This window comes from Paenibacillus sp. p3-SID1389, from assembly GCF_025151705.1.
GTDB classification, from domain to species: Bacteria; Bacillota; Bacilli; order Paenibacillales; family Paenibacillaceae; genus Fontibacillus; species Fontibacillus phoenicis.
The window spans coordinates 1-57,671 of record NZ_JALXVO010000025.1 but is presented as its reverse complement, the minus strand read 5'-3'; the positions used below and the strand labels follow the sequence as shown (position 1 = coordinate 57,671).

52 protein-coding genes, 1 pseudogene and 1 riboswitch (1 of these 54 running past the window's edge) are annotated in these 57,671 nt (G+C 53.8%); of the genes and pseudogenes, 8 read left to right on the top strand and 45 right to left on the bottom strand.

Annotation, left to right across the window (positions count from 1 at the left end; translation table 11 throughout):
• On the bottom strand, positions 1 to 1,577 hold the 5' portion of the coding sequence (locus M3G15_RS12255) for a PrkA family serine protein kinase (RefSeq protein WP_009227008.1). It extends 319 nt beyond the left edge of the window; 1,577 of the gene's 1,896 nt are visible here — the first part of the coding sequence; it begins with the start codon at positions 1,575 to 1,577; its stop codon lies beyond the left edge, outside the window.
• 236 nt (positions 1,578 to 1,813) lie between these two features.
• Between M3G15_RS12255 and M3G15_RS12250 the strand changes: the two genes are divergently transcribed.
• A complete protein-coding gene (locus M3G15_RS12250) occupies positions 1,814 to 2,566 on the top strand; it encodes a DUF2161 family putative PD-(D/E)XK-type phosphodiesterase (RefSeq protein ID WP_260071064.1) in 753 nt (250 codons plus the stop codon).
• Between the two features lie 116 nt (positions 2,567 to 2,682).
• On the opposite strand, the gene M3G15_RS12245 is transcribed toward M3G15_RS12250, so the two are convergent.
• A complete protein-coding gene (locus M3G15_RS12245; RefSeq protein ID WP_009227173.1) occupies positions 2,683 to 2,817 on the bottom strand; it encodes a hypothetical protein in 135 nt (44 codons plus the stop codon).
• Between the two features lie 43 nt (positions 2,818 to 2,860).
• Positions 2,861 to 4,603, bottom strand: coding sequence for an aminotransferase class I/II-fold pyridoxal phosphate-dependent enzyme (locus M3G15_RS12240; protein WP_260071063.1), 1,743 nt, complete (start codon positions 4,601 to 4,603; stop codon positions 2,861 to 2,863).
• Positions 4,604 to 4,804: 201 nt separating this feature from the next.
• Between M3G15_RS12240 and M3G15_RS12235 the strand changes: the two genes are divergently transcribed.
• Both M3G15_RS12235 and M3G15_RS12230 read left to right on the top strand, forming a co-directional pair.
• Entirely contained in the window at positions 4,805 to 5,215 is a 411-nt protein-coding gene (locus M3G15_RS12235; RefSeq protein ID WP_009227011.1) for a hypothetical protein, read from the top strand.
• The gene (locus M3G15_RS12230) at positions 5,212 to 6,279 is read left to right on the top strand and encodes a phosphodiester glycosidase family protein (protein ID WP_009227012.1); all 1,068 of its coding nucleotides are present in this window, start codon (positions 5,212 to 5,214) and stop codon (positions 6,277 to 6,279) included. Before M3G15_RS12235 ends, M3G15_RS12230 begins: the two co-directional genes overlap by 4 nt.
• A gap of 746 nt (positions 6,280 to 7,025) precedes the next feature.
• Here the strand turns inward: M3G15_RS12230 and M3G15_RS12225 are convergent.
• The 23 genes from M3G15_RS12225 to metA form a co-directional block, all read right to left on the bottom strand.
• Entirely contained in the window at positions 7,026 to 7,271 is a 246-nt protein-coding gene (locus tag M3G15_RS12225; RefSeq protein WP_009227013.1) for an AbrB/MazE/SpoVT family DNA-binding domain-containing protein, read from the bottom strand.
• 404 nt (positions 7,272 to 7,675) lie between these two features.
• A complete protein-coding gene (trmL, locus tag M3G15_RS12220; protein ID WP_009227014.1) occupies positions 7,676 to 8,140 on the bottom strand; it encodes a tRNA (uridine(34)/cytosine(34)/5-carboxymethylaminomethyluridine(34)-2'-O)-methyltransferase TrmL in 465 nt (154 codons plus the stop codon).
• A gap of 167 nt (positions 8,141 to 8,307) precedes the next feature.
• The gene (gene serC / locus M3G15_RS12215) at positions 8,308 to 9,396 is read right to left on the bottom strand and encodes a 3-phosphoserine/phosphohydroxythreonine transaminase (protein WP_009227015.1); all 1,089 of its coding nucleotides are present in this window, start codon (positions 9,394 to 9,396) and stop codon (positions 8,308 to 8,310) included.
• A 215-nt stretch (positions 9,397 to 9,611) separates the two neighbouring features.
• On the bottom strand, positions 9,612 to 10,499 hold the full coding sequence (locus M3G15_RS12210; RefSeq protein WP_260071062.1) for a hypothetical protein: 888 nt from the start codon (positions 10,497 to 10,499) through the stop codon (positions 9,612 to 9,614).
• A gap of 18 nt (positions 10,500 to 10,517) precedes the next feature.
• The gene (locus M3G15_RS12205; protein ID WP_260071061.1) at positions 10,518 to 13,247 is read right to left on the bottom strand and encodes a GH36-type glycosyl hydrolase domain-containing protein; all 2,730 of its coding nucleotides are present in this window, start codon (positions 13,245 to 13,247) and stop codon (positions 10,518 to 10,520) included.
• Between the two features lie 217 nt (positions 13,248 to 13,464).
• Complete coding sequence (gene glnA / locus M3G15_RS12200; RefSeq protein WP_036646655.1) at positions 13,465 to 14,889, bottom strand: type I glutamate--ammonia ligase; 1,425 nt, start codon at positions 14,887 to 14,889, stop codon at positions 13,465 to 13,467.
• Positions 14,890 to 15,149: 260 nt separating this feature from the next.
• Positions 15,150 to 16,193, bottom strand: a complete 1,044-nt coding sequence (gene aroF, locus M3G15_RS12195) for a 3-deoxy-7-phosphoheptulonate synthase (RefSeq protein WP_009227019.1) — start codon at positions 16,191 to 16,193, stop codon at positions 15,150 to 15,152.
• Positions 16,194 to 16,629: 436 nt separating this feature from the next.
• Positions 16,630 to 17,346, bottom strand: coding sequence for a CAP domain-containing protein (locus M3G15_RS12190; protein ID WP_260071060.1), 717 nt, complete (start codon positions 17,344 to 17,346; stop codon positions 16,630 to 16,632).
• 160 nt (positions 17,347 to 17,506) lie between these two features.
• Complete coding sequence (locus M3G15_RS12185; RefSeq protein ID WP_036646656.1) at positions 17,507 to 18,466, bottom strand: 4-hydroxy-3-methylbut-2-enyl diphosphate reductase; 960 nt, start codon at positions 18,464 to 18,466, stop codon at positions 17,507 to 17,509.
• A 61-nt stretch (positions 18,467 to 18,527) separates the two neighbouring features.
• Complete coding sequence (locus tag M3G15_RS12180; protein ID WP_009227022.1) at positions 18,528 to 19,985, bottom strand: sensor histidine kinase; 1,458 nt, start codon at positions 19,983 to 19,985, stop codon at positions 18,528 to 18,530.
• Between the two features lie 2 nt (positions 19,986 to 19,987).
• Positions 19,988 to 20,677 carry a response regulator transcription factor gene (locus M3G15_RS12175; RefSeq protein ID WP_009227023.1) on the bottom strand — a complete coding sequence of 230 codons (690 nt, stop codon included), beginning with the start codon at positions 20,675 to 20,677 and terminating at the stop codon, positions 19,988 to 19,990.
• 152 nt (positions 20,678 to 20,829) lie between these two features.
• The gene (locus tag M3G15_RS12170) at positions 20,830 to 22,467 is read right to left on the bottom strand and encodes a S1C family serine protease (protein WP_260071059.1); all 1,638 of its coding nucleotides are present in this window, start codon (positions 22,465 to 22,467) and stop codon (positions 20,830 to 20,832) included.
• 264 nt (positions 22,468 to 22,731) lie between these two features.
• On the bottom strand, positions 22,732 to 23,388 hold the full coding sequence (locus M3G15_RS12165) for a response regulator (RefSeq protein WP_036646657.1): 657 nt from the start codon (positions 23,386 to 23,388) through the stop codon (positions 22,732 to 22,734).
• Positions 23,357 to 24,427, bottom strand: coding sequence for a sensor histidine kinase (locus tag M3G15_RS12160; RefSeq protein ID WP_009227026.1), 1,071 nt, complete (start codon positions 24,425 to 24,427; stop codon positions 23,357 to 23,359). Before M3G15_RS12160 ends, M3G15_RS12165 begins: the two co-directional genes overlap by 32 nt.
• 3 nt (positions 24,428 to 24,430) lie before the next feature.
• The gene (gene liaF / locus M3G15_RS12155; RefSeq protein ID WP_009227027.1) at positions 24,431 to 25,378 is read right to left on the bottom strand and encodes a cell wall-active antibiotics response protein LiaF; all 948 of its coding nucleotides are present in this window, start codon (positions 25,376 to 25,378) and stop codon (positions 24,431 to 24,433) included.
• A gap of 167 nt (positions 25,379 to 25,545) precedes the next feature.
• On the bottom strand, positions 25,546 to 25,695 hold the full coding sequence (locus M3G15_RS12150; protein ID WP_198136242.1) for a hypothetical protein: 150 nt from the start codon (positions 25,693 to 25,695) through the stop codon (positions 25,546 to 25,548).
• Between the two features lie 139 nt (positions 25,696 to 25,834).
• Positions 25,835 to 26,536 carry a 3D domain-containing protein gene (locus M3G15_RS12145; protein ID WP_009227028.1) on the bottom strand — a complete coding sequence of 234 codons (702 nt, stop codon included), beginning with the start codon at positions 26,534 to 26,536 and terminating at the stop codon, positions 25,835 to 25,837.
• Positions 26,537 to 26,890: 354 nt separating this feature from the next.
• Positions 26,891 to 28,828: a threonine--tRNA ligase gene (gene thrS, locus M3G15_RS12140; RefSeq protein WP_260071058.1), complete on the bottom strand. Its 1,938-nt coding sequence runs from the start codon at positions 28,826 to 28,828 to the stop codon at positions 26,891 to 26,893.
• A 394-nt stretch (positions 28,829 to 29,222) separates the two neighbouring features.
• Positions 29,223 to 30,134 carry a putative sporulation protein YtxC gene (locus tag M3G15_RS12135; protein ID WP_009227030.1) on the bottom strand — a complete coding sequence of 304 codons (912 nt, stop codon included), beginning with the start codon at positions 30,132 to 30,134 and terminating at the stop codon, positions 29,223 to 29,225.
• 118 nt (positions 30,135 to 30,252) lie between these two features.
• Positions 30,253 to 31,389 carry a cyclic dehypoxanthinyl futalosine synthase gene (mqnC, locus tag M3G15_RS12130; RefSeq protein WP_009227031.1) on the bottom strand — a complete coding sequence of 379 codons (1,137 nt, stop codon included), beginning with the start codon at positions 31,387 to 31,389 and terminating at the stop codon, positions 30,253 to 30,255.
• A 198-nt stretch (positions 31,390 to 31,587) separates the two neighbouring features.
• Positions 31,588 to 32,751, bottom strand: coding sequence for a trans-sulfuration enzyme family protein (locus M3G15_RS12125; RefSeq protein ID WP_009226678.1), 1,164 nt, complete (start codon positions 32,749 to 32,751; stop codon positions 31,588 to 31,590).
• Complete coding sequence (locus M3G15_RS12120) at positions 32,748 to 33,938, bottom strand: aminotransferase class I/II-fold pyridoxal phosphate-dependent enzyme (RefSeq protein WP_260071057.1); 1,191 nt, start codon at positions 33,936 to 33,938, stop codon at positions 32,748 to 32,750. Before M3G15_RS12120 ends, M3G15_RS12125 begins: the two co-directional genes overlap by 4 nt.
• 17 nt (positions 33,939 to 33,955) lie before the next feature.
• Positions 33,956 to 34,891 (bottom strand): homoserine O-acetyltransferase MetA, encoded by a 936-nt coding sequence (gene metA / locus M3G15_RS12115; RefSeq protein WP_009226680.1) that lies wholly within the window; start codon positions 34,889 to 34,891, stop codon positions 33,956 to 33,958.
• Positions 34,892 to 35,011: 120 nt separating this feature from the next.
• Positions 35,012 to 35,141: riboswitch (SAM riboswitch) on the bottom strand.
• A gap of 489 nt (positions 35,142 to 35,630) precedes the next feature.
• On the opposite strand from metA, the gene corA reads away from it, so the two are divergent.
• Positions 35,631 to 36,566, top strand: coding sequence for a magnesium/cobalt transporter CorA (gene corA, locus M3G15_RS12110; protein ID WP_009226681.1), 936 nt, complete (start codon positions 35,631 to 35,633; stop codon positions 36,564 to 36,566).
• Between the two features lie 628 nt (positions 36,567 to 37,194).
• On the opposite strand, the gene M3G15_RS12105 is transcribed toward corA, so the two are convergent.
• Positions 37,195 to 38,205, bottom strand: a complete 1,011-nt coding sequence (locus M3G15_RS12105; RefSeq protein WP_260071056.1) for an HRDC domain-containing protein — start codon at positions 38,203 to 38,205, stop codon at positions 37,195 to 37,197.
• Positions 38,206 to 38,445: 240 nt separating this feature from the next.
• Here M3G15_RS12105 and M3G15_RS12100 point away from each other — a divergent pair, with 240 nt between their 5' ends.
• Entirely contained in the window at positions 38,446 to 38,748 is a 303-nt protein-coding gene (locus M3G15_RS12100; protein WP_016312948.1) for a DUF3055 domain-containing protein, read from the top strand.
• 116 nt (positions 38,749 to 38,864) lie between these two features.
• Here M3G15_RS12100 and M3G15_RS12095 read toward each other — a convergent pair whose 3' ends face one another.
• From M3G15_RS12095 to M3G15_RS12035, 13 genes are all read right to left on the bottom strand, one after another.
• Positions 38,865 to 39,746 (bottom strand): 5'-3' exonuclease, encoded by an 882-nt coding sequence (locus M3G15_RS12095; RefSeq protein WP_260071066.1) that lies wholly within the window; start codon positions 39,744 to 39,746, stop codon positions 38,865 to 38,867.
• Positions 39,747 to 39,783: 37 nt separating this feature from the next.
• Positions 39,784 to 40,146, bottom strand: coding sequence for an arsenate reductase family protein (locus M3G15_RS12090; RefSeq protein WP_009226685.1), 363 nt, complete (start codon positions 40,144 to 40,146; stop codon positions 39,784 to 39,786).
• Positions 40,147 to 40,172: 26 nt separating this feature from the next.
• On the bottom strand, positions 40,173 to 41,138 hold the full coding sequence (locus M3G15_RS12085; protein WP_260071055.1) for an RluA family pseudouridine synthase: 966 nt from the start codon (positions 41,136 to 41,138) through the stop codon (positions 40,173 to 40,175).
• Entirely contained in the window at positions 41,135 to 41,701 is a 567-nt protein-coding gene (locus tag M3G15_RS12080) for a cob(I)yrinic acid a,c-diamide adenosyltransferase (protein ID WP_260071054.1), read from the bottom strand. The genes M3G15_RS12085 and M3G15_RS12080 overlap by 4 nt, the downstream gene beginning before the upstream one ends.
• A 134-nt stretch (positions 41,702 to 41,835) precedes the next feature.
• Complete coding sequence (locus M3G15_RS12075; RefSeq protein WP_260071065.1) at positions 41,836 to 42,054, bottom strand: aspartyl-phosphate phosphatase Spo0E family protein; 219 nt, start codon at positions 42,052 to 42,054, stop codon at positions 41,836 to 41,838.
• A 205-nt stretch (positions 42,055 to 42,259) separates the two neighbouring features.
• The gene (locus tag M3G15_RS12070) at positions 42,260 to 43,468 is read right to left on the bottom strand and encodes an aminotransferase class I/II-fold pyridoxal phosphate-dependent enzyme (protein ID WP_009226689.1); all 1,209 of its coding nucleotides are present in this window, start codon (positions 43,466 to 43,468) and stop codon (positions 42,260 to 42,262) included.
• Positions 43,469 to 43,481: 13 nt separating this feature from the next.
• The gene (locus M3G15_RS12065) at positions 43,482 to 43,982 is read right to left on the bottom strand and encodes an Lrp/AsnC family transcriptional regulator (RefSeq protein ID WP_009226690.1); all 501 of its coding nucleotides are present in this window, start codon (positions 43,980 to 43,982) and stop codon (positions 43,482 to 43,484) included.
• 143 nt (positions 43,983 to 44,125) lie between these two features.
• Positions 44,126 to 44,512 carry a spore coat protein gene (locus M3G15_RS12060; protein ID WP_009226691.1) on the bottom strand — a complete coding sequence of 129 codons (387 nt, stop codon included), beginning with the start codon at positions 44,510 to 44,512 and terminating at the stop codon, positions 44,126 to 44,128.
• Between the two features lie 26 nt (positions 44,513 to 44,538).
• Complete coding sequence (locus tag M3G15_RS12055) at positions 44,539 to 44,775, bottom strand: hypothetical protein (RefSeq protein WP_260071053.1); 237 nt, start codon at positions 44,773 to 44,775, stop codon at positions 44,539 to 44,541.
• Positions 44,776 to 45,031: 256 nt separating this feature from the next.
• The gene (locus M3G15_RS12050; protein ID WP_036646433.1) at positions 45,032 to 46,237 is read right to left on the bottom strand and encodes an MFS transporter; all 1,206 of its coding nucleotides are present in this window, start codon (positions 46,235 to 46,237) and stop codon (positions 45,032 to 45,034) included.
• Positions 46,238 to 46,387: 150 nt separating this feature from the next.
• Entirely contained in the window at positions 46,388 to 46,969 is a 582-nt protein-coding gene (locus M3G15_RS12045; RefSeq protein ID WP_260071052.1) for a hypothetical protein, read from the bottom strand.
• A gap of 136 nt (positions 46,970 to 47,105) precedes the next feature.
• Positions 47,106 to 47,522 (bottom strand): DUF350 domain-containing protein, encoded by a 417-nt coding sequence (locus tag M3G15_RS12040; RefSeq protein WP_009226695.1) that lies wholly within the window; start codon positions 47,520 to 47,522, stop codon positions 47,106 to 47,108.
• Between the two features lie 37 nt (positions 47,523 to 47,559).
• Positions 47,560 to 49,926, bottom strand: coding sequence for an endonuclease MutS2 (locus tag M3G15_RS12035; protein WP_260071051.1), 2,367 nt, complete (start codon positions 49,924 to 49,926; stop codon positions 47,560 to 47,562).
• A gap of 154 nt (positions 49,927 to 50,080) precedes the next feature.
• Between M3G15_RS12035 and M3G15_RS12030 the strand changes: the two genes are divergently transcribed.
• Complete coding sequence (locus tag M3G15_RS12030) at positions 50,081 to 50,443, top strand: phage holin family protein (RefSeq protein ID WP_009226697.1); 363 nt, start codon at positions 50,081 to 50,083, stop codon at positions 50,441 to 50,443.
• Between the two features lie 186 nt (positions 50,444 to 50,629).
• The gene (locus tag M3G15_RS12025; RefSeq protein ID WP_009226698.1) at positions 50,630 to 51,007 is read left to right on the top strand and encodes a cupredoxin domain-containing protein; all 378 of its coding nucleotides are present in this window, start codon (positions 50,630 to 50,632) and stop codon (positions 51,005 to 51,007) included.
• 79 nt (positions 51,008 to 51,086) lie between these two features.
• Here M3G15_RS12025 and zapA read toward each other — a convergent pair whose 3' ends face one another.
• From zapA to M3G15_RS12005, 4 genes are all read right to left on the bottom strand, one after another.
• Positions 51,087 to 52,622: a cell division protein ZapA gene (zapA, locus tag M3G15_RS12020; protein ID WP_260071050.1), complete on the bottom strand. Its 1,536-nt coding sequence runs from the start codon at positions 52,620 to 52,622 to the stop codon at positions 51,087 to 51,089.
• Between the two features lie 115 nt (positions 52,623 to 52,737).
• Positions 52,738 to 55,179 (bottom strand): phenylalanine--tRNA ligase subunit beta, encoded by a 2,442-nt coding sequence (gene pheT, locus M3G15_RS12015; protein WP_260071049.1) that lies wholly within the window; start codon positions 55,177 to 55,179, stop codon positions 52,738 to 52,740.
• A 29-nt stretch (positions 55,180 to 55,208) separates the two neighbouring features.
• Positions 55,209 to 56,243 carry a phenylalanine--tRNA ligase subunit alpha gene (gene pheS / locus M3G15_RS12010; protein ID WP_009226701.1) on the bottom strand — a complete coding sequence of 345 codons (1,035 nt, stop codon included), beginning with the start codon at positions 56,241 to 56,243 and terminating at the stop codon, positions 55,209 to 55,211.
• 374 nt (positions 56,244 to 56,617) lie between these two features.
• Positions 56,618 to 56,854, bottom strand: coding sequence for a hypothetical protein (locus tag M3G15_RS12005; protein ID WP_009226702.1), 237 nt, complete (start codon positions 56,852 to 56,854; stop codon positions 56,618 to 56,620).
• Between the two features lie 134 nt (positions 56,855 to 56,988).
• Here M3G15_RS12005 and M3G15_RS12000 point away from each other — a divergent pair, with 134 nt between their 5' ends.
• On the top strand, positions 56,989 to 57,195 hold the full coding sequence (locus M3G15_RS12000) for a YwbE family protein (RefSeq protein ID WP_260071048.1): 207 nt from the start codon (positions 56,989 to 56,991) through the stop codon (positions 57,193 to 57,195).
• Between the two features lie 9 nt (positions 57,196 to 57,204).
• On the opposite strand, the pseudogene M3G15_RS11995 reads toward M3G15_RS12000, so the two are convergent.
• Positions 57,205 to 57,369, bottom strand: a pseudogene (locus tag M3G15_RS11995) (GyrI-like domain-containing protein); the annotation flags it as partial.
• Positions 57,370 to 57,671 lie beyond the last annotated feature (302 nt).

Below are 57,671 nucleotides of genomic sequence, written 5' to 3'. Positions count from 1 at the left end.
GAACGCATCAACCGCTCATCGGGATCCAGCTCCTCGTCGGTAAGCGGGTCGCGGATTTTCGTCCAGTTGCAGAACGCCTCGATGTTGTCTAGATAGTTCTCGAACAAGGTGCGCGCCGATTCCTCAAACGAGTAAACGAACGCTTTTTGCACTTCTTTCTTGGCAATCTCGTCGTATTCCTTACGGGCAATGCTGATGAAGTTCAGGTAACGCTCGCGTTCCTCCTTCGTGATGGAAGCATGCTGGTCAAGACCATCTTTGATCGCCCGCAAAATATCAAGTGCACCCATGCAATGCAAGTCCTGCTTAATCAGCGCGCTGGAAATCCGGTTGATGACATAACGCGGATCCACGCCGGACATGCCTTCTTCCAGGTACTCGTTTTGCAGCTCCTTCAAATCGGCGTCCTTGTAGCCCTCGACTTCTTCGCCGTCGTAGAGGCGCATTTTTTTCACCAGATCGACGCCTTGCTTCTTCGTCTCCTTTAACCGGGTCAAGATGGAGAAAATCGCTGCGGACCGCAGGGCATGCGGAGCAATATGAACGTGATTCATATCGCTTTGGCCGATCAGCTTGGCGTAAATTTTCTCCTCCTGTGACACCTTGAGATTATAGGGGATCGGCATGACGATCATCCGCGACTGCAGTGCTTCATTTTTCTTGTTGGCGATAAACGCTTTGTACTCCGCTTCGTTGGTGTGCGCGATAATCAGCTCATCCGCCGAGATCAGCGCAAACCGCCCCGCCTTGAAATTCCCTTCCTGGGTCAACGACAAAAGATTCCATAGAAACTTCTCATCGCATTTCAGCATTTCCTGGAACTCCATCAGGCCGCGGTTGGCCTTGTTCAACTCGCCGTCAAAGCGGTAGGCCCGCGGATCGGATTCTGAACCATATTCGGTGATTGTGGAAAAATCGATGCTGCCGGTCAAATCGGCGATATCCTGGGATTTCGGATCCGACGGGCTAAACGTGCCGATGCCAACCCGTTCCTCTTCGGACAAGAGTACCCGCTCGACCCTGACATTCTCGATGTCGCCGCCGTATTCCGTCCTCAGCCTCATCTGGCAAACGGGGCATAAATTGCCCTCAATCCGAACGTTCAGCGTTTTCTCCACCTCCGGCCGGAGCTCATGCGGAACGAGGTGAAGCGGGTCCTCATGCATCGGGCACCCGGCGATGGCGTACACCGCCCCTTTATCGGTCCGGGAAAACTTCTCTAGCCCACGCTTCAACAGCGTCACAATGGTGGACTTGCCCCCGCTGACCGGCCCCATCAGCAGCAAAATCCGCTTGCGTACGTCGAGCCGGCGGGCGGCGGAGTGAAAATACTCCTCGACCAGCTTTTCGATGGCCCGATCGAGCCCGAAGATTTCCTGCTCAAAAAATTTATACCTTTTCCGGCCGTCTTCCTCTTCGATGCCATAGGATTTAATCATTTCATAGACCCGGGCATGGGCGGTCATCGCCGGCGAAGGGTCTTTGGCCAACAGTTCAACATAATCTTTAAATGTGCCGCTCCACGACAAGGAGTCGCTTTCCGCCCGATAAGCCGCTATTCGCTCAAAAATGTCCATGTTAGGTACCTCCTGTACTCCCGCTTTAGGGGTTCTCCCGCGTCCCCATCTTTAGAACTGACGTGACCAGATTATGGAGCATCCACGATAAAAAAGTGTATTACATACCTATGCGCCGGTGAGGGAGAAGTTGACCGTTTTTCCGATGAAAATATTCAGATGGAAAAAGTAGGAATTCGGCTTTGTGATATAATCTTGAACAGGATCATGGGAACGATGAGGAAAAGGGGATCGTCATGGCGGTACAGCATGAGACGGAATTGTACGCTCCGTTGAAGGCTTTTTTTGAGGAGCGAGGGTATGTCATTAAAGGGGAAGTGCGGCATTGCGACTTGGTTGGCGTTCGGCCTGACCGCAACGAGCCGCTGATTGTGGAAATCAAAAAGACGTTTAATCTTCCTCTGCTGCTGCAGGGGTTGGAGCGCCAGCGCCTGAGCCCCGAGGTGTATCTGGCCGTGGAGCGGAACCGCGCCAAAAAGGGGGCGCACAACCAGCGGTGGAGCGAAATTACGATGCTTTGCCGCCGGCTGGGACTGGGGTTGATCACGGTAACCCGGTATAAAACGAAACCCGCCTTCGTGGAAGTCCTATGCGAGCCGGGAGACGGAGCCTTATACATGCCGGGGCCGAAGGTGGTTAAACGCCGAGTGGATAAGCTGCTGCACGAGTTCCACGAACGCAGCGGCGATTACAACGTAGGCGGCAGCACCGGCACCAAGCTGGTGACGGCCTACCGCGAACGGGCGCTGCGCGTGGCGCTCGCCATCGAGGAGGGCGGCGGCGAGATGTCGCCCAAGGACGCGCGCGACCGCAGCGGCGTTGGCAGCGCCGCCGCGATCCTACAGCGCGACTACTACGGCTGGTTCCGCCGCGTCGTCCGCGGGCGCTACGCGCTGACGCCGGCCGGCGCGGAAGGGCTGCGCCAGTACGCCCACGTCGTGGACGGGTGGCGGCGGACGGCGGCGACCGCAGAAAAGGAACAGGAGTAGGCACCTTCCCTAGTGGAGGGACCTTAAATAAGCTCAGGACATGTTCCTGAGCTTATTTATTTTGCGCTGGCTCTGGGATGGCAGTCATTTTCAGTCTCGAATCAGCCCGTTTCACTCTAATCCTTATCGCTTGGCTCTTTCGGGTCCGGGATTTGGCTAAGCCCTCTCACGAACAACAGATACACATAGATGGCGAGCCCGATACCGGCAATAAAAAGAACGAATTTACCGATTGCCCACAACGTCTCCATGGTTACTTCTCCTTTGGTAGGATTGGGGTGGTCTGATTCTGGTTTAGTCCGCAGAGCGCGCCGTGAATTCGGCGAGGGCGGCGGTGAGACGCGCCAGCCCTTCGCGCAGCCGCGCAGGTTCATGCGCGGCGACAGTGAGCCGGATGAAGCGATCATCCGGCTCTTTGGCATAGCACAGCGTCCCCGGCAGGAACGCTGTGCCCTCCAGCAGCGAAGCGCGCAGCAGCGCTTCGCTGGAGACCCCGGCGGGCAGGCGCAACCAGAGGAACAGCCCGCCGCCGGGGTCTTCCACGCAGGCGCCGCGCCAAGCGGGCGCCTGCAGCAGCTCCAGCGCGAGCGCGCGCCGCGCGGCATACGCCGCCGCAGCTTCGGCGGCGGCGGCGCGCCCGCGCCCCGGCGGCTGGGCGAGCCAGGCGTGAAGCCGCCGGGCTCGCTCGGCCACGGCCGCACCCGCGGCGCTGGAGCTGCCAGGCGATGGAACATGGCGCAGCCGTTCCATCGTTTTCGCTTCGCCGCGCAGCCAGGCCAGCGGCAGCTGCGGCGTCAGCGTCCGCTCCAGGGAGCCGAGGCTGAGAATCTCGGCTCCCCACAGTCCCGCTTGCTGGCGCAGCACATATAGCGATGTGGTGGTGTCCGCGCCGGCCCCAGCACCGTCGGCCAAGTACTCAGCCCGGTTCTTTTCCTGGGCTTCTTCACCCTCGAACAGGCTGACTGCCTCGCTCTTGCCATCATCTCCTTCTGCTTTCACTCCACTCGGTTCAGTCCTCGGGTCCACGTCCGGTTCCCCACGTTTGCCTCTGCTCTTGTTGTCCTTCTCACTCCTATTCACCATCTCATCCTTGTTCCCGGCTTCATTCCAATTGCCCGCATCGTCCGCCTGGCTGCTGCGCTCCTGCTTGGCCTCTCTGTCCTCTGTGCTTCTTCTCTCACTCGCCGCACCGATCACTGCTTCCTTCTTTTGCTGACGCTTTGATGCATTATCCTCTAGGATGGATTCCACCTTAGACCCAGCCTTATCCTCGCGTTTGGTCGTCTCCACTACTTGGATATACTCCTGCTTCTGGCTTCCCCGCTCGCCGCCTTCGGGTTTCGGACTTGCCTCTGCAGCAGAACCCCCCATCCGCTTCATCCCGTCTGCCCTTCCTGAGGCAAAAGCCCCCTCCGCGAGCGGCACCAAACACGCCGTATCATCCTCGACGATCGGCAACCCCAACCGCTCGCTGATCTCCAGCAGCGCCAGCTTGCGCTGCCGGCTCCACACCCGGCCGGACGGGTTGGCATAATGCGGCGTCACGTACACGAAAGCTGGCCTCCCCCCGGTCGGCTCGCATTTCTGCCGCAGATCGTCCGGCAGCATGCCGTCCCGGTCACAGGCCACCGGGACCGCCCGGATTCCGCGGCGGCGCATCAGCTCCAGCGCCTCCGGCGCGGCCGGCGTCTCGACGAGCACCGTGCCGCCGCCCGGCACCAGCACCCGCAGCAACAGATCAAGCGCCCCGTCGGCGCTTTCGGCCAGCAACCATTGCTGCGGGTCCGTGCGGATGCCTTCGGCCTCTTCATAGGCCTCAGCCAGCCATTCCAGCAAGGCGCCAGCACCGCGGCGCCCTGCCTTCGATCCGCCTTGTCCTTGGCCGTCCGCAGCGGATTCCCATTCCAGCCGCACGCCGCCCCCGTTCCCTTGCAGCCCAGCCAGTGAAATGAGGCGGCCTCCCCGCACCCCGTCTTCGATTTCCCGGGCGAAGACCGGCGGCAGCCGGCGTTTTAGCATTTCCAAGCCCGTGTCCACAAGAACACCCCGCTTCCCATTCGCTTGTATCTGCAATTGTACTGCAGGACAAATTTTCCAGACAACAGGAGCCAACCCCTGCATCGTGCTTGATTTTGACGAAGGATTGCCAAATCTATCATTTTTGCGAACCTCGTGTCGACATGATAGAATGAAAGCTGCACGAAAAGCGCATGAAAATATGTTTAGAGGTGATTTCCCATGCCTTACTCTACGGAACCTGCAACCGTCACCGAACCAAGTCGCAGCAGGAGAACACGGCGGCCTTCCGTAGCCCTGATTATACTGATTTGGATTCTGCTGATCGGTGCCGGCGTCACTGCGGCCTATATGTATAGCAACCATTTGAAGCAGTCGATGATTGACCAGCTGGACGCCAAATGGCAAAGCGAAGCCGAGCAGATGAAAGCCGATTATACAGCCCAGCTCACCGCTTTGTCCGACGAAGTCCAGGAATTGCAAAACAAAGTGCAAACGTTCAACGAATTGCTCGAATTCACCAAGGACAACACCAGCGAAAAAACGGATAACAGTAACAAATTGTTTTCGCAATTAAGCGAGGTCAAGGAGCAGTTGGCCGCGCTTCAGAAAAAGATGGATCTGCTGAAATGATCACGCCAGTTAAACAAATCAACCGTTTTTTCCTGCTGGCTACTGGACCCTTGATTGGATTGCTGATCGCTCTCTTCATCAGCGGGGCCGCGATTGATTGGAACCGGTCACCGCACCCCATCACGCCCGAAGCGGACGTCTTCCAAACCACCGCCTCCATCTCGGAAGGATTAACCAAAGCGGAGAAAGACGCCAAGACGACCATTTCCTCCATCCGAAAGACGGCCGAGCTCTACCAGAAGACCACCCAAACCATGAGCGACATCGTCAAAAATGCCAGAACCGCTTCCGCCAAACCCGAATCCATCTACGATCGGCGGATCACATCCAAGTTAGGCGTACCTTTTGAGACGATTCAAAGCGACCGGATTCGCATCGAGCTCTACAAAGTGAACCCCGGCACGTACCGCGGGTATGCGATGAAGATTCGACTCAAGTCGCCGGATGCCATGAAAATGACGCTGGGCAAAGATCGGCTGGGCGGAGCGGAAACGACTATGCAAGCGGTGCAACGCTACGGCGCGGTTGCCGGCATTAACGCCGGCGGATTTGCCGATTCTCGCGGGCAACGTTACCCCTTGAGCACCACGATCCTCAATGGGCAATATGTGAACGGCTTTGAGCCTTCCTATAAGGATTTATTTTTCGTTGGACTTAATCAATCGGGGCAACTGATCGGCGGCAAATTTCAAAACAAAGAGAGCCTGGACAAGCTGAAACCGAAGTTCGGCGCATCTTTTGTCCCGATTCTGCTGCAAAATGGAGTCAAGCTCCCGATCCCGGACAAATGGAAGACATCCCCGCTGCGAGCGCCGCGTACGGTGATCGGAAATTACAAGGATGATCAGCTGTTGGTGCTGGTCGTCGACGGCGATAACGAAAAGGGCCGTTCCGGCGCAACGCTGGAAGAACTGCAAAACAAGCTGGCAAACCTGGGCGTACAGGACGCCTACAACCTGGACGGCGGAGGCTCCTCCTCCCTGGTTGTCAATGGCCGGGTGATCAACCACCCGTCCGACGGTACACTTCGTCCTGTGCCAACGCATTTCTTGTTTTTTAAATGAGTCGCTACCAACCGTCTTCCTCCGATAACAACTCGTCTATGAAATCCATCACATTTTGATTTATTTTTGGACGATAGCCGGGTATAATAGGGGAAGGAGTACAACGTGGAGGTGTTCGGCTTGTCATTCTCTTTAACATTCTGGATTATTGCACTCGTTATGGCGATGTTTTTGTGCGGGATTTTGACTGCATCCTATAACGACGATAAAACCAAAGGCCTTTAAGAGGTGAACTGTGACCCGAAAGATGGACACTTTAAGAAAAGTGCCCCTCTTTCGGGTCATTTGTGTTTTAATGAGAATATCTGGTGTCGGGAGAGAAGAACATGGGGAAAGTAAGAGGCGAAAATAAGCTGTTTACGGAACAGCAAAGAAAGCAACTAGAGAGCAATCCTAACGTGCAGCACGTCACAGATCGTACCATCACGTATATGCCCTCTTTTAAACTAGCAGCAGTTAAGGCTTTTTCGGACTGAGAAGGCCTTATTTTGAAGAAAATACGCATCATCTCTGCTCTAAAAGGCCAATAAGGTCATTGGAGTCCGTTATATTGGGAAATAACCGGGAAATCGTCAAATAAGGTCGCTACGGTCCGTTAGGATCAAAATTCCACCATCCTCCGCCCCCTCTGTGGAGACCGACCCCGTATGAGCAAATTCGACAAAATAAATAAGCTTCCCGCACGGGAAGCTTATTTAGGCTTATGCTCTGAGGCCGTTAAACGCATCAAATGTCCTGGATGGAGACTAGGACAGTTGGCTCATTTCGACCAGGCATTGATTGCAAATGGACCGCTCTTTGAAGTCGCTTACGCTTTCCATCGATCCGCAGAATACACATTTCGGCCGGTAACGCTCCAAAATGATGTGATCCCCTTGAACCAAAATCTCGACGGGATCTCCCTCGTTCATTTGATATCTCTTGCGAAGTGACTTAGGCAACACGATTCTCCCGAGTTGATCCACTTTACGGACCACACCAGCAGGTTTCATAAAATTGTACACCTCTCCTGAAAAATAGTTATGTAAGAATAGAACCAAATACCTAATCTATTATAATTCGCTATTTTTTTTGGGATTCCTGCTACAGTTCCATGTTTTTAAATTTTTTCCGGGAATGCCTGCAATGACAACTCCTTTGGCACTCCGCCAATGGCTATTGCGTCGGCCCATTCCCCGCTTGATCGCCAGCAGTTATGCCGTGGGAAAGAGATCAACATTTCAGCTGCCAATCCCTGCAACTTTGCTCTAGGTTCATCATCTGTCCTCTATCCTACACCAAGTTGCATGTCAGCGAAGGTTGATTCTTCCCGCATCAGCCTGCGGGCCCGGGAGCCAAGCAGCCGCTGGCTCCGCGTCCCCCATGCGCAGCCCCTTCCCCGCGCTGCTAATCGAATTTACTGCATCCCTGGAAAATCAAGCTGCCGCAGCGCCTCATACACAATAATCGCCGCCGAGTTGGACAAGTTTAGCGAACGAACCTTGTCGGTCATTGGCATGCGCATCGTCGTGTCGGGATGGGCTTCCAAAATCTCCGGCGGCAAGCCCTTCGTCTCTTTACCAAAGACAAAGAAATCTCCGTCCTGGAACTTGAAATCCGTATACCGCTTCTTGGCTTTGGTCGTGGCAAAGAAAAACCGGCTTCCCGCGTACTTCTCCTCCACTTCCTGAAACGAATCGTGGTATTCAATATGCACCGCATACCAATAATCCAAGCCGGCCCGCTTCAGCGTAGCATCGTCTGTCCGGAACCCAAGCGGACGCACCAGGTGCAAATGTATGCCCGTCGCGGCGCACGTTCTCGCGATATTTCCCGTATTGGCCGGAATTTCCGGCTCCACCAGCACAATATGTAAGGCCATGATGATCGAACTCCTCGTCCTAGAAAAATAAACCCGGCCCGTCATAGACCGGACTTGATCATTATATCAAATTTTGACTGTAAAAAACCCCGCACCGCCTGCGAGCAGGCGAGTTGGGGGTTCTCAGGAATAGCAGGGGTCTTCCAGCGGAAGCCCCGCTGCGATCTTTATCCGTGCGTTTTTTGGAAGTGTTCCATGAATTCGACAAGAGCCTGAATGCTGGCTTTCGGAACCGCGTTATAAATCGAAGCGCGCAGGCCGCCGACGCTGCGATGGCCTTTGAGTCCCACGAAGCCTTCCTTCTCCGATTCCTTCACGAACAGCTTCTCCAGCTCATCGTTCGCCAGACGGAAGGTCACGTTCATGATCGAACGGCTCTCCGGCCGGACACAACCACGGTAGAAGCCGCCGCTAGCATCAATCGCTTGATACAGCAGATCGGCCTTGTCCCGGTTCTTCTTCTCGATCCCCTCAAGCGAACCTTGCTCTTCAATCCATTTCAGCACTTCGTTCACCATATAAATCGAGAAGGATGGCGGAGTATTGTACAGCGAGTTGTTCTCAGCATGCGTATCGTAACGGAACATCGTTGGCAGATGCTTTGGCGACTCCCGCAGCAACTCCTCGCGAGCGATCACCACAGTTACGCCAGACGGTCCCAGGTTCTTCTGGGCTCCGGCATACACCATGCCGAACTGGGTCAAATCAAACGGACGGCACAAAATATCGCTGGACATATCGGCGATCAACGGAACGCTGCCGGTGTCCGGGAACTCGCGGAATTGCGTGCCTTCGATCGTTTCGTTGGAAGTGACATGCAAATACGCGGTATTCTCCGGCAGATTCAAGTTGCTCAAGTCCGGGAGGGACATGTACTTATCTTCCTCCGAGGATGCGGCAACAAACGTCTCGCCGATGAGCTTGGCTTCCTTTATCGCTTTGTTCGCCCAGCTGCCCGATTTCACATAACCGGCCGTCTTGCCTTCCGTAAGCAGGTTCATCGGGAGCATGGCGAATTGGGTGGAGGCCCCGCCTTGCAGGAACAGCACCTGATAACCGGACGGTTGGCCGAACAGCTTCAGCAACCGTTCAGCTGCCTCGTTATGAACCGACTCATAGACGGCTCCCCGGTGGGACATCTCCATAATCGACATGCCTGTCCCGCGGAAATCAACGAACTCGGCCTGGGCCCGTTCCAGGACCTCCAGCGGCAACGCGGCTGGGCCCGCATTAAAGTTATAAGCTCTGTTACTCATTTCTCCCCATCCTTCCCTTTACAATCGATGTCTGGTTTCGAATACAATTATCGATTATCATAGCAACTATTCGATCTCCCAGCAAGCCGTTATTTCGCAAAAATTCACCATTTTGCAGAATTGACACATTAACGCTTCATCAAGGGAAAGGGGTGATCGGTTTTTCCAGGTCTTGCTGCATCGCTGGCCATGTGAACTTCACTAAGATCGATCACTCAAGGAATCTCACTAAACTCATAACTTCGCGTCCAGCTTTGCCGTTCCCCTGGTACCACATGGACCGTAACGAACATTTCCGGGGAAATGACATGGCCGTGCCCCCAAACAGCGGCTGAGCTTAACGGAAGCTTGCTCCGCTCACGTACAGTCAGTCCGCTGGGCCGATGCTGCAGCTCCCACAGCCAAGGGGTTTCACGCCCGTCGAAGGGGGTCATTCGGAAATAGAAGTCCTTCTCTGGACGGCGCTCCCAGGTCACTTGATCCCCCTCAAACACCAAGCCCTCCAGCGTCGATGGATCATCGCTCCAGATCTCCGGAGCAAACGGCAGCTTCAGCACGTAATCCGGCCCGACCGCATATCCGTCAATACCGAGAAAGTTATGGCTGTATTCGTCGGTCATAATCACTCGGCTCCCAGTGTTCTCCAATATGTAAGTGACGGACAGAAGGTTGCCGGAGATTTTGATGCTTTTTTGCATACGCATGGCGTATCCCCGGCATTCCACAGGCTCGGTCGTAAAACAAATCTGCTGCTCACCACTTTGCTCCACCCGAGTCTCAAAACGCTGGCAGGCGTAATCCCTGTAAAAAAAGTACTCCGCATCATCCGGCCGTGTGAGCAAGCCTACACCCAGCTTGGGGAACCGTTCACCCACCTGAGTTTCCTCATACCCAATCGCTTCCTTGATGCCAAATTCGCTGCAAATTCCAATGCCTCCTGTTCCGGTTCCGGGTGTCAGGCTTTCCGGCACGCAGAATTGATGTTGTCCGTCCAGCTTAACGCCTGTGATGATTCCGGCCCCGTCGAACCGGGTGCCTTGGTACACTTCGCCGAGTTCGGCAATTTCAACGTGCAATCGGTCGTTTTTTAAATGATAAGCCATGGGTTCCCTTCCTATCTATTACGCGGTTAACGTAATTTCTATCCGGTGAACGGCTCCTTCCTGCAGCGCCTCGATCTCTTGACGCGGAATAAGGCAGCCCCCCTCACGAGAGCTGGAATCCAGCGATACGCCATTTACGGTAACGTGACCGATTCGATACTTCCCGTATTCGGCACGCTCCAGGTTACGATAAACGATCTGCAACTTACGTCCGGCGAAGCTGGTGATCACCGACGCTTCTCCCGCTGCATCAAATTGCTCTGCAGTCAGCTTCGGTTCCAGACGCAGATCTCCGTAATCGCCTTTGACCCCATATACTTCCGTCAGCAGCGTCAACAGCAGCCAGCTGGCCGATCCCGTTAAATAAGTATACATGCCGCGGCCCCGTTCGTTAATATATTCCGGAATCCCGGGATACATCCGACTGCGTTCAAAATCCGCGGACAAGCGGTAAACGGAATCCAGCACCTGCTTGCCAGCCTGGACGAATCCGCGCTTATAGAGCGCATTGGCGTACATCACCGTCATGTGGCTGAACATCGCCCCGTTTTCTTTATGGCCAAAAGCAAACCCAAACGCCCGCCCCAGATTCTGTTGAATTTCACCAAACCGTGAGTTCAGCCGGTAACCGATGCGCTCATCCTTGAGATACCGATCCACCGCTGCTGTGATTTTGCCAACTTGCTCCTCGGTCGCAATGCCGCCCATGATTGTAAACACTTGACCGGTTAACGTCATACGTACCCCGTTTGGATGGTCTCCTTCCACCCGTACGGCATCGTTGTTGTAATATCCGTTAAACCACTCGAACCCTTCCGCACTGCGGATCCATTCCTGCTTCCGTAAATGTTCAAACGCCCAATCCGCTTTCCGCCGAAGATCCTCCGCCACCTGCTGCACGCTAAACTTCCGCTTCCGCCCGCTGACGGCCGGCACAACGGAGTCAAAATAACGTTCCAGCAGCTCCTGCTTCGCCGGAATGCTGTCGTAGTTAATCGGCGTTCCCAGGCTATCCAGCAACACAGCGATTTCTTCGGCAATCTCGATCGTATCCGTTCCGCCCGGCGCTTGTGCTAACCGAGGAATCAACTCGGAGAGCTCCAGCAAATTGCTGGCATAAAATGCTGTAAACGCAACGCTCTCTCCACGTGCCGGCGCCATATCCAGTCCGTCGTTCCAGTCCGCGCCTTCCAGCTTAATATTGCCATTTTCGCCTACGTTAAAGAACGCCACGATATTTTGCAGCAGAATATGCTCCAAAATGCTCCCTTCGTAAATACGCCCATCTTGCGACAACAGCTTGTTCCCCTGCTCCGGCGTCCAGGCAAGATCACGTTCCTTACAACGTTTGGTGAAAATATCGCGGAAATACGTCTGCGGCTTCAGCAAAAAGCCAAGGTCCCCGCTTTGATGAATATACAGTAGCGTCGTTAACAGCGGCCAAGCCCCATGGTCCATCCATACCCGCGGAATATTGTTGCGGTCAGCGATAAATTCGCCCGGTTTCGCGCCGATAATCGTCGCATTACTGCCGTCGAACCGCACGCCGGCATAGTTGTTGTAAAGCAAATGCCCCACTTCATCCGGCTCCATCACCAGCAAGGCCAGACAGTCCTGCCATAAATCGCGCCAGCCTCGTCCGCCGCGCCCATAATCGTGATACGGGAGGAACGAGTTTCCATATAAACGGCGTAAAATCGGCTGTAGCGTCACCCACTTCAACCAAAGATCATGTTGTTCATCTCCGGATTGAAAAGCGAGCGTATCCAGCTTGCCCCGCCAGTAAGTTTCGTTTTGTTCCAGCAGTTCATCAAATCGGGCCTCTGACAAATATGCTGCAGCAATGCGCTTCGTATCGATCCGGTCATCAGCGATCATCATGGCTACAACATAGGACACCGATTCCCCCGGCGCTAGCTGGGTTGTGGCAAACCTGAGCGCACCAACCGCTTCATACCCCTCGATTTCGGCGCCTGCTTCAACATCCGGCTGACGATTGGCGACCACCGCCTGCGGCCAGTCTAAAGCCCCGCCTTCGCCGATGAAGTCTTCGGTCACCGGGAAGAATCCAATCGGAGCAGTCCCATCCTGCGCGGCTCCAAATACGCCGTAGGCCGTTTTGTTCACGCGATGCCCGCGCTCATCGAACGACAGTGCCGGTTGAACCTCTACGCCGTGAGCGGAGGTATATATCCGGTGGAGCAACGAGGTAACATGCCGGTGATCCCGCAGATCGTCAGCAGAACGCGCATACAGCGGAATCGCCGCGGTAGGTGTAATGGTGAGTTCCGTATCCCCGGTATTGGTCAGCCGAACCTTCATCAGTTCGATTTTATCGTCCGTCACGGGAACAAAGCTGGTGCTTTCGGCTCTCAAGTTCAGATTGGCACTTTCCCGCGTGATCTTATGCCATAAGAACCCGGCCTCCAGCAAAGTCTTCTCTTTCTCCTCTGAAAATAACGCCGCGTTTTGCCGCGCCGAATTCCCCGTCACGGACCAGGCCCCATAACCATCAAGATAGATCCAAAAATTCCGCGCCGCTTTAGAGTTATGCAAGCTCTCCACCGAGATCGGCTCCAGCAGAAATGAGTTATGCCCCGTTGTCGCTTGCCCATGCAAATTCGGTGATACCGAGGACATCATCCCCGCATCATTAACCAAAGGAAAATACAAATAACTGCTTAACTCAGGCTGTTCAAGCCGAAACACACCCTCCTTCCCATGGAATTTCCAGCCGCTTGTCGCCATTTCCCTCATCCTTTCCGTTGAAATCAGATGTTCCGAAATGATTCGGAACCCCAAATCATCCAAGAGTTCAAAAAACCAATTTCATAAAGCAACGAAACCGGTTTCGATATCTTCATTATCTGATCTATTCCTCGGTTTGTAAAGGGTTTCAGTTCGCAAAAAAATAAACCTCCCCATCCAACGGATAGGGAGGTTGTTCGTATGATAGCTACTCGGCTTACAGATCGTAATAAAGACCAAATTCGTAAGGATGTACACGAACTGCAACAGCTCTGGCTTCGGCGCGTTTCATTTCCACGAAGTTGTCGATGAACGCTTTCGTGAAGACTCCGCCTTGAGTCAGGAACTCATAATCGCTTTCCAAAGCGTCCAGCGCTTCGTCCAGGGAGCCCGGAACGCTGCGAATCGATGCTTTCTCTTCATCCGACAGCTCGTAAATGTTCTTGTCGAACGGTCCGTAGCCCAGTTTCACCGGATCGATTTTGTTCTTGATGCCGTCGAGGCCAGCCATCAGCATAGCGGAGAAGGCCAAGTACGGGTTAGCCGTGGAGTCTGGCGTACGGAATTCGATACGGCAGCCTTTTGGCGTTACGGCAGCAACCGGAATCCGGATAGCAGCCGAACGGTTCCCCTTCGAGTATACCAGGTTTACTGGAGCCTCGAAGCCAGGTACCAAGCGTTTAAACGAGTTCGTGCTTGGGTTCGTGAAGGCGATGATCGCCGGTGCATGGTAGAGGATCCCGCCGATGTAGTTCAGGGCGATTTCGCTCAGGTTAGCATAAGCACCTTTTTCGTAGAACAGTGGAGTATCGCCGTTAAAGATCGATTGGTGTACGTGCATCCCGCTGCCGTTGTCACCAAACAGCGGCTTAGGCATAAACGTTGCCGTTTTACCAAATTGAGCGGCGGTATTATGCACGATGTATTTGTAAACCATCAGGTTGTCAGCCGTTTTCAGCAGCGTGTCGAAACGGAAGTTAATTTCCGCTTGACCGGATGTTGCTACTTCGTGGTGGTGACGTTCAACGCGAATGCCGGCTTCTTCAAGCAAACGGCACATTTCGCTGCGGATGTCTTGTTGCTTGTCGGTTGGTGCTACCGGAACGTAGCCGCCTTTAACCGGCACTTTATAACCCAGGTTGCCGCCTTCTTCTGTACGGCCGGTGTTCCAAATCGCTTCCTCGGAATCTACCGAGTAGAACGTTTTGTTCATACCGCTCTCGAAACGAACATCGTCAAAGATAAAGAATTCGGATTCCGGAGCAAAGTATGCCGCGGTACCGACACCGCTTTGTTTCAAATACTCTTCTGCGCGAACCGCTACGCTGCGCGGGTCACGCTCATAACGTTCGCCGTCCGGCGTATAAATATCGCAAAATACGTTCAACGTCGGATGTGCGGTAAAAGGATCAACAAATACAGAACCATGGTCCGGCATCATCACCATATCCGATTCTTCGATACCGCGGAACCCAGGGATCGAGGATCCGTCGAAAGCAACGCCGTTTACGAAGGTGTCCTCATTCACTTCTTTCGCCGGAAGCGTAATGTGATGTTGACGTCCCGACAGATCAACAAAGCGGAAATCTACCCACTCGATTTGCTTTTCCTTGATTGTTTTTAAAACGATCTCTGCTGACATACTCTTTCCTCCCAAAATCACGAACATTAAATCTTATTTTTGCGTTTAACGTTCATCCTTTAGTATGATTATGTCGTCATTATAGGACTATGAAGGCGAAGTCGTCAATACTTATGTAAGGTATTTTTACATGCGATATAAGGTATTATTACGCATAGTACAAATTAATAGACAAATAGTATAAAAGCCCACTCACCGCATGGCGAATGGGCTTTCGGATTTTGTCTATTCTGTGAAAGCGCTGCACATGTCCGTCTATCTTACACGCGAAGTGCAGCTTTTGGGGTATCAAAACGTTTACCTACCAATGGTGCCAATTTCTCCAAATCTTGCAGTAATGCAGCGAATTGATCCGGGAACAAAGACTGTACGCCGTCACCGGTCATCGAGTTGTCTGGATCGGTGTGCATTTCGATAATTAGACCGTCTGCCCCGGCAGCCACGGATGCTTTTGTCATCGGTTCCACCAGCTCACGGCGGCCCGTGCCATGGCTCGGGTCAGAGATTACCGGCAAATGGCTCAAGTTCTGCAGCACCGGAATGGCCGACAGATCCAGCGTATTGCGCGTGTACGTTTCAAATGTACGGATCCCGCGTTCGCATAACATAACGTTCGGGTTCCCGCCCGCCAAAATGTACTCGGCCGCGTTCAGGAACTCGTCATAGGTTGCGCTAAAGCCGCGTTTCAATAGAACCGGCTTGTTGCAGGTGCCCAGCTTGCGCAGCAAATCGAAGTTCTGCATGTTGCGCGTACCCACCTGCAAAATGTCCGCATATTCAGCGCACACATCCACGTATTCCGGCGTCATGACCTCCGTAATGGTCAGCAGACCGTGCTTCTTGCCGGCCTCCGCCATCATGATGAGCCCTTCCACACCGATGCCCTGGAAGCTGTAAGGACCCGTACGCGGCTTAAATGCACCGCCGCGCAGCACCTGTCCGCCGGCTGCTTTCACGAGACGCGCAATCTCGTCGATTTGTTCCGGCGATTCTACGGCACAAGGGCCGCCCATGACAACCAGCTCGTCACCGCCAATCTTAACGTCGCCGATCGAAATGACCGTATCCTCAGGATGGAAGTCCCGGCTAGCCAGCTTGTAAGATTTCGAAATTTTAATGACGTTCTCAACGTCCTTCATTTGGCGAAGGTGCTCAGCAAGCTTTGGTTCAATCGTACCGATCAATCCGATCACAGTCCGATCTTTCCCACGAGATACATGAGTCTGCAGGCCTTCCTTCTCGATGACAGCGATAATTTCCTGAACGCGCTCCTCTGGGGTTTGGTTTGAAGTAATAACGATCATTTCGATCCCATCCTTTCTCCTATTAGGCGATGCGTGTACGAGCTAAAAACAAATATTCGAATGCACAATCACTGTTTCGCTTGAACGCTTGTTCGCTTTTAAGCTTTTAACCACTAAAGTAACTATAGCCGAATTTACCTCGCCCGTCAACCCTAATCGGCGTAGGTATATGTGGAATAAACTGAGCTTTCGCGGAAACTCCTTCATGTTTCAGACTCTTTTACCCCATTATCCCGTTTAATCCGCGTAATCAGATGATCCAGGAAGAGGCACAACACGGAAAACACATCCTCCTACGCAAATCCATTTCTGGCTCCCTTATCGAAAGGGATAATGGTGTAAAAAGGGGGCGGCGAGCCACTCCCCCGCCTCGTTCTCAGCCGCAACCGCACATAAAAAGGCCGGAGAACAATTCTCCGGCCTTTCGCTTATATCCTTATCTTCCTACGAACTCCTGTGCCCAATACCCATTGTAGTAGCCAACCCCAATCAGGTTGTAGTTGGCGTTCAGAATATTTGCACGGTGTCCTTCACTGTTCATCCAAGCTTTTACGACTTCAGCCGGCGTTTTTTGCCCCATGGCAATGTTTTCGCCTGCGTAGCTGAATTGAATACCAAACTTCTTCATCATGTCAAATGGCGAGCCGTACGTTGGAGACGTATGACTAAAGTAGTTGTTATCGCTCATATCCTTCGCTTTAGCCAATGCCATCTTGTTCAGTTCCGCGTCACCGGTGAGCGGCTTAAGGCCTTGCTTCGCGCGCTCCTGGTTCACCAGTTGGATAACCTCCGTTGCAAATTGCGACTTGTCGGTTACCGCACTTTGCGTATTACCGGTTGTGCCTTGCGTAGTACCGTGAGTTGTTCCTTGAGTCGTACCTTGCGTATTTCCGGTTTGCGTCTGGCCGCCCGTAGTGCCTTGGTTACCGCTTTGGACTGGCTTCGTTGGATAATATAGATACCAAGGAATTGTAAAATAGTTCGTCCAAGTATTCGTATTCGTGCCGTAAGTTGTATAAACCTTATATGTCGTATAAGTTTTATTCGTCGTCGTATTCGAGGCCGCCGAGGCCGATGCTGGTACAACAATTGCTGCTGCCAACATAGCAGTAAGTCCACCTGTCACCAAACGTTTCAGTCGATTCGATTTCATTCTGTCATCTCCTTCGTTGTAGTTAATAGTTTAGTTACATTTTTGTAACCTTTCTCTACAACGAGTATAACATGAATCGACTCCTATTGAACCCCGCAAATGTTGGTAAATGCGCGAAAACCGCGATGGGACGCGGTTTTCAGCTCTATAAATCTATGTTTTATTCTCCTCTGCTTCGAGCTCCGACCTTCACTGGAGGTAACAACTTCGCTAGATTTACCGTACGAACGATTTCCCAAGTTGCCGGGTCTTCCGGATCATATTGTTCCAGATATTGAATGACTTCCTTCGTAATTGGCGTCGGCGTTGATGCCCCCGAGGTGACCGCTACTTTGCGGACCCCTTCCAGCCACTCGCGCTTCAACTCCGTGATATCCGCGATGCGGTACGCCTTCACTCCAGCAATCTCCTCAGCCACCTGGGCAAGCCGGTTGGAGTTGTTGCTTCGCGGATCGCCGACAACGATCACGAGGTCAGCCTGACCCGCCTGTTCCGCAACCGCCTGCTGGCGCAATTGGGTCGCTAGACAGATCTCATTGTGCACCTCTGCGCCCGGATATTTCTCCAGCAATTTTTTCATAATATGCTTAATATCCCACTGGCTCATCGTCGTTTGGTTGGTAATGACGATTTTGTCGGCGGTCAGATTGAGCCGATCGATCTCTTCTTCCTTCTCGATCAAGTGTACCTTACCTGGAGCCACCCCCATCGCGCCTTCCGGCTCAGGGTGTCCTTTCTTGCCGATGTAGATGACCTCATATCCCTCGGCAACCTTCTCCTCGATTAACACATGGGTCTTGGTGACGTCCGGGCAAGTGGCATCCACTGTGGTGAGCCCTTTCTCCCGGGCCAGCTTGCGAACCTCTGGAGACACCCCATGGGCGGTAAAAATTACCGTCCCGCTCTCTACCTTATTCAAAATCTCCAGGCGGTTCGGACCGTCCAGCGTAATAATTCCCTCGTCCTCGAAGGAGTTCGTGACATGGCTGTTATGCACAATCATGCCAAGTATATAAATCGGCCGCGGCAGATCCAGGTTCTGCGCCGCCTGACGAGCCAGAACCATCGCGTCTACGACCCCATAGCAATAACCGCGCGGTGAAATTTTAATGACTTCCATCAAATATCCCTGCTTTCTAATCCCCCAGATTCCTGACGGAGGGGAGCCTCTCTATTATAAACTATTCCGGAAGGGCATTAAAGACAATGGGAAGCCAGATGATAAACGTCGTCCCTTCGCCGCGTTTGGTCAACACTTCCACCGAACCTTCATGCTCGTCGATGATCCATTTGGCGATCGATAAGCCCAATCCGGTCCCTTGAATCATCCCGCGAGACGGATCCGCCCGATAAAAGCGTTCAAAAATATGCGGCACCTCGCTGCGGTCCATTCCGATGCCCGTATCCGCAATGCGGATGCCGATCTGTCCCCCAGATCGAATCGCATCGATGGTGACGCTGCCCTGCTCGGTATATTTAAACGCATTTTCAATAAAAATAAACAGCATCTGCTGCAAATAATCCTTGCTGCCGTTCACTGTCACGCCGTCCAGCGCTTGCAGATCCCCCTGGACCCACTCCGCTTTCCTCGGCAAAAATTGCGCCCGGCGGACCACTTCCTCCACGACCGGGGCCAACTGGATCGGTTCCTTCGTTAACGTTTGCCCGGCATCGGCCCGGGCCAGCGACAGCAGATCGTTCACCAGCCGGCTCATCCGCTCGGACTCCGCAGCGATGTCGTTCACCGCCTCCAATGAGAAGCTGCGAACCCGCTCCTCCTCGCTTGGATCGCGCTGCTCCACATCCTGGGACCACATCCGTTTTAATAAATCAACATTACCGCGAATGGTCGTAAGCGGCGTCCGCAATTCGTGGGAAGCGTCCGACACGAACCGGCGCTGTGCAGAATAAGCTTCATCCAGCTCCCTGTAGAAGCCTTCGGTTCGGGCCAGCATGTTATTGACGGTCCCGATCAGTTGGCCGATTTCATCGTTCGGCCCCTCGTAGTCAATTCTTACACTCAAATCATTCCCGGTCTGGATGCCATTCGCTGCCTCAATGACTTTACCGATGGGTGCCATCGATTTGCGCGCAAGAAAGTAACCCAACGAGCTGGCCGCCAAAATGGTAACGATGGAGCCAAATAACAATACGGTACTCATCCGGCTCATCAGCTTGTCTTCGGCGCCCGTATACGCCGCTAACTGGATTAAACCAATCAACTGGTTATCGAGGGTAATCGGGAGTTGGTACAGCAAGAAGGAATGATTATATAACTGCACCCGTTTAAATCCCGCAATTTTGCTCGCCGAATCCCCGGTGGGAACCGGAAATTTCATATTCCAATTCAGCAAATTTTGCGAATACCGCGTGTGACCGTCCGTATAATTGTGAATCTGCACAAACAGCTGGGCGTCCTCCAACCGATTCGCCTGCATCGGATCCAAATACAAATCCAGTCCCTGGGTGATGCTGTAGCTTTGGGAGTTCTTGATCCGATTGGCCTGATCCTCCAACCGGTTTCTCACTTCCAGATACGTATTGTATCTGACCAACCCATAAATCGAAGCGCTGAACAGGATCAGCGTTACGGCCAAAATTCCGGTATACCATGCAGTCAGCCGCAGCCGGATCGACATACTTAAGCCTCTCCTCTCAGGATGTAACCGGCCCCGCGGATCGTCTGAATAACGCGCTTGCCGCCGTGTTCCTCGGTCTTCTGACGAAGCATGGCAATATATACCTCCAGCACATTCGATTCCCCGCTGTAGTCGTAACCCCAAATTTTATCCATAATTAAATCACGTGTGAGCAGACGTTTCGGATTTTGCATGAACAGATGGAGCAGTTCGAATTCCTTCGCCGTCAGCTCCAAACGCTGACCAGCCCGCGTCACTTCACGGGAGTCCAGATCCATGATGATGTCCTCAAAAATCAAACGCTGGCTGCCGGATCGGCTGCCCGAGTCCTTACGCCGGAGCAATGCCCGTACCCGAGCCAGCAGCTCCTCCAGCGCAAACGGTTTGACGAGGTAATCATCGGCACCGATATCCAGGCCTTTCACCCGGTTCTCGACCTCGTCCTTGGCGGTCAACATCAGCACCGGTACGGTGCTTCCGCCCTCGCGCAGCCGCCGGCAGACCTCAAATCCGTCTACCTTGGGCATCATCACGTCCAAAATGATCAAATCCGGGTCGGCGCTCAGCATCATCGACAGCCCTTCCGCTCCGTTCTGAGCTGTATACACGTCATACCCCTCAAATGCGAGGCCGCGCCGCAGCATCGACGTAATTTTCTCATCATCATCTATGACCAAAATCGCCGATCTCACGAGCTATCTCTCCTTTGCCTTTCGCTTGCTGGCAGCAAGCTCTACTGTCTCCATTGTACCAAAATAAACGGTAAACCCGCATCTGGAAGCCAAAAAGGCGGCAGGCTGCTCCTGCCTGCCGCCTTTACCGCCTTGGCTGCTTCCCGTGCGAATTAGTTTACGTTGGTAAACTCGTTTTTATCGCCAATCGTAACCTCAAGGTCAATGTTCTTGCCGTTACGTACGACGTTCAACGTCACTTTCGCACCGACCTGCTGTTTCTGAATGAACTCAATCAATTTCTCTTTGGTAGCATATTTGGTACCGTTAGCCCCGACTATAATATCGTACGGCCGAAGATCAGCGTTATAAGCCGGCGATTTGAACACGATGTCCGTAACAATAGAGCCTTCTTTCACGTCGGTTTGCATTTGCTTCGCAACTTCCTCGGTCATCGTCATCAAAGTCGCGCCGATGAATGGTACCGGTTTTTGTGGAATTTTCTCGTTGTTTTTCAGCTTATCCAACACTTCGGTAACTGTGCTGGTCGGGATCGCAAAACCAATGCCCTGCGCATCCGAGCTTACAGCAACGTTAATCCCGATCACTTCACCGTTCAGGTTCAAGAGCGGACCGCCGGAGTTCCCGGGGTTAATCGAAGCGTCGGTTTGCAGCAAATGCTCGTACTCGCGGTCCTTCTCACCGTTTTCCCCGGCGATCGTGATGTCGCGTTCCTTCGCACTCAGCACCCCGGCCGTCACCGTATGGTCAAAGCCTTGCGGGTTCCCGATCGCTACCAGCCATTCCCCAACCTGCGTGTTGTCCGAGTTGCCCAGCGGAATCGACGGGAAGTTGCTGTCGCCGTCGATTTTCAGAACGGCCAAGTCAAGCTCATAGCTGGTGCCAAGCACTTTGGCCTCATAAGGCTTATCTGTGCCTTGGACCGTGACCTGCACAACGTCGGCGTTATGCACAACGTGTTCATTCGTTAAGATGTAGCCCGTTTTATCGAAAATAAATCCGGATCCGATCCCCGTCGGCACCAGTTGGCTCGAGCCGGAGGAGGAGCCGCCGCTGCCGTTGTTGCTGCCATTGCCGCCAGAGCCAAAGAAGTCATCGCCAAAGAAGTAACGGTAGAATGGATCGTTGCTGTACGGGTTGCTGCTTCTTTGCTTGCTGGCATCGGTTAACGTTTCGATTTTAACAACGGCCGGCCCAGCTTGATTCACGACTTTCGTCACCTCACCGGAATCCGTTACCGGGTACAATGCAGTGGTTGCCTTGCCGGACGATTCAGTAGTACCACTGCTATTGGATGCGTTGCTCGATGCCGGCACCGAAGAAGATGCGGCTTGATCCGGCGTAAACAGGTTCGCGCGGTCCGCATAAAACATCGCGCCGGTCATAATCAGCATGCCGGCCAATACACCGGCGATTACCGAACGAACGGAGGATTTACGCTGCGGTTTGCTGTTGTATTGCCAGTTCACACTCTTGGCTGCCGGCAAGCTGCTGCGTCCGTCTCCATTGGAACCGTTCGTTGGTTCAGCTGAGCTGCGAATCATTTCATAGGAAGAAGGATAAGGTTTCAGCGGCTGCGGTCTCGTCACTTCTACTTCTTGAGGTTGGCTTTGCGAGTAGCCGGTTGCTTGGCCGGATTCCTCGTTGTTTTTTCCATAGGATTGAAAAGGTCCGTAAGAATAATAATAGGAAGAGCTCGACTCCGAAGATTCTTGACGCTTAGGTTCATTTGCATTGGCGTTGGCATCGTCTTCAAAAGGTTGGCCCGATTTATTTCTTTGATCATCCATATTCATTGACCTCCTTCCCCCGAGTGGTTCAGGGGTAACTTGTTTTTCTTGTTTCTTGATTTTTATTCTGTACCAGAAACCTTAAACATACATTAAAAACAATTAAAAAGGAGATAAAAGCTAGAATTGCTGATCTAAAGCCATTTTCGAGATCTAACCGAGCCGTGCCGAAGCATCAAAAATAGCGCCCCATCAGGCGCTATTTCCGTTAAAGGCGGTCCCAACGTATGGATAACGCCTCATTTTACCGATATGATGATAAATCTATGAATGCCCTACCCATCCTTGCCGGTGGGCATAGATTGCTAGCTGCGTGCGGTCCTCCAGCTCGCATTTCATCAGCAGGTTGCTGACGTGGGTTTTGACCGTTTTAATGCTGATATGCAGCTCCTCGGCGATGTCCTTGTTGCTTTTTCCCTCGGCGATTAACAGCAGCACTTCCTTCTCCCGCTCGGTCATCCCCGAGTCATCCCCTTGTACGGTTCGCTGACGGAGGCCGCGCGTGAGCGCCTGGGCCACTTCGCCCGTCATCACCGGCATCCCGCGGTATGCCCCTTGCAGCGCGTAAATCAGCTCCTCGGCTGAGACCGTCTTCAGCACATAGCTGACCGCACCGGCTTCAACCGCCTGCACGACGAGATCATCCTCCAAGAAGCTGGTGAGGATCACGATTTTCATATCCGGAAACCGGCTCCGCACTTCCTTGGTTGCTTCTGCTCCGTTCATGCCCGGCATCATCAAATCCATCAGAATGATGTCGGGCTGCCCCTCCCGAAGTCCTCGCTCCAATAACTCTACCGCCTCACGACCATCTCCGGCCTCGGCGATCACCTCGAATCCCGGGTCTTGCATCAAATACGTCTTTAACCCCATCCGTACCATGTCATGATCATCGACGATCATCACCTTGATTTTGCTCATCCGCGGCTCCCCCTTTCCCTTCCTCAAACTTCGGAATATGCACCCGTATCGTTGTTCCTGCCCCCGGCTTGCTAATGATTTCCGCATTGCCGCCAAGCTTCTCCGCCCGTTCCTTCATCGTCGTTAGCCCGTAGGAGCCCTGCTTCTGATACGTGCTGCTGAAGCCTTGTCCGTCATCGCTGATGCTCAACACCACTTGACGCGGACCTTCTCGCAACGACAAGCTGACCATACTAGCCCCGGCATGCTTCACGATATTCGCCATCGCTTCCTGGATGATGAGGAACAGCTGATGCTCTTTCGCTTCCGACATATCTCCCTGGATGTCCATATCCTTAATCCCTTTGAGTCCGTTTTGCCGGCAATAGTCGGGAAACCACTGATCGAGCGCCTCGGCCAACGATTTGCCAACCAGCTCCATCGGACGTAACTGAGCGATGAGTGCCCGCATCTGCTTTTGCGCCGTATTCGACATCTGGATCAGCTGATTCAGCACCGTTTCTGCCTGAGTAGCGTTATTCTCCAGCACCTTTGGCAAAGAGGAAGCCGCCATATGAATGGCGAAGAGCTGCTGGCTGACGGTATCGTGCAAATCGCGGGCCAGCCGTCTGCGTTCCTCCAGCACCGCTTTTTCCGCTGCCTGCTCCTTCTCGACAACCTCTTGCTCGCCAAGCTGTTGAAGCAGCTGCATTTTTTTCTCCATGGCATCAATCATGTTGTTAAATTCCTGGTACACTCCGTTAAAGGTTTGGTCCGCCGTTTCCGGCATCCGCACCGATAAGTTCCCCTTGGCGACTTGCAGCATGTTCAGGTGTAAGTGATCGATCTTCCCCTGGATGCGCCGACCGGCGATATAGCCGATAATCAGCGCCAAAACGGCGATGCCTGCCATATCGTAAATCCACACCCAGGAATCGCTGACCACGATCACCCCGGTAGTCGTTCCGATATAGAAGGCAACCGCCGTCAGGCTGCCGGTGAGCAAGAAATAACACAACAGCTCCCACTTCGTATTCATCAAGATCCGCCGCACAATCATGGGTTACCCTACCATGTTCACTTTAACGTCGCCCACAAACACGCTGACAATCAGCTTAATCCGCTTGCTGGCTTCACCGTAATACGGAGATTCGGCGGTGACGCTGCTCATGAAGCCGCCTTGCTTCTGCGTCAGCACTTTCAAATCGCCGATGAACGCGCTGGAGGTGGCCACAATACCGATGTCCATATCGTCGGGGATGAACACTTTCACGTCGCCGATGAAGGACGAAACATTAATTTTCGTTTCCCCGTAAGGAATTTGCGCCTTGGTCAGATCAATGATCGTATCGCCGATAAAATGGGAGATATTCATCGGCTTCAGCTGGAAATAATCCTGACCCAAGTGAACATCACCGATAAATCCGGATTTCTGGATGACCGATCCATGGCCTCCTGAACCACCTTCATGATGGTGGTGCCCGAAATTAGGATGGGAAAAACGCGGTTTTTCCTGCTTAGCTGCTTCTTCCTTCTCTTTCTCCTTCTCCATCGATCCGAAAATCGAATCCAGCGGAGACTCCATCTCCGGATGGAACGTTGGTGGCGGAGGATCGAGCGGCGGCATCGGAGGCGGCGGAAAATCGTCGCGCCGTTTGCGCCGATGCGGATCACGCGGTTTGAACAAGACGAACAACCCGCCGATGATCAACATCACCGGAAAGAAGAAGCGGAAAAAGTCGCCCGGACTTAAGTCAATTAAATTCAGATTGCGGCCCAGGAAATACCCGCCGATCAGCAATAATACGACACTGCCGACAAAGTTACCGCCCCGCCAGCCGCCGTTGCTTAAGTTCACCAACCCTCCTAAAATCAGAAACAAGGGCCAGTATGTCGCGAACATTTCGCCGATGCTGAAATCGGTCACCCCGAACTGATTCAGAAGAAAAACTGCCCCGATACCGATCAGCACCATCCCTCCAATAAATCTTCCAAATAAGCCATTTCTCATCTCGTTACCTCCAATGGACTGCCTCTTACTAATGCCAGTTTACCTGAAGCGTAAGGTGATGAACAGCGGCGCGGGATGGAAAGCTTGATCGGTCCCAAGACCGAGGGGAAAGGGAATATATGTAAAAAGCGTCCCTCAAGGGACGCTCTTTTCGCTTTACGCGATCATTATTGTTGTTTGTTCACTGAAGTCGTTGCATTGCGAGAAGCTTTCGCTTTCTGAGCAACGGTTGCTGTGCTTTCTTCAGCAAATTCTTCATTAAACTTCTCGTTAGGTGTTTTGTAACCTGGAGAAGCGGCTTTCTTTTGATTTGCCATGATTCTCACCTCCCTCTCGCATACGCCGATTCCGTGAGTCGTTGGCGTTTTCGCAGCCCTCTCGTCGTGGACCACGAACCTTATTATGCGAACCGGGAAGATGAATTATGCGAGCGAAAAAGCGAAGGGGTGGCGAAGCTTAAATCGCCTTGTCCCAAAGATTTTCAGGAATTTCTTTGTTCACTTCCATCGCTTTGCCAAGCTCCTTCAGCATCTCTTCGGTCAACTTGCCGTCTCCTTTGCGAACCACCTGGACCTCAACCTCTTTTTTGCCCCATTCCTTATAAACCTGCTTGATGGTATCAAAATAAAGGTCGATTTTATGACCGCGGATCGCGGAGCCTTTATCGGCAACGACCCCGTAGCCATACCCCGGAATATAAAGGATCGTGCCAATCGGAAAAATCTTTAAGTCGGCGGCAATCGTCGAGACGGTATCTTTGTCACGCCGCACCCGAACGCCCGAATACGTGATGCCGTATTGCGGATGGTTGGGCTTCTTGCCGGTGGATTCATAGCCGGCGGTATAACCGGTTGCCAGCACTTTGACCGTTTCCACCGCTTTTTTCTTACGCTCAGGCTGAGCCTGTTGAGCCTGTTTATGTTCCGGGTTCATCATGATGACCCGTTGATATTGGTATTGTCGTGTTGTTCTTACCGCTTGCAGTTGCTGCGTTTGCTTCAGCCCCAGCCATTCTGCGTAATTCCGGTATTGCCGGTTCGCGTAAATGCTTTGCGGCTGGAAGCCCCCAACCGGCAGATCCGCCGCCATCGTAAATACAAGCAATCCTGCAAGCAAACAGCGTGTACTAAACTTGTGCCAGAAATGAAATTGGCGCATGAGAAAACCTCCCCCTTATTCGAAAGGTTTTCCACATACGCCCAATTCTATACATCCTGGCTTTTCATCACGAAGCTTTACCGAAGAGGCTTGATCGACGTCGAATCATGAATACAGTTCATTTCCGCTCAAAACCGCCGATTCAGCCAAAAACTCCCTCAATGAATTGCACTTTTACACTTCAGGCCCCTTGAAATCGGGATTTTGCACATCACGCAATGCACTTTTGCAGTTGGAGCTTTTGAGGTTGGGTTAATTCAACTGGGCCTTCCCCCACACAAAAATGTTGTAAAAAGTGCAACATTTACTCCGCTCATCCGCCCGAGCGGACGGTGCAGACGAAACGCACACGAACTAAATCACGTGGTTGCGGATTTCCTCCTGCAATTGAGCAATCACTTCATCCACCGCTTTGGCGCCAAGGTCGCCTTGGCCGCGTTTGCGGACGGAAACGGTGCCGGCGTTTTGCTCGTTTTCGCCTACGACGAGCATGTACGGCAGCTTCTCAAGCTGAGCTTCGCGGATCTTATATCCGAGCTTCTCGTTGCGCAGATCGCTTTCGGCGCGGATGCCGGCAGCCCGCAGCTTGTCTTCGACCTGACGAGCATAAGCGTCGAAGTTGCTGGACACCGGAAGCACCTTCGCTTGAACCGGAGCGAGCCAGAGCGGCAGATTCCCTGCAAAGTTCTCCAGCAGGAAGGCCGTGAAACGTTCCATCGTCCCGAGGATCCCGCGGTGCAGCACGACCGGACGATGCTTCTGGCCGTCGTCGCCAACGTACTCCAGCTCAAAACGTTCTGGCAACAGGAAGTCGATTTGCACAGTCGACAGCGTTTCTTCCTTGCCAAGCGCCGTTTTGATCTGCACGTCGAGCTTCGGTCCGTAGAACGCCGCTTCGCCTTCTGCTTCAAAGAATGGCAAGCCGGCTTCCTCTACAACCTCGCGGAGCATCCGCTGCGCCGTATTCCACATCTCGTCGTTTTGGTAGTACTTCTCCGTATCTTGAGGATCACGGTAAGATAACCGGAACCGATACTCATGAATCCCAAAATCGTTGTATACCTGTTTGATCAAATCCAGGACGCGCTTAAATTCATCTTTGATTTGATCCAAACGGCAGAAAATATGAGCGTCATTCAGCGTCATAGAACGCACACGGTGCAACCCGGTTAATGCGCCGGACATCTCATAACGATGCTGCATCCCCAGCTCGGCGATGCGGATCGGCAAGTCCCGGTAGCTGCGCATATCACTCTTATAAACCATCATGTGATGCGGGCAGTTCATCGGACGAAGCACAAATTCTTCCGTATCGATCGTCATTTTCGGGAACATGTCTTCTTGATAATGCTCCCAGTGACCCGATGTTTTATACAAATCCACGTTCCCCAGCACCGGCGTGTATACATGCTGGTAACCCAGTCTTTCTTCGATATCAACGATATAACGCTCCAGCGTCCGACGAACCGTCGCTCCCTTCGGCAGCCAAATCGGCAAGCCTTGGCCGACCAGGTTGTTGAACGTAAAGATGTTGAGTTCCTTCCCCAGCTTCCGGTGGTCGCGTTTCTTCGCTTCTTCCAGCATGTGCAGATGATGATCCAGGTCCGCTTTCTTCATAAACGCGGTACCGTAAATCCGCTGCAGCATTTTGTTGTTGCTGTTGCCGCGCCAGTACGCGCCAGCCACGCTCAGCAGCTTAAACACTTTGATTTTCCCGGTCGAAGGCACGTGCGGCCCGCGGCACAGGTCGAAGAACTCGCCTTGATCATAAATCGAAATGACGCTGCCTTCCGGCAATTCGCGAATGATCTCCAGCTTATACGGATCATCCAGCTCCGTATAGATCGCTAACGCTTCTTCACGGCTAACCTCGCGGCGGGTAATCGGCAGGTTTTCACCGATGATGCGTTCCATTTCTTTTTCGATCTTTTGCAGGTCCTCTGGATTAAGCGGATGCTCCAAGTCCATGTCATAGTAGAAGCCGTCTTCGATGACCGGCCCGATCCCCAGCTTCACTTCCTTGTTGCCAAACAAGCGTTTCACCGCTTGAGCCATCAAGTGGGCGCTGCTGTGACGCATGATTTCCAGACCTTCTTGGGAATCCCCAGTAATGATCTCAACTTTGGCGCCATCCACCAGCTTCGTGTTTAAATCCACCGCCACGCCATTGATTTTTCCGGCCAGCGCATTTTTGCGCAAACCGCTGCTGATCGAAGCAGCGACATCCTCCAGACTGCTGCCTTCCGCATACTCCCGAACCGAACCGTCCGGCAAAATAACAGATACTGCCACCTTGATTTCCTCCCTAAAATATGTGATTGTTTACCGGAAGCGGACAAATCAAAAAACGCCCGTCCCGGAAAGGGACGAGCGTTAAATACCCGTGGTTCCACCCTCATTCGGCCAATCCGCAGCACTCACCCGTGCATCACAACTCGGAAACGGCCCTTAATTCGGCATTCGTTAACGGGAATGAACCGGTATTCCTTACTTCACGAAGGTTCGGGAATACAGCTACAAAGGGGTAAACCAAAAGCGAATCCGAAGGGAATTCCAGCCAAGTTCCCTCTCTCTGTACCGTTCAAGTCTTCTGGCTCATGTCTTTGTCCACGCTATTTAAGGTTGTTCACTTAATGGAAGTAATTATAATGCGAACTTCCCGGATCGTCAAGAAACCTCTTCTTCATTACCCTTGATCTAGACGCCGCGTCTCCTGATGGAACAGCTGGCAATGCGGGCAAAGCAAGCAGATTTCCACCCGATCGCCAAAAATCCGCGAGATCGTCGTAATCACCTGGGCATCAGGTTCCTGGGTATGAATCAAAATCCGGTCCGGGGACAGGGAGATCAAGGTGCTGACGATCACGTCCTCCATCTGCATCTCCTGATCGGCAATCCGCGCGACAACCCCGCCAGAAGCCGGCACACGAATCGGCGTAAATTGCTCGTTCAGAATCGCAAATTCATGATCGTGCTTATGCATCAAATGAACTAACGGGGTCAAAGGCTCCTGAAAATACACGAAATACTGCAGCAGCCCAATGAATTCCTCATACTGCTTGTCGAGCAAAAACTCGTCGACGGCATAATCTACGATTTCGCGCAGCTTGTCCTCGTAAGCCTTGAGGCGAAACCAGACGAACCCTTCCAGATGGAGGTCGGAGGAAGACTGCAAATACTCGCGTAGCGCTTCTTGTACCAACGCTTTGCGTTCCTCTCGGGCACAGCCGGTAACAGCTTCTTCGGCCAGAAGCCGGTCCACCATGTCATGAACCTGCTGCGCTTCCTCGCGGGATTCGAAGCTGTAATCCCGTCTCATGACTCGAGCGGCGACCTCTTCTTCCTTCTCGCTGATGATGTATTCTGCGATGCCAAGCGACAAAAGGTCGATCAGTTGTGGATCGCAAGCAGCTTGCCCCCCGCCGCTGGAGTCTGGACGTCCGATAAGCAACGCCTCCAGCATCCCGCCTTCGGCTGCTTGAAAGCTAAGCCGAACCTCGCGGTTATGTAAGCTGCTGACGGCCTCCTGTATCAAAGCTTTGAACCGTTCCTCCGATTCGGCGGAACCACAATTGACGCGTACAGTAAAAAAATCCATGAATCTGGCCCCCTTCCGCTTCCTTCTCCAAGTATATGGTGGGAAGGTAGCGGATATACGGGAACCGTTCATGGAATGAAAGGCAGTTCTGCCAGCAATATTTTATAGGAGAATCAAGTTAGTTTTGCATAATAAAATCGCGTTCGACCGTAGCTTCTTCATCAAACACACGTAAAATCTCATATTTGGTATTGCGTTGAGCCGGAACTTTGCCTGCGGAACGAATGATCGACAGGATCGATTCGATGTTCACTTTATGCGTCGCACCGGCGGACGATACAACGTTCTCCTCGATCATCGTGCTGCCGAAGTCGTTACAACCGTATTGCAGCGACAGCTTGCCGACTTCAGGACCCATCGTCACCCAAGAGGACTGCAGGTTTTTGATGTTATCCAACACAATTCGGCTAATCGCTACCGTTTTTAGATAGGCTTCCGGCGTTTGCCGTTCGGCTTTCAGGTTCGTGTTGTCCGGCTGGAACGTCCAAGGGATAAAGGCCAAGAAACCTTCCGACGGATAACCGTTCTGGATGCATTCATCCTGTGCTTCCCGCACGCGCAGCAGATGCAGCGCCCGTTCTTCCATCGACTCGCCAAACCCGATGACCATCGTGGCCGTCGTGTTCATTCCGATTTTATGGGCGGTTTGCATTACGTCCATCCAGTCTCTCCAGGAGCCTTTCAGGCGGCTGATTTTGCGGCGTGTCCGGTCGTCCAAAATTTCAGCTCCGCCGCCCGGCAGCGAATCAAGACCTGCTGCATGGATTTCGCGCAAGACCTCTTCCAGCGAAAGCCCATCGGACACTTCCTTCATCTTCATGATTTCCGCAGGTGAGAACGAGTGCATCGTGATGTTCGGGAACCGCTCTTTAATCGCCTTCAATAAGTTCGTATAATAGCTAAATGGTAAATTCGGGTTGGTTCCACCTTGCATCAGAATCTCTGTGCCGCCTACGTCCACCGTTTCCTGGATTTTTTGAAAAATCACTTCGTCCGGAAGCACATACCCTTCCTCAGAACCTGGCCGGCGGTAAAAAGCACAGAACCGGCAATATACGTCACAAATGTTCGTATAGTTGATGTTCCGTCCGATCACAAACGTCGTGATCGGTTCGGGATGCTTGCGCTCCATCAAAATGTTGGCGGTATGCCCGATCTTCTCCACTTCGTCAGATTCGAACAACCGGATCGTATCCTCCAAATCCAGGCGTCCGCCCTGCAGCGCTTTGTTTAATATATCGTCGATTGCAGTCATATCACTGCCTCCTTAGAACAAATAAATGAATCCCAGGCGATACCTGAAAATTTAAAATGTTAATTCAATCGTAACACAGTCCGCCCAGGAAAAACAGCACCCAATCACGGCGCAGACGCCGAAGAAACGTTGACACATACAGAGGAAAATGCCAAAAAGGCCGCATACCGCGGCCTTTTTATCCGTTCACGAGCCTATTCAGCTATTTGCAAGCGCCTCGTCCAAATCGGCAAGCAAATCGTCGATGTCCTCCAGCCCGACGGAGAAACGCAGCAGCCCGTCGGTAATGCCCCGCTCGCCGCGAACTTCCGGCGGCATCGAGGCATGCGACATCATCGCCGGGTAAGAGAGGATGCTCTCGACGGCACCCAGGCTGACCGCAACGAGCGGCAGCTTCACCCGATTCAGCACCCGCTTGGCCCGCTCGCCTGAACCAACGTCGAAGGAGACCACCGCGCCATAACCGGTGGATTGCTTCTCCTGAACCTCGCGGCCGGGGTGATCCGGCAAGCCAGGATAATACACGGCCGCGATGTCGCTCCGGCGGCTCAGCCAGTCGGCCAGCTTGCGCGCGCTCACTTCGCTGTGCGCCATCCGCGCCCCCAGCGTCTTCATGCCGCGCATCAGCAGCCATGAATCCTGCGCGCCAAGGACGGTGCCCAGCCCGTTCTGCACATATTTCAGCTGACGGGCCAATTCTTCCGTCCGGGCCACCGCCAGGCCGGCCAACACGTCGCTGTGTCCGCCGAGGAATTTCGTTGCGCTGTGCAGGACGATATCTGTCCCCAGCTCAATCGGGCGCTGGTAATACGGCGTCATAAACGTATTGTCCACGATGCTAAGCAACCCATTTTCTCGCGCCCACGCGGAGATTTCCGCGATATCGGTGATTTTTAACGTAGGATTGGACGGCGTTTCCATATAGACGGCTTTCGTGTTGGCTTTCAAAGCCGCCTTTACCTGCTCCGGCTGCGTCATATCGACGAACGTCGTTTCGATGTTCATCCGGGTTAAAATATTGGACAGCAGACGATAGGTCCCGCCGTACACATCTTCGGTCACGATAATATGATCGCCGGCCGAGAGCAGCATCAGCGTTGTGGAAATGGCGGCCATCCCGCTGGCAAACGCGAAGCCTTGGACCCCGCCTTCCAATACCGCAATGTAATCCTCCAGCGCCTGCCGCGTCGGATTGCCGGAACGGCTGTAATCGTGCTGCGGCGGATTAAAAATATCGTGATGATGGAACGTCGACGCCTGATAAATCGGTACACTGGACGCGCCGGTAGCCTCGTCCACCTCGCTGCCGAAGTGAATCAGCTTCGTTTCAAATTTGTTTTCCCGTTTCTCCTGCCCGCTCATGCGCCTTGTCCCCCTTCGACTTCCTGCCGCGCCGCTTCCAGTGCATTACTCAGGTCCGCAATCAAATCATCAACGTGCTCGATGCCAACGGAGAACCGCAGCAACCGATCATCCACGCCCACCGCATTGCGGATCTCCTCCGGAATGTCAGCATGCGTCTGCACTGCAGGATACGTCATCAGCGATTCCACGCCGCCGAGACTTTCGGCAAATGCAATCAGATTTAGATTGCGCAGCACCGGCTCTACGTACCGAGCATCCGTTACTTTGAAGGAGAAGATCCCCGTATTGCCGCTCGACTGCTTCCGTTGCGTCGCGTACCCTGGGTGATCCTCCAATCCCGGGTGGAATACCTCGGCTACCTGTGGATGTGTCTGCAGGAATTTGGCGATCGCCAGCGCGTTGCTTTCGTGCCGCTCCATCCGCAGCGCCAGCGTCTTCATTCCGCGCATCAGCTGATAAGAATCGGACGGGCTGAGCACCGCCCCAATCGAGTTGTGCAGGATCGCCATCTCCTGAGACAGCTCCTCGCCTTTGGTGATGATCAGACCGGCCAGGACATCGTTATGGCCGCCCAAGTATTTTGTCGCGCTATGAACAACGATGTCCGCACCAAGCTCAATTGGCCGCTGGAAATACGGCGTCATCAGCGTATTGTCGACGATCGTCAGCAAGCCATGAGACCGCGCCCATGTCGATACCGCTTCAAGATCGGTGATCATCATCAGCGGATTGGTTGGCGTCTCAATAATAACCGCCTTTGTATTCTCTTGACGTACACGTTCGAGTGCATCCAAATCGTTCGTATCCACATAAGATGCGGTTACGCCAAATTTGGACATGATCCGCTCCAGCAAACGGTATGTGCCTCCGTAAAGATCCAACGATACGATGAGATGGTCGCCTTGAGAAAATAACGTAAATACCGTCTGCAGCGCGGCCATCCCGGAGCTACAGGCAAACCCGGCATCGCCGGATTCCAGAGCGGCCGCTGCGTCTTCCAGCACTTTGCGGGTAGGGCTTTTCGTACGGATATAATCGAAGCCCGTGCTTTGCCCCAGACGCGGATGCCGAAACGCCGTGGCTTGATAAATCGGATAATTTACCGCGCCTGTGACCGGTTCTTCGACCGATCCGATTTGTGCCAATCTACTCTCGATGCGCCATTCCTTGTTTCTCTCCCCCACCTGCAATCCCTCCACTTTTAGATCTCATATACAAAATCGGCCGTTTGATCGATATCGTACGGTGTTTCTTGATACACATAGTAGTTTAACCAATTGGAAAATAATAAGTTTGCATGGGCACGCCACGAAGAACGCGGGGTGCGAGTCGGATCGTTATTCGGGAAATAGTTTACCGGCAAATCGATTTCCAAGCCTTTGGCAACATCCCGGTCATATTCCCATTTGAGCGAATCCGGATCGTATTCGGAGTGCCCGGTCACGAAGATCTGTTTACCGTCGCGGGTGGCGACCAAATAAATGCCGGCTTCCTCCGATTCCGCCAGAATCTGCAGTTCCGGCACCCGTTCGATGTCCGAGCGTTCCACGTCCGTATGACGAGAATGCGGCACTTGGAACACTTCATCAAACCCACGCAGCAGCTTTACCTTCGGATCGTTGACCGTGTGGGAGAAGACACCAAAGCACTTTTTCGCCAGTGGAACTTTACGAACGCCATAGTGGTAATACAATCCGGCCTGCGAGGCCCAACAGATGTGCATGGTCGAAGTGACATGGGTTTTGGACCACTCGAAGATTTCCTTCAACTCTTCCCAGTAGTTCACTTCTTCAAAATCCAACTGCTCGACCGGTGCCCCTGTCACGATCATGCCGTCAAAGCGGCGATTACGAATATCGCCAAACGTTTTGTAGAACATCTCCAGATGCTCTGCGGACGTATTTTTTGAGGTATGCGTGCTCGGATGTAGCAGGACGATTTCCACCTGAAGCGGCGTGTTCCCCAGCAAACGTAAGATTTGTGTCTCCGTCGTTTCCTTGGTTGGCATCAGGTTCAGAATCGCGATCCGCAGCGGGCGAATGTCCTGATGGTATGCACGGCTTTCATCCATCACAAAGATGTTTTCGTTGGCCAAGACGTCCTTGGCCGGTAAATGGTCCGGTACTTTAATCGGCATGTGGTTTCACTCCTTTAATCGTAGCGTCATCCTTAATTCATCATCCGTTTCGAGGGGCCGTTTATACAAAAATGACCTCTCTCACGGGGAGAAAGGTCATTACGTATTCGGTATGCGCCTCTCTCATCTCTCAGAAGCCGTCCAGCGTTCGAAACGGACGGTCCTGCAAGAATTAGCACCGCTGCGATGGGTTTCATCGCCGGTTGCCGGGTATCATCGGGCTAGTCCCTCCACCTGCTCTTGATAAGATTTCGCTGTATTTAGTTATTTTCGGGGGCCTGGGCCATCGCCCGTACTCCCTGACATTCACTTTAAAGTATCCGATGGTATTCCGTCAAGAACTCTGCGAGAAAAATCACACGGTGTTCATGGACCGCTTGAATCCAGTGCACATAGTATACTTTTGGGTTGAAACATTTCATTCGCTGGCGTTATACTAGACAAGTGCCTTTAGGCCCAGACGGGCCTAGGGTTTGACGCATATTCATGTAACCTGATCATAGCGAGGTGAAACCGAGAATGGAAGGCGACCCGAGTCCGCAGAGGAACACCCAGGTCAAACAATTGCATAGGAAACCGACCCGCTGGGTGCCTGCGGAACGTAAAGGGCACTTTCGTTTCCCGGTATTTGCATAAACGCCTTTTTGACCGTTGCCGGGCGAACCCGCGGTTGGTCCCTTTCCTATGCTGCAACAAGAGCATCCCAGGCCTTCAGGCCCGGGGAAAGGAGTGAAAGCATATGAAAATCCGTCATGTTCTAGCCGGCGTATTTACCCCCGTAGAGGACGTGGAGTTGACAACCACCCCTCCGGAAGAAGGCTTCTATTGGATCGACGCGGGCGTGGATGACCTTGCCCTGCTGCAGCCTTTATTTTCACTGCACGATCTGGCTGTGGAGGACTGCTTAAGCGAAGAAGAGCAACGTCCGAAGATCGAAACCTACGACAACCACTATTTCATCGTCGTGAACAGCATTCGGTATGATGACGAGGAAATTTTCCTGCGTGCATTGAACATTTTCTTGGGACGGCATTATATCATTACAGTTACTAAACAGAAAATCAACGAGCTGCGTGCGGTGAAGCCGATCCTGTGGGAGCAAGAGGTCAGCGAGCCCGACCGGTTCCTGTACCTGCTGGTCGACCTGGTGGTTGATAACTACTTCACCGTCGGCGATCGGATTGAAGTGAAGATCGAGAAGCTGGAAGAAGACATCCTGATGCATACCAAACGTTCGCACCTGAACGAAATCATCGGGCTGCGAAGTGAAATTTTGTGGCTAAAGAAAGTGCTGGGTCCGCAGAAGGAAGTCATCAACATTTTGAACAAGAAAGACCTTCGTCTGATCGACGACCAACTGCAAAAATACTTCAGCGACATCTACGAAAACGCCGTGAAGATCTCCGAGAACTTCGACACGTTCCGCGAGCTCGTCGGCAACTTACGCGAGGCCTATCAGGCCGCCATCGCCAACCGCGCCAACGAAATCATGCGCGTGTTCACCGCGATTACGACGATCTTCATCCCGCTGACGCTGATCACCGGGATCTACGGGATGAACTTCGACTATATGCCGGAGACCCATTCGAAGTACGGCTACTTTATCGTCCTTGGCATCATGGCCGTGCTCGGCCTCGGCATGTACTACATCTTCCGGAAGAGAGATTGGATATAGACAGTAAGGCCAACACGGGCTGGAATCCGCGTTGGCCTTTTTGGTTGGGCGAGACGTTTGCTAGGAAGCCTAACCCTTTGAAGGTGCGAGATGTGTGTGCGCGGGCGTTAGGCTGACGCTTGATAATGCGCCGTTTAAGTTGCGGCTTTGGCCATTTGAGAACGGCAAGACGTATTGCACTAGCCCCTTGTTGGACGTGCGCCTGAATCCCCCTGACCGTTTAAATTAGGCGAGTCGAGCGTGAACTGCAAAAGTGCAGTTATTTTGCCGCGATCCCCCCCTAAATCGACTCTTAACTGCAAAAGTGCAGTCTTTTTTCGATAAATGGGCTGCTTTCCGCAAAATCTCCCGAAATGAACTGTACTTTTACAGTTAAAATGCATTTTGGCGGCATTTTCGGCCGGATCAACTGCACTTTTACAGTTCATCCGGACGTCGGCGGTCAAACACTTCGAAATTCCCTCATTACCTGCTGCATTTGCGACTCTTGCGAGTAGCAACACGTACCACTCTTACAGCACCAACAGTCACTACCGCACTACTGCACTTACCACTCATCCCCCAACTTACTACCCTTACCGCACTACCACACTTACCGCCTTACTGCCCAAAAGCATCCCTTGCCGCCTCAACCCGCGTGCCGGGCGTTCTCGCGCTGGCGGCGGTACCGGATGCGGATCAGGCGCAGTCGCTCGTACAGCGTATCGAGGTTGCCGCTGCCGCCTTCACTGGCTTCGGGCCCGTACACCTTTTGCAGAACCGGCTTCAGGAGCGTGTCCCCCAGCTCTTCGTAAGCTTTCCATACGGCCTGCTGCTCCGCTTCGGGCATGACCTCAAGTTCGGCACTCACCAAATCCTCGGTGTTGTAGCCCTCCTTCTCCAAGCTTTCCAGCAGCTCCACCGCATCCCGCCGCTCGATGCCCGTACGGGCGCAAATATCCTCTACCTTAAGCCCTGCGGCCAAGGCTTCGAGCACCGCTCGACGGACGTTGAACTTTTCCATTTCCGCCCGGTATTTCACTTCCTTCTGCTTATACATCCAAGTACGGAAAACCTCGTCGTCGATTTCCTGCTCGACCCAATCCAGCGGGAACCCGCGCTTCCGCTCGGCCGCCCGAGTGATCTCCAACAGCTCGGCGCCATATTCGCCGGCCTTGTTCTCACCAACGCCCGGCAGCTGCAACAGCTCATCCACGGTCTGCGGCAGAAATACGCTGATCATCCGCAGCAACCGATTGCTGGCAATTAAGTAAGGCGCTTTGCGCTCAGACGAAGCTTTTCTCCGACGCCAGGCCGTCAACTCGTTGTATACCGGTTCATTGCTGTTTAATTCGCTATAGCAAAACAGCTTCTGCGCCGCCATCCCCCGTCCGGTTAACGCTTCCTTCTCGTCCCAGATTCCCTCCATTATGGGGCGAAACCCCTCGCCTAGCTTGGCGGCCAATCGATGGCGGTAAATATGAAGCATCTCCGACCATGAAGCCCCTTCGTACCAAAGGTCCTCCTGCTCACTGTCTGCTGTCACCTCATTCCAGCCCATCCGCCAAACGCCGTCCTCCTCTCCAATCCACACCTGGGCCCCCCGAATCATGGCCCCGCCGTCCTTCTTCTCCAGACTGTTCAAAAATACAACCCGCATCAACCTGTCCCTCCTTGAAAAATTTTCAGCTACGAAGGAGTCATTTCATCTTTTTGCGCAAAACAAAAAGCACCTCTTCTGCGAAATTCGCAAAAGAGGTGCTTCCTCCAAACGTAACCTGTTATCCCTAATAATACCATAATCAACCAAGCTGTCAATGCATAGGAATCATTTTCCCATTGTCTTCCGTTTTCCGGTATAATAACTAGAGACATTCCGAAATAAGGGAGGCATTACAGGATGAGCGACCCGCATCAAGAGCTTGATTTCCTGTCCGACAGTACCGAAAACACTTCGACCCGGTTCGTCACGTTCATCGGCGGATCGCTGAAGCGTTATGACCTGGCGGTCACCACGACCAATCGTTTCTATGGGAAGAAGCTGGTCACCGACCTGCACAACGGCCGTACGGCCATTCTTGGCACCGACGACCTGGAGGAGGAAGGGTACCTCGAACATATTTATAACCTGAGCGAGGAGGAAGGCACCGAACTGCGCACCTTTCTGTACCAGGTATTAGGTGAACCGTACTTCACGGATTAAAGTTGCACGCAAAACCGCAAAAACAGCAACCTGCGTAATGGACCGTATTGCTCTTATTCACCTATTTCCCGGCAATTTCTCGGTGTAACGGACTCCATTGACCTTAATGGCCACTTTTAAACGACACCCATCCAGGCGCTGATGCTGGCCATCTCCAGTTCCTCGAACTTGGAGATTACCTGCGCCGGATTCAGCTCAAACCGGCAGGTCTCTACATCGCATTCCAGCTCAATGTCACAGCGGATCTTGGCCAGCTGCCGCGAGAGATGCAGCATGTCGAGATCCGCTTCGATTTTGGCCCGGACCGATTTGGACAACTGGTCCAGATTGGCCAGGATGCCTTCCACCGAGCCGTGCTCCTGCACGAGCTTCAAGGCGGTTTTCTCGCCGATGCCGCGCACGCCCGGATAGTTGTCGCTCGTATCCCCCATCAAACCCTTCAGGTCCACGATCTGTTCAGGCCTTAATTGCTTCTCCTCCATCAAGGCCTCCGGCGTATACACCATGTAGTTTCCGTGGCCTTTTTTCATGATGATTACGCTTGTCCGCTCGCTGACCAGCTGCAGCATATCGTGATCGCCCGTCAGCACCAGCACGTCCATCTCCTGACCAAAGCGAGCTGCCAGCGTTCCGATGCAATCGTCCGCCTCATAACCCGGTGAGCTGATGTTCGGAATCCCCAAGCTGTCCATCACCTCGCGGATCATGGAGAACTGCGGAATCAGACCCTCTGGCGCGTCCGCACGATTTCCTTTGTAATCGGCAAACTGCTCCGTCCGGAACGTCTTGCTGCCCAAATCCCAACAGCAGGCGATATGCGTCGGCCCAAACTTCTGCACCGCGTCCCAAAAATAACGCATAAACCCGTACACCGCATTGGTCGGAACGCCCGCTTTCGTCCGCCGGATATACCCGGTTGCGGCCGAAGCGTAATAGGCGCGGAACATTAACGCCATTCCGTCCACTAGCAGAATCGTATTTTTACTGCTTTGCGCCAAATCCACGATTCACCCAAGCCACCCTTCTCGTTCAAATTTATTGGCCCCAAGCCTGTACATAGGCTTCTTCCTTGTAACCGACAGTTACGGTCTTTCCGTCCGTCACGATCGGGCGCTTGATCAGCATGCCGTTCGAGGACAGCAACTGAAGCTGCTCCTCCCGCGACATCCCCGCCAGCTTGTCCTTTAAGCCCATTGTCTTGTAAACCTCACCGCTCGTATTAAAAAACTTCTTCAATTCCAACCCGCTGAGTTCCACCAGCTTATCCAGTTCGGCAGCACTCGGCGGCGTTTCCTTGATATGATGCAGCTCCAGTTCATGCCCTTTGGCCTGCAGCGATTTAATTGCACTTCTACATGTCCCGCATTGCGGATAATGATAAACCTTCAGTTTGCTCACGTTCCTTATTCCTCCTTACCACTTTCCTAAAAACTCGCCCAACGCAGCATCGCTTCCAGCTTGAGCATATCCTCTGGCAGCTCTGACTTAAAGGTCAGCGCCTCACCGGTAAGCGGATGGCGGAAGCCAAGCTCTGAGGCGTGGAGCGCCTGTCGCCCGATCGCCGCATCTAAGCGGGCGATTCGTTCGCGTGCAGGTGCCGGCAGCTCCGCGAGCCCCGCCATTCCGTAGAACTTGTCGCCGATTAGCGGGTGGCCGATCGACGTCATATGCACGCGGATCTGATGCGTCCGTCCTGTACCGAGACGCAGCTCAACCCGAGCCCCGTCGCCGTAGGCTTCCGCGACCTTATAATAGGTCAACGCGGGATAGCCCGACGGGGTGACAATCCGGCGGTGAGGTTCGGCAGGATCGCGGTCGATCGGGCCGTCGATCGTTCCTTCCGGCACCGCCGGACAACCGTGCACCAGCGCCGTATATTTCTTGGTGACCTCACCTGCGATCAACTGCTCGGAAATATGCTGGTGCACGTAGGCATTTTTGGCGATGGCGATCAAGCCGCTCGTCTCCTGGTCCAGCCGGTGCACGGGGCGGAAGCGGAATTTCTCGCCTTTCTCCTGCCAATAATACACGACGCCGTTGGCCAGCGTCCCCGTGTAGTGACCATGCGTCGGATGCACGATCAATCCCGCCGCTTTATTGACGATCAGCAGCGCCTCATCCTCGTAGACGATATCAAACGGTATCGGCTCCGGCAGGATGTCGGTTGACGTTTCCTTTTCCAGCGAGACGCTCACCGTATCCCCGGCTTTCACCGGGACGCTGATGTATACCCGCTCCCCGTTCAGCATCACCCCGCGCTCGGTCAGCTTAATCCGCGACAGCAGCTTGCGGGAGATCCCCATCCGGCGTTGGAGCACGCTTTTGACCGTCCAACCGTCCTCCGCTGCAGGGACTTGATATTCAATCGGATCATAATATTCGGAACTCACTTCTTGCCAAACACCTTCCCGCTCCGCACGTATTCGATATCTGCCACCTGCTGGCGATGATTAGCCATGCGAGCCGCTGCAAAGAAATAGTCCGACAACCGGTTCAGATAGATCAGCACCTCGGCATTAATCTCCTTGACCCGGCTCAGCGTAACGACGCGGCGTTCGGCGCGCCGGCATACAGTCCGGCAAACGTGCAGGGCCGAAGCCAGCGGCGTTCCCCCGGGCAAAATAAACTTCTCAAGCGGCGGATTGTCCGCTTCGTAACGATCAATCCATGCTTCAAGCCGCTGTGCGAGCTCCGGCGTCACCTTGTAGCGGCTTTCCGACAGCTTGACGTAGGCGAGATCGGAGCCGCAATCAAACAACTCGTGCTGGATCTCCAGCAGCTGTTCACGAAGATCGCCAAACGTCACCTCGTCCGATAAACTGACTGCTTGTCCCACGAAACTATTCAGCTCATCGATCGAACCGTAGGCTTCAACCTGCGCATCATCTTTTGTTACTCGACCGCCGATGACCGTGGTTAGCCCTTGGTCGCCGGAACGCGTATAGATCGACATTCGTTTTTCCTCCCCGTGACATACTCTCGTACCATCTTACCATAAATCACAGCCCGGCTGGTCATGCAACTGCTGGAACCGCAAAAAGGAGACCCGCAAGGCGGATCTCCTTCAACTTCAAGGATCAAACAAGGTTAACGTCGAATGGATTTTGGAGTGGTTTTCATAGTTTTCATGAATTCATTAATTTTCAGGTCCAATAAGCTGCTGATTTCAATCACGATGTCCGATGTAAAGGATTTTTCTTGCAGAAATAGCCGTTCCATCTTGCTGCGAAGCAAGTGAATTTCATCCTCCAGCGTTACGGCTTGCGGTGAATGCGGCCGTTCCTCTTGATCCATGCACGGGCTCATGACGCGGCCATCAGTAAATAAAGCGTTATTGTAAGGCACGTTGTACTCACCGCACAAAAGAAATCCCTCCCTGAGAAACTAAAACCTTCTTCCAAAATCAAATTATACCATGTCCATTAAAATTAAAGCAATTAGAAAATGAAAGAATTGTTAATTAACCCCATTAACTCCATCTTCTCAGGTAGGTCTTAAGTAATTTGCAAAATCAGCCTTGCTTCAATTTACGGACGAACTGCTCCATTCGATTTAACGCCTCGTTGAGCTGATTCACTCCTGTCGCATAGGAGCAACGTAAGAACCCTTCCCCGCCGGCGCCAAAGACATTCCCCGGAACCGCCGCCACCTTCGCCTCCAGCAGAAGGCGTTGGGCGAATTCCTCCGAGCTGAGTCCGGTAGACGCGATGCTAGGAAACGCATAGAACGCCCCTTGTGGCTCGTGACATTCCAGGCCGATGTCGCGCAAGCCCTGAACGATCAAGCGGCGGCGCTGATTGTAGGATTCAACCATCTGGTCTTTCTCCTCCAGCCCATTCTTCAGCGCCTCGAGCGCAGCCACTTGCCCCATAACCGGAGCGCACATCACCGTATATTGGTGAATTTTCAGCATGGCATAGATCAAGTCCGGGTGTCCGCATGCATAACCCATCCGCCAGCCGGTCATCGCAAACGCTTTGGAAAACCCATTAACCAGAATCGTCCGGTCCTTCATTCCCGGAATCGAAGCAAAGCTAACGTGCTTCTGCCCATAGGTGAGCTCCGCATAAATCTCGTCGGAAATGACGATGAGATCGTTCTCCTCGACGATTTTGGCGATCGGCAGCCAATCTTCGTACGTCATGATGCCGCCCGTCGGATTGCTGGGATAATTTAAAATGAGAACCTTGGATTTGGGCGTAATCTTCGCTTTCAGGTCTTCGGCCTGGAGCTTGAAATCGTGCTTGGCGTAAGTCTCGATTTCGACGGGCACCCCTCCCCCGATCATGGCAATCGGCGAGTAGGAGATATAGCAAGGCACCGGGACGAGAATCTCATCGCCCGGTTCGATTAACGCCCGCAGCGCCAGATCAATCGCCTCACTGCCGCCCACAGTGACGAGGATTTCGTCTTTCGGGTCGTATTTCACCTGATAACTCGTGTACAAATATTCAGCGATCGCTTCCCGAAGCTCAGGCGTTCCCGCGTTGGACGTATAGCTCGTATACCCGCGCTCTAGGGAGTAAACGCATGCTTCCCGGACATGCCATGGGGTGATAAAATCCGGTTCGCCCACGCCTAACGTGATAATATCCTTGCTTCCGCTAGCCAGATCGAAGAAGCGGCGGATGCCGGAGGGTTGAATCTCGCGGACCCGCGGAGCCAAATACGATGTCATCGTTTTACTCGATTGCTCAGCACGCTGTGATTGAATACTCATAACATTACTTCCTTTACGGAGATATCAACAAACGGCGGTCTTCTTCGGGATCTTCGAAGATGATGCCGTCTTGCTTGTATTTTTTTAGAATAAAATGGGTCTTCGTCGACAACACCGACTCCAGGGTGGACAATTTGTCGGAGACAAAGCTCGCCACTTCCTTCAAGTTGCGGCCTTCGACTTCCACCAGCAGGTCATATGCGCCGGACATCAAAAATACCGATTTGACTTGGGGAAACAGGTATACCCGCTCCGCGATCGTATCGAAGCCGCGTCCCCGTTCGGGTGTAATTTGCACTTCGATTAACGCCGTCACCTTCTCGTCTTCCAGTGCACTTGAATTCACCACGGTCGCGTATTTGACGATCACGTGATCTTCCTCCAATTCACGGATCGCTTGCGCCACTTCCTCCGCCGTTGAGCCGACGAGCGTCGCCAGTAAGTTCGCATCCCGGCGGGCGTCCTCTTTGAGGAGGTCCAGCAGTTTGAGCTTTAATTCGCTTAGTTGTTTCATCCCTCATCCTCCAGCGATGCCCCGCAGCCCTTCATTTGAGCGGTCTGCAGAACAAATTTAATACTTATATTACATGAATTTTGGGCGTCTGCATAGAAAAACCGTCCACTCCAAGTAAGCTCTTGGATAGGACGGTTAGGCATTTAGATCGAATACGGCGGAAGTACATTAGGTTGATGCTCCTCCACGTTAGCCTGATGGGCATGGGGCGTCCAGCGGGAAGTTCGCCGTTCGGTAAACTGACGCAGCTCCTGCTGGGTTTTCTCTGCGTCTTGCAGCTTCTTGTCCAACAATTGGCGCGGTGCCGGTGCCGGCGCTGAGTAAATGCCTTGGTGCTTCATCAGTTCATACAGCGTTCCCTGCAATCGCAAGGTGCTGTTCGTCAACTCGGTAAACATCTGCCGTATGGCCGGACAGGACGACTCCGTCGTAGCGGTCGTATATTCTCGAACAGTACGGCGTAAATCGGCCAAAATCGATTTTAACAAATCGTTCTGGGGTAAGAGCTCGTGGATGTCCGTCTGATTCATCGGGATATTCCTCCTCGAAAGCAAAATTAATTTGGGGTTGAAGCCGGAGCCGCCATTTGATGCTGACGCAGCGCATCCGTTAACAGGTGCAGATGATGCTCATGGGCACGGATGTGCTCCAGCATCGCCTGTTCGATTTCAAAGTTTTGCGAGACGGCGGCTGCCGCTGCGCAAAGCTTCGTGAGCATCTCCTCGTTGGAGATGGAGTCGGCGATATAATCCAGTTCTTTCATCGACAATGGCTGCATTTGTGAGTACAACATCAACATTCCCTCCTGGTGGATGATCCTTCTGATCCATCTGATCCTTCTTACGATAGTATGCCCCGCTCCAGGAACGATATGTTCGCCCTGTTGGAAGAAATCCACAAACGGTTTCCGGAACAGGAGCACCTGTCCATCAGTTACGCCTGGGGGGGGCCGTATTTGGAGAATCCCGGGACGGCCTTCCCTTTATCGGGCCGCATCCCAACTTGACGCGAACCTCGAAGCCCGTGCCAACTCCGCCGAGTTAGACGCATCAGGCGGCTTTGGCCGCCTCCCGCTTCAACAGCCGGCGCAGGGCCAGCCAGCTCAGCACCGGCGTTGCCCCCAAGGCGAACATCAGCCAGGTGATCGTTGACATGCGCGGAATGAGGGAATAGACCACGATAAACAACAGCGTTCCGCCCAAGCGCCCCACCGTAATGCTAAGCTCGCGAAGCACGATCAGCTCCACCCGCTGCTCCACGCTTTCCGGACTATTGCCAATCAGGTCGAACACTGAAGAGATGACGGGAATCAGGTAAAGCGGCAAAAACAAGGACGTCCCTACCCCCATCATCATCAGGGTGACGTAATTGACCTTCCAGAGCAACGGGATGATCACCGCAGTGATGAGCAAAGCCCCGACCAACATCCCGTAGTAACGCGCGCGGATTTTCAGCCACTTCCCTACCGCCCAGAAGCTGACTAGGGAGACAAGGGACGTGATCAGTGAAAACTGCCCAATCCGCCACTCCGCAGAAGTGCTGATAAAGATCAGCAAATTGATCAGGAACGAAAATACGCCTTCGCGCAGACCATGGGCGGCCGAAGCGGGCGCAGCCTGGCGCCACGGGCTGCCCTTTTTCAGCATTTGCACGGGAGCCAGCCAGTGATAAGGCCCGCCCGTTTTTCTTTTTTTCAGCCAGAAGCTGAGTAAGATCCCTACCCCATACACGATTAACGAGATGGTAAAAATCAGCCGGTATCCGGCCTCGCCGTGTTTCATGGAGATCAGCCAGCCGGAGATCCACGGGCCAAAGATCCCGATCACCGAACCGAGAATCCCCACCCAGCCGTTAAATCGGTCCCGCGTCTCGACATCCGTCACCTCGAAATACACGACATTAAAGGCCAGCCAGAACAATCCCGAACCGGTTCCGAACAACAAACCAAGCGGCCATATGTAGTCCACCGTATGTTTGCCCGTCCACAGCACCAGCAAATAGAAGATGCCCGAGACGATAATGCCGAGCCGCAAAAAGATCATTTTGTCGCGTTCCTTCACCCATTTCCCGGCAATCCAAAAGACAAGTCCCAAGGCCAGCTGCTGGCTGAACGTAAACCAGGCAATCAGGTTAAAATCCGCTTTCACTTTCCAGATGTAGACGTTCAGGAACGTGCCCGACAAGGCGCCGGCAAGCACGAACAGACCGTTCACCGCCAGCAGCAGGATGGATTGGCTGTTCAGCTGTTTTTTCATAGATTCGCTCCTCCCGGCCAAACTTCGAGTTCCCCCTGTAAGATACCCAAAAATGACCGAAGCATGAGGCCTTAGCAAGCATACCCGCAGGCCCCCAAACGCGAAAAAGCCCTGTCCATCAAGGACAGGGCCAGTGGCTGCCAAATTTTTTTACTTGTTGTCTTCTTCACCGGCAATCGTACGAATCATGGCGATCCGGGCGTCTTCACCCAAAAACCGGCTGACATGGAAGCACGCGGTGCAGACGTATACGTTCAGCTCAGCATTCCCTGAAAGAAGCGGGTGTTCCCCGTCGGCAGGAACAAATTCGCCGCCTTCCGGAACCAGCTTCTGCTTCCCGGCATACACCATATATTCCCGGCAATGCGGGCATTCGGGTACCTCGTCTTGCCCGTCAAGCAGCTTCTCCACGCCGGTCTCGTACTTCAGCAAATCGCCGCCCGATGCCGTAAACGCCTCGACCCGGCGGACGCCTCCGAGATGCGAGTCCCCTTCCTCATCCCAGTAGAGATCGTCATCCGCATCCTCGTCATCATCACCATGGGAATGCTTCCGATCATGGAAGGGATGGTCATTCTCCTCGTCCTCGAACTCCTCCTCCGAACCCAGCGTAATGTTGATCGTTCGGTAGCCCTTTAATTCATTTTGGCAGTGCGGACATACCTCCTCCGGCCCCAGCTCTTCATCCCAAACGATCTCCGTTTGGCACCATGGGCAAATCGTTGTATCCATTCCCAACTTCGTCCTTTCGTTACCAAATTAAGCATTCCACAAATAAATAATGCCCGCGGCCAAAAACAGAATAGAGGCGATAAATAGCACCCTGACCAGGTTTTTCACGTCGTTTCTACTCCTTCAACTGAGATCCCTAACCTATACAAGCGCCGATCAAAAAAGACACTGACACCGATACGGCCATCGCGATAAAACCTACGCTGGTGTTCCCCGCTGCAATCTCATCGTCGATGCGAAACACCGGCGTTAAAAATTCAAACAGCAAATATGCAGCGAACAGCAGCAAGGCTCCGACCGATGACCATATCATGAAGTCGTAAATCGAGGGATGTGCCGCCGCATAACGGATAATGTTCGCCAGTCCGAAGATTTTTCCGCCGGTAGCCAGGGACGCGGCCATATTGCCGCGCTTGATCTCCTGCCAGCAGCGATATCTTGCAAACAGTTCGAAGCAAGAAAGAAACACAATCAATTCTAACACCGCCACGGAAAAATACCCGATCATCAGCCCCAGCGGTTGCTCCAAGATCGGATCAATGCTTTCCTTCATAGCGCCCTCTCCCTTTATACCTTGAGGCGATTCGTTCTTACTTCAGCTCAGCGACCGTCACGCCGGTTCCGCCTTCCCCATAGTTCCCGAGGCGGAAGCTCTTGATATGCTTATGCTTGCGAAGATACTCCGAGATCCCGGACCGCAAAATCCCGGTCCCTTTCCCGTGAATAATGTAGATCTGGCCTAAATTGCTTAAGTAGGCTTCGTCGATGAAACGGTCAACCTCGATTAAGGCCTCTTCCAAATTCGCTCCGCGCAAATCCAGCTCGGTACGGACATTCTCATCGCGCGTCCGCTTAACGTTGGGAGCCGTCCGTTGAACCGGCTTGCTAGCCGGAGGCGCAGCGATCAGCTCCATGTCGTCCAGGCTCACCTTCATCTTCATGATGCCGAGCTGTACGATCGCTTCCTTGTTGCCAGAGAGCTCAACGACGTGCCCCTTCTGGTTCAAGCTGTATACCATCACTTCGTCGCCCGGTTCGATCTGCCGCGGCGGTTTGGCCGCCTTGCGGGCCGCTGCACTCTTCTTGCGGCGCTGCGGCTCGGCTTCATCCAGCTGCTTGCGAGCTGCAATCAGCTTGTGCTCCTTCACGGCCGCGCCTTCCTCCATCGCGAGGCGGCGCAGGTCGCTGATAATCCGCTCGGCCTCCTGCCTTGCCTTGGCAATGATCGCTGCCGCTTCTTCCTCCGCCTTCTCCAGGCGTTTATCCCGCTGCTGCTCCAGCTTCTCCAGCTCGGCGGCATGGCGTCTGCGCAGCTCTTCCATCTCGCGCCGCAGCTTCTCGGCCGTTTCCCGCTCCTGCTCCGCCCCAAGGCGGTTCTGCTCCAGCGAAGCGATCATGTTCTCGACGCGCATGTCCTCTTCAGTCACTTCGCCGCGGGCATACTCCAGAATTCGCTCCGGCAACCCCAGCCGTTCGGCGATAGCAAACGCGTTGCTTCGGCCCGGAACGCCCACCAGCAGGCGGTAAGTCGGGCTTAACGTCGCTACGTCGAACTCCATGCTGGCGTTAATTACGCCTTTGCGTTCGTAGGCGTAGGCTTTCAGCTCGCTGAAGTGAGTGGTCGCCACCATCCGGCAGCCCAGCGAATGAATATGTTCCAAAATCGCAATGGCCAGCGCCGAGCCTTCCGCCGGGTCGGTTCCCGCACCCAGCTCATCCAGCAATACCAGGCTCTTCGGCGTCATCTGGCGCAATATCGAGATAATGTTCGTCATATGGCTGGAGAAGGTACTTAAGCTCTGCTCGATGCTCTGTTCGTCCCCGATATCGGCGTAGATGGCATCAAATACGCAAAGCTGGCTGCCGTCTTCCGCCGGCACGAACAACCCGGACATCGCCATCAAGCTAAGCAGACCAATCGTCTTCAGGGTGACGGTTTTCCCCCCGGTGTTCGGACCGGTGACAATGATCGTCGTGTACTGGTTCCCCAGCTCCACATCGATCGGCACGACCTGGTCAGCCGGAATCAACGGATGGCGCCCCTTCTTCAGCTTGATGAACCCGCGGTCGTTCATCCGCGGCAGCGTCCCCTTTAATTCGCGAGCCAACCGGGCTTTGGCGAAGATGAAATCCAGCTGGCCGAGCACATCCCCGTCGTACAGCAACAGCTCGGCTTGCTCGCCAACCAGGGCGGTCAGCTTCTGCAAAATGACCTCGATTTCCCGTTCCTCACGCAGCCGCGTCTCGCGCAGCTTGTTGTTCATCGCCACAATCGATTCCGGCTCAATGAACAGCGTAGCTCCCGATCCGGACTGATCGTGTACGATTCCGCCAAAATGCGCGCGGTATTCCGCTTTGACCGGGATGACGAAGCGGTCGCCGCGGATCGTGATCAGCTGATCCTGCAGCATCTTCGACACCGAAGCGGAGCGGATCATCGCATCCAGCTTCTCCCGGATCCGCACCTCCCCGCTCCGCAGCTCGCGGCGGATGGTGGCCAGCTCCGGACTAGCCGAATCGAGCACCTCCGCGCTTTCGTCGATGCAGCGTTTGATCGCATCCTCCAACGGCTTCTGATCGCTTAAGGTATCGCTTAAGTGATACAGCAGCGGAACTTCATGTTCTTCGTGCATCGTGGCAATATACCGTTTAATCCGGCGCGAGCCTTCCAGCGTGGTTGCAATGCCCAGCAGCTCGTGCGGATTCAGCGTCCCGCCGATCCGGGCCCGCTTGACCGCCGGAGTGATATCCACGATTCCGCCGAATCCGGGCGCCCCCTTAAGACGGTCCACCTTAAACGCTTCATCGGTGGCTTGAAGCAGCCGCTTGACGTCCTCCAGATCGGTGACGGGCCGCAGCGCTTCGGCTGTTCTTTTTCCAAGTGCCGTTTGGGAAAAAGAGGACAGCTGATCTATAATTTTTTGATATTCCATGGTTTTCAAAATTTTCTCGTCCAAGTACGTTCACAACTCCCCTCGGGCTATGATCCCATTATAACGAAACCGTTCATTTTTCGCCATTTGCCCCCTTGGACACATAAGAATGCGATTTGCGGAACATGATAATTGCGTATAGCCAAACGTACTTACTCTCAAAAGGAGGCTATGTAACATGCATTTTCTGGGACACGTCGTGCGATTCATCGTCTCCGCCTTAGTTATGCTGGTTGTGGGATGGCTTGTACCGCAATTCAGCATCGGTGGATTCGGCAGCGCCTTACTTCTCGCCTTGGTCATCGCCCTGTTGGGTTGGGCCATTGAAGGCATTTTCGGAACGAAGGTTACCCCGTTCGGGCGAGGAATCGTCGGTTTTCTTACGAGTGCACTCGTGATCTGGCTTGCCCAGTTCATCATTTCCGGCGTTTCCGTCTCTGTGATCGGTGCATTACTTGCTGCATTGGTCATCGGGATTATTGACCTGTTCATCCCTGTCGCAACTCCCTTTAACGCTGCCAAAGACAAAAACAATCGTTAATGGCTGTGTTCAGGGCTAAGAGGCCTTCCTCCGCAAGTGATCCATTCACTGCGGAAGGAACGGCCTCTTGACTTATAACTGAAGGAAGTTCAACAATTCTTCAAACCTTAAACCACCCACCCTCTGCAAAATACGGTATGATATTCTTAAAATTGCCACAAATATACTGTATCGCGAGGGATTATTGTGAAGAAAAGCATAGCCATCGTTGCAACTTCCGTACTCTTATTACTTGTTACCGCTTGCAGCGGCAGCAAAGCGGCTGAGAACAGCAGTGCCGCCGGGAATAATATCCAACCGGAAGCGGAACTGGTCATTGAAGCCAGCAACTATCAATTCGATCAAGCCGAATACCATTTGAAGAAAGATGTTCCGGTCAAAATCGTTTTCAAGAACGCCTCCGGTAATCACGGCATTCTCGTGCCCGGTTTAAAGCTGCAGCTGGACCGCAAGAACGACTCCGCCGTGATCGTGCCAACCGAAGCCGGTGAGTTCGAAGTGGCCTGCTCGGTGATGTGCGGTTCCGGCCACAGCGCCATGATCTCCAAAATTATCGTTGAATAAACGCATGTAGCAAGAGCCCGCAGCGCACAGCCGCGGGCTCTTGCTCTCATTGAATCGCATCAAAGCGATCCTCTCGCCATTAACTTTGATCCTGCTCCAGCAATTCAATCCATTCGTTAAATTCCGATTGAAGCTTGGCATAGTCGTCCTTCAGCCGCTGGTACTCTTCTTCCCGTTCGGCCTGCCGCTCCTGCTCCTTCTCCCGCTCCAGCTGCAACAGCCTGAATTGATGGGAAATAACCTCGTAACTATCCGTAACCTCCTGCAGCTGCTCCGCAAGCTTGCGTTTCTCTTCCTCCAACGCCTCGAAGTCGCTCGCCATGGTGATGACGCGTTCGCTGCCGGCTGCGCTTTCCTGCTGCCATTCCTCCAGCTTCCGCTGCAACTCGGCTTCCTTCTCGCGCCAAGAGCTCAGCTCACGTTCCGCCGAGGCCCACTGCTTACGCCACTCCTGCTCCCGCTGCTCCGCAGCCTCGCGGTAGCTCGCCAGCTCGGCGGCCAGCTGCGCCGCCAATTTGCGGCTGTCCTCAAGCTCCTGCAACCGCAGATTCAGCTCGTCCCGCTCTTGCTCCAGCTGCCGTTTCTCTTCTCCGGCTGCCTGCGCCTCAAGAAGCGCTTGTTCCCGCTCCTTGGCAGCCCGCTCCAACCGGGAGCGCAGCGAATCCAACTCGGCGGCCAGCGCCGACGTCTTGTCCCGCTCGGCCTGCAGCTCGCCGTTTGCTTGCTCCAACCGGCTCACTTCGGCGGCCAACTGCTCGCTCTTATCGGAAGCCTCGAGCAAGCTGATCTCCAGGCGGCTGATTTCCTCGCTGCGCTTCTCGGCCAGCTTCTGCCACGACTTCTCACTTTGCTGCGCTGCTGAAACTTCGGCTCGGAGCTTGTCCTCCCGCTGCTTGCCTTCCTGCAGCCGCTGTTCCAGCTGCTTTGCCTCCGCTTGCGCGGCTTGAAGCGTGCTCTGGAGCTGCTTCGTCTGCTCCTGCAGCTTCACGCTTTGCTGCTGCGCCCGTTGCTCGGCCGCTTTGGCTTCTTGCTCCCGCCGCTGCAGCTCGCTCACCTGCTTCTGCAGCTTCGCGGCCTCCTCTTTCTCCCGCGCCGTCTGCTGTTCGGCTTGGCGCAGCTTGGATTGCAGCTGCGAGTTGCTGCCGCGCTGCTCAGCCAGCTGCCGCTCCAGCTCTTGTACCCGGCTGCGAAGCTTGCGCGCCTCCTCCTCCTGCCCCAGCAGGGAGGCTTCCAGCTTCTCCGCTTGCCCGGCAAGCTGACGCTTCTCGTTCTTCAGCTGCTGCTGTTCCTCCTGCAGCGCCTTATACATGCTCTCCTGCTTGGCATGTAAATCCTGCAGCACTGAGTTCTCCTGAAGCAGGACCGTTTTCTCCTGCTTGGCATTCTGCAGTTCGTTCTGCAGCTGATCTACCCGGATCGCTTCCTCCGCCATGCGCACGGCTGCCAACACAGCCAGCCGCGGCGTGTCCAGATGGGGATAGGCCTGGGCGATGCTGCGCATATGCTCATCCACCCGGCGCGCGACTTGCTTCATATATTCCGCGCTGCTTCCAACGATTTTATAAGAAGTTCCGTAAATTTCTACGTTTACGCTAATTCGGCCTTGGTTACTCAACGTTATGTGCCTCCTTCGGTCCTGTAAGTCGTCTCTTAGATGCGGATAATTGCACGAAAGTCACATCGAATCGGTCGTTCTACAAATGATTCGATGTGACTTCGTCCAATTCCTGCTATTTTCTAAGCTCCGCCGCAAAAGTTTGCGACAGCCCTTCGACCACCCGGTCGTGTACTGCGGCAACTTCCTCGTCCGTCAGAGTCCGTTCCATATGGCGATATACCAGCGATAAAGCTACGCTCTTCTTGCCTTCGCCTAGCTTGGCACCCGTAAATACGTCGAATACCTCCACCGATTCCAGCAGTTCGCCGGCCTTTTCACGGATCACGCCGATTAACGCGCCCGCTTCCACATCGGAGTTCACGACAACAGCGATATCGCGCTGCATCGCCGGATAACGCGGCAGCTCTTGGTAAACGTAAGCTTCGCCCGCATAGCGGTACAGCGGTTCAAGCAGCAGCTCGGCAACATACGTATCATCCAGATCCAGCTCCCGCTGCAGCTCCGGATGAAGCTGACCCAGCGTACCGATCCGTTCCTTGCCGGACGTGCCGTTCAGGAAGATGGAAGCCGAACGTCCAGGATGGAAGCCTTGCGGCCCATCCGCTTCATACGTCATCCGTTCAGCAACCCCCAAGTATTCGAACAGGCTCTCCAACGCACCTTTGAGATCAAAGAAATCCACCTTCTCCGCCGGAGCGTTCCAGCGTTTTTCTGCCCGTTCGCCGGCCAGCAGCAAGGACAGCACCGGCAGCTCGCTTGGCTGCTTGGTCAGCTTCTCCTCCTTGGTGCGGAAGACGCTGCCGATTTCAAACAATGCCAGATTGTCCTGCTTGCGATTGCGGTTGTAAACGGCGATGTCGATCATTCCCGGCAGCAGGCTGCCGCGCAGCACGCTGCGGTCCTCGCTCATCGGCATGGCCAGGCGGATCTCCCGATCCCCTTCGCCCAGCTGCGGGAACTTCGCGCTTGCCCCTTCCCGGATGAAGGAGTAACCCATCACTTCCTGCCAGCCGCCATGAGTGAGCAGTTGGCGGATCGTGCGGCGCAGCGCCTGCGGTTTCGTATAGCCGCCGACTGTCGTTACCCCTTCGATCATCGTTGCCTCAATGTTGTCGTAACCGTAGAGCCGCGCCACCTCTTCGATCAAATCCACGTCGCGCGTAATGTCGCCGCGGCGCGTCGGCACGCGAACTTCGATGACCTCCTCCGAGCCGGCACATTCGAAGCGGAGACGTCCCAGAATCGTTTTCGCCTCCAGCGAGGAAATGTTCGTGCCCAGGTAATCGTTCAGCTTCTGAAGCGACAGGGCGATCACTTTCTCTTCCGGCTCTTGATGAACGATCTCCACGATCCCTTCAGCCACTTGGCCGCCAGCATAGGCTGCCATCAGCGAGGCCGCGCGATTCAGCGCCGGGATGACGGAAGCCGGATCCACCTCTTTCTCGAACCGCTGCGAAGCCTCCGAGCGAAGCCCCAGCGTCCGCGACGTGCGGCGAACGCTGGCGCCGGCAAATTTCGCCGACTCCAGCACAAGGTTAACCGTTTGATCGGTCACTTCTGTATCGAGTCCGCCCATGACGCCCGCCAAAGCCACCGGACGATCTTCACCATCCACGATCAATAGTGCGCCGGCTTCCAGCTCACGCTCCTGACCGTCCAGTGTCACCAGCTTCTCGCCAGCTTTGGCTTGGCGCACGCCCAGCATGCCGCCGGCGATCTTGTCAGCATCAAACGCATGCAACGGCTGCCCGTACTCCAGCATCACGTAGTTGGTGATGTCGACGATATTGCTGATCGGGCGAATCCCCGCTGCCATCAGCCGGTTTTGCATCCACAACGGCGATGGGCCGACCTTGACATCGGCGATGTAACGTACCGCATACCGGCTGCACAGCTCAGGTGCGTCGATCTTAACCTGAATCCGTTCCTTGGCCAGTACGCCAGAGGAGGCAAGCTCAGGCTGCGGCAGCTTTACTTCGCGGTTCAAAATCGCGCCTACCTCATAAGCAGCCCCGATCATGCTCAGGCAATCCGACCGGTTAGGCGTCAGGTCGAAGTCTAGCACCTTGTCGTCCAGCCCCAGCAGTTGGGTAATCGGTGTGCCGATCTCCACTTCTTCAGGCAATACGAGAATGCCTTCCTGCTGTTCCTTCGGCAGCAGCTTGTCGTTGAGGCCAAGCTCTTTGGCCGAACAGATCATCCCTTGCGACAAGACGCCGCGCAGCTTGGCTTTCTTGATCTCCAGCCCGCCCGGCAGCTTGGCGCCTACGAGCGCAACCGGTACCTTCTGGCCGGCCGCCACGTTTTTCGCGCCGCATACGATTTGCAGATCCTCTCCCTGCCCCGCGTCAACGACGCAAATGTTCAGCTTGTCAGCGTCAGGATGCTTTTCTTTGCTTTTGACAAAACCAACCACAACGTTCGAAACGCCTTGATTGCGGTTTTCGATCGAATCGATTTCAATCCCGGACCGGGTGATTTGCTCCGCCAGCTCTTCAACATTTACCCCATCCAGCGAAATATAGTCAGACAACCATTCGGTTGATACTTTCATTGTCAGTTCCCTTCCCTCTTTACGTGAAATTAAACTCTGGCAAACTGCTGCAGGAAACGCAGATCGTTGTTGAAGAAGTAGCGGATATCATCAACGCCGTACTTCAGCATCGCGATCCGTTCTACACCCATCCCAAATGCGAAGCCGCTGTATTGCTCCGGATCGTAGCCGCTCATCTCCAGCACGCGCGGATGCACCATCCCGCTGCCCAGAATTTCCAGCCAGCCGGACTGTTTGCACACCCGGCAGCCATGGCCGCCGCACTTCATACACGTTACGTCAACCTCAACGCTTGGCTCCGTGAACGGGAAGAAGCTGGGGCGCAGGCGAATTTGCGTGTTAGGTCCGAACATTTTGCGCGTGAACTCAAGCAAAGTGCCTTTCAGGTCGCTCATCCGGATGCGTTTGCCTACAACCAGCCCTTCAATTTGATGGAACTGGAACGAGTGGGTTGCATCGTCGTCATCCCGGCGGAATACGCGTCCCGGGCAGATAATTTTGACCGGCACTTCCCCTTGCATCGCTTCCATCGTCCGCACCTGTACCGGGGACGTTTGTGTCCGCATGAGCAAATCTTCCGTCAGGTAGAAGGAATCCTGCATATCACGGGCCGGATGGTCCTTCGGCAGATTCAGCGCCTCGAAGTTGTGGTAGTCCGTTTCAACCTCAGGGCCTTCCGCAATCCGGTACCCCATGCCGATGAAAATCTCTTCGATTTCCTGAATCACCTGGTTCAGCGGATGGATGCTCCCCTGCTTCAGCGGTCGGCCCGGCAGCGTGACGTCCACTTTCTCAGCGGCCAGCCGCGCTTCGGTTTCTTGGCGTTGGAACACCGCTTGCTTCTCTTCAATCACCGCTTCGATGGCGGCTCTGACCTCGTTGCCGATCTGACCGATCACCGGACGCTCCTCGGCGCTTAAGGACCCCATCCCGCGCAAAATTTCAGTTAATGCGCCCTTTTTGCCCAAATATTTGACCCGAAGGTCGTTCAAATGCCCGGCATCGACGGTTTCCGCCAGCTCTTTGAGCGCCTCCGCTTTTAGTGCTTCAAGACGTTCTTTCATGAATAGCTCCTCCTAAAAATGTTATGAGCGCTGCTTCTCGATTCGGTTTCTTACAAAACCGTTCCGAGTCACAAGCGTCAGTTCAAAAAGTCAGGTTTTCAGCACCGAGAAGGTTGGATGAAGCTAGGGACTGAAAAGCGGAGCATACGTTTGGGGTACGTGAGCACCTGAAATGTTTCCGTAGGAAACATGCATCGTAAGCATACGCTTAGCCCGGCTGAATTCAAGATTCGACGTCGAATCCGCTTCATGTCCTGCTTCGTGATCAAAAGATGACTTATTGAACAACCTCTTAAGGCAAAATAAAAAGGCCTTCTCTCCCGTAAGGGACGAAAAGACCGTGGTACCACCCTTGTTAGAGCACCGCGTAAACCTCAGCCAGCCACATGGCTCGCAAGGTGCGCATTGCTCTCGCTCCAACGAAATAACGGCTCGTAACCGGTATCCCCTAATGTGCCGGGCTGCAACCATACGCCTTGCGGCGTAACGATTCGCAGCGGCAGTTCAAGGAACTGCTCCGGAGCGAACTTCGGCAGCTCCGTTTCCCTAGCGGCGCTCTCAATCTCCGGCGCCCCTTCCCTGTTGGTCGGTTCCTGCTTACTCTTCTCCATCCACGCATTTCATGTCATAATTACCTGCTATTATATGCTAAACGGACAGCCGTTGGCAAGTCAGCGGTGAATTATGGTATCTTAAAGTGGTTATACCAAACGCTACTCCATCACGTCAAGGAGGGACCCGCCCAATGAACGGCAACGAACGCAAGAACATCAGGCCTGGCCTCACCGTGGACATCGTATTAAAAAAAGATCAGCCCACCGGCAAACTAACCCGCGGCATAGTCAAGGACATTCTGACGAACTCCGCGACCCATCCGCACGGCATTAAGGTCCGGCTACAGGACGGTCAGGTAGGCCGAGTGAAAGTGATTCATCCCGGCAAATCCGACTGATCCAAAGACTTAGATCCGCCTTACCGGATGCCGCAGCACGGTTTTCATCTTCTCCGGCGCGGTTTTGCGCGGGTCCGACAGATAGATTTCATGATGCTTGCGAAGGTCATCGAAATTCTCGGTTAATCCATTCGCTTCCAGGAACGCCCTCATCCGGGCAACCGATTCCGGTTCCCGCTGCGCCAACTCGGCGGCAGTGATCGTTTTACGCTCCAGCAGCAGATAGGCGATTTCAAACAGACGGTTCATTTGCACGCGTACCCTCTCCTTTTGATGACAAGGATACCCTACAAATAAGACATCGCAATGTCATATTAAGAAAAACGTCTATCGACGTACATTCAAAGTAGACAGACCGCGTTTAGCGGAAGTTTTTCTTGCGATATCAGGATGCTAATGCCCCGAAGTTTATACTTTCTGATATCTTAAAAAAAGAAGAGCTCTCTAGGAGAGCCCTTCTGCTTTATGGTTGTTTG

Coding starts and splice junctions, on each gene's coding strand:
- M3G15_RS12250 (WP_260071064.1), top strand. CDS start 1,814: ATGGCGGTACAGCATGAGACGGAATTGTACGCTCCGTTGAAGGCTTTT.
- M3G15_RS12245 (WP_009227173.1), bottom strand. CDS start 2,817: ATGGAGACGTTGTGGGCAATCGGTAAATTCGTTCTTTTTATTGCCGGT.
- M3G15_RS12235 (WP_009227011.1), top strand. CDS start 4,805: ATGCCTTACTCTACGGAACCTGCAACCGTCACCGAACCAAGTCGCAGC.
- M3G15_RS12230 (WP_009227012.1), top strand. CDS start 5,212: ATGATCACGCCAGTTAAACAAATCAACCGTTTTTTCCTGCTGGCTACT.
- M3G15_RS12225 (WP_009227013.1), bottom strand. CDS start 7,271: ATGAAACCTGCTGGTGTGGTCCGTAAAGTGGATCAACTCGGGAGAATC.
- trmL (WP_009227014.1), bottom strand. CDS start 8,140: ATGGCCTTACATATTGTGCTGGTGGAGCCGGAAATTCCGGCCAATACG.
- serC (WP_009227015.1), bottom strand. CDS start 9,396: ATGAGTAACAGAGCTTATAACTTTAATGCGGGCCCAGCCGCGTTGCCG.
- M3G15_RS12210 (WP_260071062.1), bottom strand. CDS start 10,499: ATGGCTTATCATTTAAAAAACGACCGATTGCACGTTGAAATTGCCGAA.
- M3G15_RS12205 (WP_260071061.1), bottom strand. CDS start 13,247: ATGGCGACAAGCGGCTGGAAATTCCATGGGAAGGAGGGTGTGTTTCGG.
- glnA (WP_036646655.1), bottom strand. CDS start 14,889: ATGTCAGCAGAGATCGTTTTAAAAACAATCAAGGAAAAGCAAATCGAG.
- aroF (WP_009227019.1), bottom strand. CDS start 16,193: ATGATCGTTATTACTTCAAACCAAACCCCAGAGGAGCGCGTTCAGGAA.
- M3G15_RS12190 (WP_260071060.1), bottom strand. CDS start 17,346: ATGAAATCGAATCGACTGAAACGTTTGGTGACAGGTGGACTTACTGCT.
- M3G15_RS12185 (WP_036646656.1), bottom strand. CDS start 18,466: ATGGAAGTCATTAAAATTTCACCGCGCGGTTATTGCTATGGGGTCGTA.
- M3G15_RS12180 (WP_009227022.1), bottom strand. CDS start 19,985: ATGTCGATCCGGCTGCGGCTGACTGCATGGTATACCGGAATTTTGGCC.
- M3G15_RS12170 (WP_260071059.1), bottom strand. CDS start 22,467: ATGGATGATCAAAGAAATAAATCGGGCCAACCTTTTGAAGACGATGCC.
- M3G15_RS12165 (WP_036646657.1), bottom strand. CDS start 23,388: ATGAGCAAAATCAAGGTGATGATCGTCGATGATCATGACATGGTACGG.
- M3G15_RS12160 (WP_009227026.1), bottom strand. CDS start 24,427: ATGATTGTGCGGCGGATCTTGATGAATACGAAGTGGGAGCTGTTGTGT.
- liaF (WP_009227027.1), bottom strand. CDS start 25,378: ATGAGAAATGGCTTATTTGGAAGATTTATTGGAGGGATGGTGCTGATC.
- M3G15_RS12150 (WP_198136242.1), bottom strand. CDS start 25,695: ATGGCAAATCAAAAGAAAGCCGCTTCTCCAGGTTACAAAACACCTAAC.
- M3G15_RS12145 (WP_009227028.1), bottom strand. CDS start 26,536: ATGCGCCAATTTCATTTCTGGCACAAGTTTAGTACACGCTGTTTGCTT.
- M3G15_RS12135 (WP_009227030.1), bottom strand. CDS start 30,134: ATGGATTTTTTTACTGTACGCGTCAATTGTGGTTCCGCCGAATCGGAG.
- mqnC (WP_009227031.1), bottom strand. CDS start 31,389: ATGACTGCAATCGACGATATATTAAACAAAGCGCTGCAGGGCGGACGC.
- M3G15_RS12125 (WP_009226678.1), bottom strand. CDS start 32,751: ATGAGCGGGCAGGAGAAACGGGAAAACAAATTTGAAACGAAGCTGATT.
- metA (WP_009226680.1), bottom strand. CDS start 34,891: ATGCCGATTAAAGTACCGGACCATTTACCGGCCAAGGACGTCTTGGCC.
- corA (WP_009226681.1), top strand. CDS start 35,631: ATGAAAATCCGTCATGTTCTAGCCGGCGTATTTACCCCCGTAGAGGAC.
- M3G15_RS12105 (WP_260071056.1), bottom strand. CDS start 38,205: ATGCGGGTTGTATTTTTGAACAGTCTGGAGAAGAAGGACGGCGGGGCC.
- M3G15_RS12100 (WP_016312948.1), top strand. CDS start 38,446: ATGAGCGACCCGCATCAAGAGCTTGATTTCCTGTCCGACAGTACCGAA.
- M3G15_RS12080 (WP_260071054.1), bottom strand. CDS start 41,701: ATGTCGATCTATACGCGTTCCGGCGACCAAGGGCTAACCACGGTCATC.
- M3G15_RS12075 (WP_260071065.1), bottom strand. CDS start 42,054: ATGAGCCCGTGCATGGATCAAGAGGAACGGCCGCATTCACCGCAAGCC.
- M3G15_RS12070 (WP_009226689.1), bottom strand. CDS start 43,468: ATGAGTATTCAATCACAGCGTGCTGAGCAATCGAGTAAAACGATGACA.
- M3G15_RS12065 (WP_009226690.1), bottom strand. CDS start 43,982: ATGAAACAACTAAGCGAATTAAAGCTCAAACTGCTGGACCTCCTCAAA.
- M3G15_RS12060 (WP_009226691.1), bottom strand. CDS start 44,512: ATGAATCAGACGGACATCCACGAGCTCTTACCCCAGAACGATTTGTTA.
- M3G15_RS12055 (WP_260071053.1), bottom strand. CDS start 44,775: ATGTTGTACTCACAAATGCAGCCATTGTCGATGAAAGAACTGGATTAT.
- M3G15_RS12050 (WP_036646433.1), bottom strand. CDS start 46,237: ATGAAAAAACAGCTGAACAGCCAATCCATCCTGCTGCTGGCGGTGAAC.
- M3G15_RS12045 (WP_260071052.1), bottom strand. CDS start 46,969: ATGGATACAACGATTTGCCCATGGTGCCAAACGGAGATCGTTTGGGAT.
- M3G15_RS12040 (WP_009226695.1), bottom strand. CDS start 47,522: ATGAAGGAAAGCATTGATCCGATCTTGGAGCAACCGCTGGGGCTGATG.
- M3G15_RS12030 (WP_009226697.1), top strand. CDS start 50,081: ATGCATTTTCTGGGACACGTCGTGCGATTCATCGTCTCCGCCTTAGTT.
- pheT (WP_260071049.1), bottom strand. CDS start 55,179: ATGAAAGTATCAACCGAATGGTTGTCTGACTATATTTCGCTGGATGGG.
- pheS (WP_009226701.1), bottom strand. CDS start 56,243: ATGAAAGAACGTCTTGAAGCACTAAAAGCGGAGGCGCTCAAAGAGCTG.
- M3G15_RS12005 (WP_009226702.1), bottom strand. CDS start 56,854: ATGGAGAAGAGTAAGCAGGAACCGACCAACAGGGAAGGGGCGCCGGAG.
- M3G15_RS12000 (WP_260071048.1), top strand. CDS start 56,989: ATGAACGGCAACGAACGCAAGAACATCAGGCCTGGCCTCACCGTGGAC.